55 protein-coding genes, 1 other RNA gene and 1 riboswitch (1 of these 57 running past the window's edge) are annotated in these 54,887 nt (G+C 65.7%); of the genes, 37 read left to right on the forward strand and 19 right to left on the reverse strand.

Annotation, left to right across the window (positions count from 1 at the left end; all coding sequences use genetic code 11):
• From K2Y56_RS12800 to K2Y56_RS12825, 6 genes are all read left to right on the forward strand, one after another.
• The coding region (locus K2Y56_RS12800; protein WP_292508035.1) for a PepSY domain-containing protein at nt 1-141 on the forward strand (141 nt) is incomplete at its 5' end.
• Between the two features lie 61 nt (nt 142-202).
• An RNA gene (ffs, locus tag K2Y56_RS12805) (signal recognition particle sRNA small type) lies at nt 203-299 on the forward strand.
• 74 nt (nt 300-373) lie between these two features.
• Nucleotides 374-2,236, forward strand: a complete 1,863-nt coding sequence (locus tag K2Y56_RS12810) for a DNA polymerase III subunit gamma/tau (protein ID WP_292507806.1) — start codon at nt 374-376, stop codon at nt 2,234-2,236.
• A 66-nt stretch (nt 2,237-2,302) separates the two neighbouring features.
• A complete protein-coding gene (locus K2Y56_RS12815) occupies nt 2,303-2,623 on the forward strand; it encodes a YbaB/EbfC family nucleoid-associated protein (RefSeq protein ID WP_292507808.1) in 321 nt (106 codons plus the stop codon).
• A 391-nt stretch (nt 2,624-3,014) separates the two neighbouring features.
• Nucleotides 3,015-3,161, forward strand: coding sequence for a hypothetical protein (locus tag K2Y56_RS12820; RefSeq protein ID WP_292507810.1), 147 nt, complete (start codon nt 3,015-3,017; stop codon nt 3,159-3,161).
• A gap of 120 nt (nt 3,162-3,281) precedes the next feature.
• A complete protein-coding gene (locus tag K2Y56_RS12825; RefSeq protein WP_292507812.1) occupies nt 3,282-4,127 on the forward strand; it encodes an ATP-binding protein in 846 nt (281 codons plus the stop codon).
• Nucleotides 4,128-4,157: 30 nt separating this feature from the next.
• Here K2Y56_RS12825 and K2Y56_RS12830 read toward each other — a convergent pair whose 3' ends face one another.
• Nucleotides 4,158-5,774 (reverse strand): phosphoenolpyruvate carboxykinase, encoded by a 1,617-nt coding sequence (locus K2Y56_RS12830; RefSeq protein WP_292507813.1) that lies wholly within the window; start codon nt 5,772-5,774, stop codon nt 4,158-4,160.
• 362 nt (nt 5,775-6,136) lie between these two features.
• Here K2Y56_RS12830 and recR point away from each other — a divergent pair, with 362 nt between their 5' ends.
• The 4 genes from recR to truA all read left to right on the forward strand — a co-directional run bounded on the left by recR (nt 6,137) and on the right by truA (nt 9,126).
• Nucleotides 6,137-6,742 (forward strand): recombination mediator RecR, encoded by a 606-nt coding sequence (gene recR, locus K2Y56_RS12835; protein ID WP_292507815.1) that lies wholly within the window; start codon nt 6,137-6,139, stop codon nt 6,740-6,742.
• A 137-nt stretch (nt 6,743-6,879) separates the two neighbouring features.
• Nucleotides 6,880-7,398 (forward strand): peptide deformylase, encoded by a 519-nt coding sequence (def, locus tag K2Y56_RS12840; protein WP_292507817.1) that lies wholly within the window; start codon nt 6,880-6,882, stop codon nt 7,396-7,398.
• A 43-nt stretch (nt 7,399-7,441) separates the two neighbouring features.
• Entirely contained in the window at nt 7,442-8,359 is a 918-nt protein-coding gene (gene fmt, locus K2Y56_RS12845; RefSeq protein WP_292508037.1) for a methionyl-tRNA formyltransferase, read from the forward strand.
• Nucleotides 8,359-9,126, forward strand: a complete 768-nt coding sequence (gene truA, locus K2Y56_RS12850) for a tRNA pseudouridine(38-40) synthase TruA (protein WP_292507818.1) — start codon at nt 8,359-8,361, stop codon at nt 9,124-9,126. Before fmt ends, truA begins: the two co-directional genes overlap by 1 nt.
• Here truA and dapE read toward each other — a convergent pair.
• Nucleotides 9,102-10,286, reverse strand: a complete 1,185-nt coding sequence (dapE, locus tag K2Y56_RS12855; protein WP_292507820.1) for a succinyl-diaminopimelate desuccinylase — start codon at nt 10,284-10,286, stop codon at nt 9,102-9,104. The two genes, truA and dapE, sit on opposite strands and share 25 nt — an antisense overlap.
• A 96-nt stretch (nt 10,287-10,382) precedes the next feature.
• Between dapE and moeB the strand changes: the two genes are divergently transcribed.
• Both moeB and K2Y56_RS12865 read left to right on the forward strand, forming a co-directional pair.
• Entirely contained in the window at nt 10,383-11,159 is a 777-nt protein-coding gene (moeB, locus tag K2Y56_RS12860; protein WP_292507822.1) for a molybdopterin-synthase adenylyltransferase MoeB, read from the forward strand.
• Nucleotides 11,156-12,463, forward strand: coding sequence for a leucine-rich repeat-containing protein kinase family protein (locus K2Y56_RS12865; protein ID WP_292507824.1), 1,308 nt, complete (start codon nt 11,156-11,158; stop codon nt 12,461-12,463). The genes moeB and K2Y56_RS12865 overlap by 4 nt, the downstream gene beginning before the upstream one ends.
• Here the strand turns inward: K2Y56_RS12865 and K2Y56_RS12870 are convergent, their stop codons facing one another.
• From K2Y56_RS12870 to rpmI, 5 genes are all read right to left on the reverse strand, one after another.
• Complete coding sequence (locus tag K2Y56_RS12870) at nt 12,464-13,303, reverse strand: DUF1186 domain-containing protein (RefSeq protein ID WP_292508040.1); 840 nt, start codon at nt 13,301-13,303, stop codon at nt 12,464-12,466.
• Between the two features lie 16 nt (nt 13,304-13,319).
• Complete coding sequence (gene pheT, locus K2Y56_RS12875; protein WP_292507825.1) at nt 13,320-15,740, reverse strand: phenylalanine--tRNA ligase subunit beta; 2,421 nt, start codon at nt 15,738-15,740, stop codon at nt 13,320-13,322.
• A 166-nt stretch (nt 15,741-15,906) separates the two neighbouring features.
• Complete coding sequence (pheS, locus tag K2Y56_RS12880; RefSeq protein WP_292507828.1) at nt 15,907-16,989, reverse strand: phenylalanine--tRNA ligase subunit alpha; 1,083 nt, start codon at nt 16,987-16,989, stop codon at nt 15,907-15,909.
• 135 nt (nt 16,990-17,124) lie between these two features.
• The gene (rplT, locus tag K2Y56_RS12885; RefSeq protein ID WP_292507830.1) at nt 17,125-17,493 is read right to left on the reverse strand and encodes a 50S ribosomal protein L20; all 369 of its coding nucleotides are present in this window, start codon (nt 17,491-17,493) and stop codon (nt 17,125-17,127) included.
• A gap of 43 nt (nt 17,494-17,536) precedes the next feature.
• Nucleotides 17,537-17,740, reverse strand: a complete 204-nt coding sequence (gene rpmI / locus K2Y56_RS12890; protein WP_018044555.1) for a 50S ribosomal protein L35 — start codon at nt 17,738-17,740, stop codon at nt 17,537-17,539.
• Between the two features lie 375 nt (nt 17,741-18,115).
• Between rpmI and K2Y56_RS12895 the strand changes: the two genes are divergently transcribed.
• Both K2Y56_RS12895 and K2Y56_RS12900 read left to right on the forward strand, forming a co-directional pair.
• Nucleotides 18,116-19,252, forward strand: coding sequence for a glycosyltransferase family 4 protein (locus K2Y56_RS12895; protein WP_292507832.1), 1,137 nt, complete (start codon nt 18,116-18,118; stop codon nt 19,250-19,252).
• A gap of 195 nt (nt 19,253-19,447) precedes the next feature.
• Entirely contained in the window at nt 19,448-21,790 is a 2,343-nt protein-coding gene (locus tag K2Y56_RS12900; RefSeq protein WP_292507834.1) for a glycogen debranching N-terminal domain-containing protein, read from the forward strand.
• 126 nt (nt 21,791-21,916) lie between these two features.
• On the opposite strand, the gene infC is transcribed toward K2Y56_RS12900, so the two are convergent.
• Both infC and K2Y56_RS12910 read right to left on the reverse strand, forming a co-directional pair.
• The gene (gene infC, locus K2Y56_RS12905; protein ID WP_292507836.1) at nt 21,917-22,438 is read right to left on the reverse strand and encodes a translation initiation factor IF-3; all 522 of its coding nucleotides are present in this window, start codon (nt 22,436-22,438) and stop codon (nt 21,917-21,919) included.
• A 215-nt stretch (nt 22,439-22,653) separates the two neighbouring features.
• Nucleotides 22,654-23,883: a glycosyltransferase family 4 protein gene (locus K2Y56_RS12910; protein ID WP_292507838.1), complete on the reverse strand. Its 1,230-nt coding sequence runs from the start codon at nt 23,881-23,883 to the stop codon at nt 22,654-22,656.
• Between the two features lie 193 nt (nt 23,884-24,076).
• Between K2Y56_RS12910 and K2Y56_RS12915 the strand changes: the two genes are divergently transcribed.
• The gene (locus tag K2Y56_RS12915) at nt 24,077-24,859 is read left to right on the forward strand and encodes an alpha/beta hydrolase (protein WP_292507840.1); all 783 of its coding nucleotides are present in this window, start codon (nt 24,077-24,079) and stop codon (nt 24,857-24,859) included.
• Here K2Y56_RS12915 and K2Y56_RS12920 read toward each other — a convergent pair.
• Complete coding sequence (locus K2Y56_RS12920) at nt 24,846-25,130, reverse strand: DUF1150 domain-containing protein (RefSeq protein WP_292507841.1); 285 nt, start codon at nt 25,128-25,130, stop codon at nt 24,846-24,848. The two genes, K2Y56_RS12915 and K2Y56_RS12920, sit on opposite strands and share 14 nt — an antisense overlap.
• Nucleotides 25,131-25,212: 82 nt before the next feature.
• Complete coding sequence (locus K2Y56_RS12925) at nt 25,213-25,647, reverse strand: Hsp20 family protein (RefSeq protein ID WP_292507843.1); 435 nt, start codon at nt 25,645-25,647, stop codon at nt 25,213-25,215.
• A gap of 543 nt (nt 25,648-26,190) precedes the next feature.
• Between K2Y56_RS12925 and K2Y56_RS12930 the strand changes: the two genes are divergently transcribed.
• The 8 genes from K2Y56_RS12930 to flaF all read left to right on the forward strand — a co-directional run bounded on the left by K2Y56_RS12930 (nt 26,191) and on the right by flaF (nt 30,968).
• Nucleotides 26,191-26,598 carry a Tat pathway signal protein gene (locus tag K2Y56_RS12930; protein WP_292508043.1) on the forward strand — a complete coding sequence of 136 codons (408 nt, stop codon included), beginning with the start codon at nt 26,191-26,193 and terminating at the stop codon, nt 26,596-26,598.
• 66 nt (nt 26,599-26,664) lie between these two features.
• Complete coding sequence (locus K2Y56_RS12935) at nt 26,665-27,354, forward strand: MotA/TolQ/ExbB proton channel family protein (RefSeq protein ID WP_292507845.1); 690 nt, start codon at nt 26,665-26,667, stop codon at nt 27,352-27,354.
• Nucleotides 27,355-27,400: 46 nt separating this feature from the next.
• Complete coding sequence (gene tolR, locus K2Y56_RS12940; protein WP_292507847.1) at nt 27,401-27,868, forward strand: protein TolR; 468 nt, start codon at nt 27,401-27,403, stop codon at nt 27,866-27,868.
• 4 nt (nt 27,869-27,872) lie between these two features.
• The gene (locus K2Y56_RS12945) at nt 27,873-28,925 is read left to right on the forward strand and encodes an energy transducer TonB (RefSeq protein ID WP_292507849.1); all 1,053 of its coding nucleotides are present in this window, start codon (nt 27,873-27,875) and stop codon (nt 28,923-28,925) included.
• A gap of 11 nt (nt 28,926-28,936) precedes the next feature.
• A complete protein-coding gene (locus tag K2Y56_RS12950) occupies nt 28,937-29,464 on the forward strand; it encodes a metallophosphoesterase family protein (RefSeq protein WP_292507851.1) in 528 nt (175 codons plus the stop codon).
• Nucleotides 29,465-29,584: 120 nt separating this feature from the next.
• Nucleotides 29,585-29,896, forward strand: coding sequence for a hypothetical protein (locus K2Y56_RS12955; RefSeq protein ID WP_292507853.1), 312 nt, complete (start codon nt 29,585-29,587; stop codon nt 29,894-29,896).
• Between the two features lie 98 nt (nt 29,897-29,994).
• Nucleotides 29,995-30,153: a hypothetical protein gene (locus K2Y56_RS12960; protein WP_292507855.1), complete on the forward strand. Its 159-nt coding sequence runs from the start codon at nt 29,995-29,997 to the stop codon at nt 30,151-30,153.
• A 455-nt stretch (nt 30,154-30,608) separates the two neighbouring features.
• Nucleotides 30,609-30,968 (forward strand): flagellar biosynthesis regulator FlaF, encoded by a 360-nt coding sequence (gene flaF, locus K2Y56_RS12970; protein ID WP_292507859.1) that lies wholly within the window; start codon nt 30,609-30,611, stop codon nt 30,966-30,968.
• 398 nt (nt 30,969-31,366) lie between these two features.
• Here the strand turns inward: flaF and K2Y56_RS12975 are convergent, their stop codons facing one another.
• Complete coding sequence (locus K2Y56_RS12975) at nt 31,367-32,203, reverse strand: alpha/beta hydrolase (protein ID WP_292507861.1); 837 nt, start codon at nt 32,201-32,203, stop codon at nt 31,367-31,369.
• 121 nt (nt 32,204-32,324) lie between these two features.
• Nucleotides 32,325-32,428: riboswitch (TPP riboswitch) on the forward strand.
• 64 nt (nt 32,429-32,492) lie between these two features.
• Between K2Y56_RS12975 and thiC the strand changes: the two genes are divergently transcribed.
• Nucleotides 32,493-34,385, forward strand: coding sequence for a phosphomethylpyrimidine synthase ThiC (thiC, locus tag K2Y56_RS12980; protein WP_292507863.1), 1,893 nt, complete (start codon nt 32,493-32,495; stop codon nt 34,383-34,385).
• Between the two features lie 249 nt (nt 34,386-34,634).
• Entirely contained in the window at nt 34,635-35,018 is a 384-nt protein-coding gene (locus K2Y56_RS12985) for a hypothetical protein (RefSeq protein ID WP_292507865.1), read from the forward strand.
• A gap of 289 nt (nt 35,019-35,307) precedes the next feature.
• Here K2Y56_RS12985 and K2Y56_RS12990 read toward each other — a convergent pair whose 3' ends face one another.
• Nucleotides 35,308-37,404, reverse strand: a complete 2,097-nt coding sequence (locus K2Y56_RS12990) for a flagellin (RefSeq protein WP_292507867.1) — start codon at nt 37,402-37,404, stop codon at nt 35,308-35,310.
• A gap of 237 nt (nt 37,405-37,641) precedes the next feature.
• On the opposite strand from K2Y56_RS12990, the gene K2Y56_RS12995 reads away from it, so the two are divergent.
• Nucleotides 37,642-38,058 (forward strand): flagellar biosynthesis repressor FlbT, encoded by a 417-nt coding sequence (locus tag K2Y56_RS12995; RefSeq protein WP_292507869.1) that lies wholly within the window; start codon nt 37,642-37,644, stop codon nt 38,056-38,058.
• A 252-nt stretch (nt 38,059-38,310) separates the two neighbouring features.
• On the forward strand, nt 38,311-38,946 hold the full coding sequence (locus tag K2Y56_RS13000) for a sigma-70 family RNA polymerase sigma factor (protein WP_292507870.1): 636 nt from the start codon (nt 38,311-38,313) through the stop codon (nt 38,944-38,946).
• 629 nt (nt 38,947-39,575) lie between these two features.
• Here the strand turns inward: K2Y56_RS13000 and K2Y56_RS13005 are convergent.
• Complete coding sequence (locus K2Y56_RS13005) at nt 39,576-39,890, reverse strand: hypothetical protein (RefSeq protein ID WP_292507872.1); 315 nt, start codon at nt 39,888-39,890, stop codon at nt 39,576-39,578.
• A 162-nt stretch (nt 39,891-40,052) separates the two neighbouring features.
• Here K2Y56_RS13005 and K2Y56_RS13010 point away from each other — a divergent pair, with 162 nt between their 5' ends.
• Nucleotides 40,053-40,295 carry a PilZ domain-containing protein gene (locus tag K2Y56_RS13010; RefSeq protein WP_292507873.1) on the forward strand — a complete coding sequence of 81 codons (243 nt, stop codon included), beginning with the start codon at nt 40,053-40,055 and terminating at the stop codon, nt 40,293-40,295.
• A 275-nt stretch (nt 40,296-40,570) separates the two neighbouring features.
• Nucleotides 40,571-42,745 carry a transglycosylase domain-containing protein gene (locus K2Y56_RS13015; RefSeq protein ID WP_292507875.1) on the forward strand — a complete coding sequence of 725 codons (2,175 nt, stop codon included), beginning with the start codon at nt 40,571-40,573 and terminating at the stop codon, nt 42,743-42,745.
• Nucleotides 42,746-42,921: 176 nt separating this feature from the next.
• Here K2Y56_RS13015 and K2Y56_RS13020 read toward each other — a convergent pair whose 3' ends face one another.
• Nucleotides 42,922-43,416, reverse strand: a complete 495-nt coding sequence (locus tag K2Y56_RS13020) for a DUF892 family protein (protein WP_292507876.1) — start codon at nt 43,414-43,416, stop codon at nt 42,922-42,924.
• A 210-nt stretch (nt 43,417-43,626) separates the two neighbouring features.
• Here K2Y56_RS13020 and K2Y56_RS13025 point away from each other — a divergent pair, with 210 nt between their 5' ends.
• Nucleotides 43,627-44,148, forward strand: coding sequence for a DUF2243 domain-containing protein (locus K2Y56_RS13025; RefSeq protein WP_292507878.1), 522 nt, complete (start codon nt 43,627-43,629; stop codon nt 44,146-44,148).
• Complete coding sequence (locus tag K2Y56_RS13030; protein ID WP_292507880.1) at nt 44,145-44,312, forward strand: hypothetical protein; 168 nt, start codon at nt 44,145-44,147, stop codon at nt 44,310-44,312. Before K2Y56_RS13025 ends, K2Y56_RS13030 begins: the two co-directional genes overlap by 4 nt.
• Nucleotides 44,313-44,396: 84 nt before the next feature.
• On the opposite strand, the gene K2Y56_RS13035 is transcribed toward K2Y56_RS13030, so the two are convergent.
• Together K2Y56_RS13035 and K2Y56_RS13040 are read right to left on the reverse strand one after the other, a co-directional pair.
• Complete coding sequence (locus K2Y56_RS13035; RefSeq protein WP_292507881.1) at nt 44,397-46,067, reverse strand: methyl-accepting chemotaxis protein; 1,671 nt, start codon at nt 46,065-46,067, stop codon at nt 44,397-44,399.
• A 371-nt stretch (nt 46,068-46,438) separates the two neighbouring features.
• The gene (locus tag K2Y56_RS13040; RefSeq protein ID WP_292507883.1) at nt 46,439-47,278 is read right to left on the reverse strand and encodes an aldo/keto reductase; all 840 of its coding nucleotides are present in this window, start codon (nt 47,276-47,278) and stop codon (nt 46,439-46,441) included.
• 188 nt (nt 47,279-47,466) lie between these two features.
• Here K2Y56_RS13040 and K2Y56_RS13045 point away from each other — a divergent pair, with 188 nt between their 5' ends.
• The 4 genes from K2Y56_RS13045 to parC are packed head-to-tail and all read left to right on the forward strand — an operon-like array spanning nt 47,467 to nt 52,070.
• Entirely contained in the window at nt 47,467-48,567 is a 1,101-nt protein-coding gene (locus K2Y56_RS13045) for an adenylate/guanylate cyclase domain-containing protein (protein WP_292507885.1), read from the forward strand.
• Nucleotides 48,564-49,025, forward strand: coding sequence for a YaiI/YqxD family protein (locus K2Y56_RS13050; RefSeq protein WP_292507888.1), 462 nt, complete (start codon nt 48,564-48,566; stop codon nt 49,023-49,025). Before K2Y56_RS13045 ends, K2Y56_RS13050 begins: the two co-directional genes overlap by 4 nt.
• Nucleotides 49,026-49,034: 9 nt before the next feature.
• Nucleotides 49,035-49,775, forward strand: coding sequence for a DNA repair protein RecO (recO, locus tag K2Y56_RS13055; RefSeq protein ID WP_292507891.1), 741 nt, complete (start codon nt 49,035-49,037; stop codon nt 49,773-49,775).
• Between the two features lie 45 nt (nt 49,776-49,820).
• Complete coding sequence (parC, locus tag K2Y56_RS13060) at nt 49,821-52,070, forward strand: DNA topoisomerase IV subunit A (protein WP_292508046.1); 2,250 nt, start codon at nt 49,821-49,823, stop codon at nt 52,068-52,070.
• A gap of 189 nt (nt 52,071-52,259) precedes the next feature.
• On the opposite strand, the gene infA is transcribed toward parC, so the two are convergent.
• The gene (gene infA / locus K2Y56_RS13065; RefSeq protein ID WP_055879197.1) at nt 52,260-52,532 is read right to left on the reverse strand and encodes a translation initiation factor IF-1; all 273 of its coding nucleotides are present in this window, start codon (nt 52,530-52,532) and stop codon (nt 52,260-52,262) included.
• A 254-nt stretch (nt 52,533-52,786) separates the two neighbouring features.
• Complete coding sequence (locus K2Y56_RS13070; RefSeq protein ID WP_292507898.1) at nt 52,787-53,914, reverse strand: branched-chain amino acid ABC transporter substrate-binding protein; 1,128 nt, start codon at nt 53,912-53,914, stop codon at nt 52,787-52,789.
• Nucleotides 53,915-54,080: 166 nt separating this feature from the next.
• On the opposite strand from K2Y56_RS13070, the gene K2Y56_RS13075 reads away from it, so the two are divergent.
• Nucleotides 54,081-54,404 (forward strand): XdhC family protein, encoded by a 324-nt coding sequence (locus tag K2Y56_RS13075; protein WP_292507900.1) that lies wholly within the window; start codon nt 54,081-54,083, stop codon nt 54,402-54,404.
• A gap of 11 nt (nt 54,405-54,415) precedes the next feature.
• Nucleotides 54,416-54,887: the 5' portion of an XdhC family protein gene (locus K2Y56_RS13080; protein ID WP_292508049.1), read on the forward strand. The gene runs 218 nt beyond the window's last position; the window shows 472 of its 690 coding nt (coding positions 1-472); the start codon lies at nt 54,416-54,418; its stop codon lies off the right edge, out of view.

The raw sequence follows: 54,887 nt of genomic DNA on the forward strand, positions 1-54,887 counted from the left end.
GAAGGTTTCACCAAGTGGAAGAAGATCGAGGTCGAATCCGACGAGGTCGAGGTCGACGACGCGATTGACGCAAACGGGAAGCAGTTCGATCTCGACCTCGACCCGAAGACCTTTGCGATCACCAAGCGCAAGGCCGAATAGGCCTCAGGTCGAGGGGCTTGTCGTGCTTGCGTTCCACGAGCGCCCCAGCCATATACGGACCGGGAGGTTGGCGAGGGACGTTTCACTCGCCAACCGGGTCAGGTCCGGAAGGAAGCAGCCCTAACGAGACCGAGCGGGTCTTCGTCCAGCCTCCCACCTTCCATTCTGCCCCGATCCGGGTTGCCCCATGGGGCGGTTGCCCCGCAGGGACCGGCAAACACAACAAGGCGGCATGGACGCGACCTCCGGCAATCCGAGCGAGGCGCCGGGCCTTCCGGGTTTCGCGCCACAGCAGGCAGCAGCGACACCCTACAGGGTGCTCGCACGCAAGTACCGACCCCAGAATTTCGATGATCTGATCGGCCAGGGCGCCATGGTGCAAACCCTGGCGAACGCCTTTTCGGCGAACCGGATCCCGCAGGCGTGGATGCTGACGGGTGTCCGTGGCGTCGGGAAGACGACGACCGCTCGTATCCTTGCTCGCGGCCTCAACTATGTCCGCGACGGCCACACCGATACCGGTCCGACCATCCACATGCCGGAACTCGGGCGGCATTGCCGAGCGATCATGGAATCGCGGCACATGGATGTGCTGGAGATGGACGCCGCCTCGCATACCGGAGTCGACGACATCCGCGCGATCATCGATGGCATCCGCTATTCGCCGGTCTCGGCGCGCTACAAGGTCTACGTCATCGACGAGGTCCACATGCTCTCCACGAACGCGTTCAACGCGTTCCTGAAGACGCTTGAGGAGCCGCCGCCGCACGCCAAGTTCGTGTTCGCCACCACCGAGATCCGCAAGGTGCCGGTAACCATCCTTTCGCGGTGTCAGCGCTTCGACCTGCGTCGGGTCGAGGCGGAGACGCTGTCGGCCCATCTCTCGCGCATTTGCGCAGCCGAGAAGGTGGAGGCCGAGGCTGAGGCCCTTGCCGCCATCACCCGCGCGGCCGAAGGTTCGGTCCGCGATGCGCTCTCGCTCCTCGATCAGGCCATCGCGCATGGGGCTGGTTTCGTCACTGCCGCGAGCGTGCGCGACATGCTTGGGCTCGCCGACCGCGGCCGCATCGTCGATCTGTTCGAAGCGGCCATGCGCGGCGACATCCCGGCCTGTTTCTCGGAGCTTCGTTCCCAGTACGAATCCGGCGCCGACCCTGCCGTTGTGATCTCGGATCTTGCGAGCTTCACCCACCTCGTGACGCGGCTGAAGCTCGTACCCGAGGCAGTCGCGGCCGATCCGACTCTGAGCGAAGCCGAGCGCGGGCGCGGCAGTTCCTTCGCCGGCAAGCTCTCCATACGAACCTTGTCGAGGACGTGGCAGATCCTGCTAAAGGCGATTCCCGAGATACAGGGCGCGACACGGCCACTCGCGGCAGCCGAGATGGCGCTGGTGCGTCTCGCCTATGCCGCCGACCTGCCGACACCGGATGAGGCCTTGCGCAAGCTCAAGGCGGAGAGCCTGGACGGCGTCGTGGCACCGGCCCTGCGTTCACTGCCGGAGGATCCATCTCCAGCGCCGCAAATCGCCACGCGGCCGCCATTGGCTATCGCGTCGAGCGGTGGGATCCTGGCGTCCCCTGTGGCGGTACCGGCCGCGCAGGCCTTGCCATCAAGACCTGATCAGGTGGTGGCCTTCGCCGCTCCTGCCCAACCGGCGACGGACGCGGGCGGCCCCCGTCTCAGACGCTTCGAGGACGTCGTCGCCCTCGCCGATTCGCGGCGCGACATCGGCCTCAAGATGGCGCTTGAACGATCCATCCATCTCGTGCGGTTCGAAGAGGGTCACATCGAGTTCCGGCTTGCCGATGGCGGCCGCCAGAGCATCGCCAACGACCTCGCCCGTGCCCTCGACGCCTGGACCGGGCGGCGCTGGATCGTCGCCCTCTCCAAGGAGCCTGGCGAGCCGACCCTCGAATCACGCAGCCGCGCTGCCCTTGAAGTCCGCCACCAGGATGCGGCGGCCCATCCCCTGGTGCGCGAAGTGCTGTCGCGCTTCCCCGGGGCGCAAATCGTCGATGTCCGCGACAAAACCGCGGAGCCGCTGGCCCCACCGGCCCCCACCGGCGAGGCAGAGACCGACGCCGACGACGTATAGCGGCGCTCGTCGGCCTCCCCTACATGCCGTCCTGTCGGACCTCGTAACAAACCGGAGCACGAGACCATGCGCGACCTGATGGGAATCATGAAACAGGCCCAGGCCATGCAGGACAAGATGGCCTCGCTTCAGAACGAGCTCGATCAGGTGGAGGTCTCCGGTTCGTCAGGCGGCGGTGCGGTACGCGTCACCATGACCGCCAAGGGCGCGATGAAGGGCGTGGCGCTCGATCCCGACCTTCTCAAGCCGGACGAGCGCGAGATCCTCGAAGACCTCATCGTTGCCGCCGTCAACGACGCCCGCACCAAGGCCGAGACCACAATGCAGGAGCGCATGGCGGAGATCACGAAGGATCTGCCGATCCCGCCCGGTCTCAAGCTGTTCTGAGATCTTCACGACGATCTGAGATCGTTCGCCTGCCCGTCCAGCAGTATCGGTCGGCCTCATTCTCGGCAGGCGAAGTGAAGCTCGCAGCATCGCTGCGTTTATCGCGTCGTTCATCAAAATCTCGAAAGCGCGGCTTTTAAAGTTGCGGCTGTTGGATTTGAGTGAATCGACCACGTTTTTCGACGTGCTTCGACTTTCCCCTGATGAGTGACGACCTCTCGGCAAGTACGCCGACGATCCCCGACTTTCAGTGCCGAGGAGGGATCAGGAGCGCGCTGCCGATCATCGCGAACCCGATCCTCATCGTCGCCATCGTGGTCGCGACGGCTGCCCTTGTCAGACCACGCGCTCATCGAGCACGTCCCGCCAGCGCGACGTGCTCGAGGACCAGTTGGGGCAAGCGCAGAAGATGGAAGCGCTCGGCCAATTCACCGGCGGCAGGGCGCACGACTTCAACAACAAGCTGGCGATCGTCATTGGGAACCTCGACCCGATGAAGCTCCGGCTCGCAAACGGAGAGACCCGGCTCGACCGCTAGATCGATCATGCCCTCGAAGGCACGGGACTGGCGGCGACGCTGAAGCGGCGCCTCCTCGCCTTTGCTCGCAAGCAGCCCCTTCAGCCCGAGCCGCCGACTCTCAACCGACTCATCGCCAACATGTCCGAAGTGCTCCGGCGCAGCCTCGGCGAGGCCGTCATGATGGAGACGGTCCTTGCGGCCGGCCTTCGGCGGACGAAGGCCGTGGGCAATCACCTTGAAAGCGCCATCCTCAACCTTGCCCTGAATGCTCGCGACGCGATGCCGGAGGGCGGACGCCTCACGATAGAGACGGCGAACGCGCATCTCGACGAGGTCTATGGCGAAGGCTACGCGGACGTGGCGTCCGGGCAATACGTGACGATCGCCGTGACCGACATGGGTTCGGGCATGACCTCCGACGTGGTCGAGTGTGCCTTCGATCCCTTCTTCACGAGGAAGAGCGTCGGCCGCAGCACGGGACCCGGCCTCAGCCAAGTCTACGGCTTCGTGAAGCAGTCCGGCGGGCACGTGAAGATCTATCTCTCACGCCTTGTCGGTCTCGACCAGCCGGCGAAGCTCCCCGAAGTCGCGCTCGCTGCTCTTCCCGAGAGCAAACGCCGGGAGATCACCGGGGCGGTGGAGGACGACGTCCGCCGGGTCGCCGTCGAGGCGCTCCGCGACCTTTACTACACCATCGTCCATCCCGACGGCGCGATGGGCGCACTGAGCCTCCTCGACTGCTTCGCCGATGTCTCGCTGCTGTTCACCGACGCCGTCATGCCCGACTGCGAAGGCCGCAAGCTCGCCGAGGAGACCCGGCGGCGCAGGCCAGACCTGCATGTGCTCTACACGACGGGCTATTCGCGCAATGCGATCGTCCATAACGGCGGGGTCGATGCCGATGTCAGGCTGCTCGGCAAACCCTATACCCTCGAGCAGCCGGCCGCGACGGTCCGCCGAGCGATGAGCGAGAAGGCAGCCTGAGCCTTCGCCCAGGCTGCCATGACAGGTCCGTCAGGCGGCGATCACCCGCACCGGCTCGGCGGCGCGGACATCGGCGTCGACATGGGCCTCGAACCGCTTGAAATTCTCCCGGAACATCGTGACGAGGCGCGTCGCGGTGTCGGCGAAGGCGGCCTTGTTGTTCCAAGTATCGACCGGCGAGAGTACGTGCTGCTCGACGCCCGGCACCGAGGTCGGCACCTGGAAGCCGAAATAGGGATCGCGCCGGAATTGCGCCTGGGCCAGCGAACCGTCGAGCGCCGCCGTGAGCAGGCGCCGCGTGACCCTGATCGGCATGCGCCGGCCGGTGCCGACTCCGCCGCCGGTCCAGCCGGTATTGACGAGCCAGCAATCGACCTGGTGATGGGCGATGAGGTCGCGCAGGAGGTTGCCGTAGATGCTCGGGTGGCGCGGCATGAACGGAGCGCCGAAGCAGGTCGAGAAGGTCGCCTCGGGTGCGGTCAGGCCGCGCTCGGTACCGGCCACCTTGGCGGTGTAGCCGGACAGGAAGTGATACATCGCCTCCGCGCCAGTGAGCTTGGCGATCGGCGGCATCACGCCGAAAGCGTCGCAGGTCAGCATCACGATGTTCTTCGGATGCCCGGCCCGCCCGCTCGCACTCGCATTGGCGATGAAGTCGAGAGGGTAGGCGCAGCGGGTGTTCTCGGTGAGCGACCCGTCGTCGAAATCCGGAACCCGGGTTTCCGGATCGATCACGACGTTCTCCATCACCGTGCCGAAGCGCTCGGTGGTGGCGTAGATCTCGGGCTCGGCGTTTCGCGAGAGGCGGATGGTCTTGGCGTAGCAGCCGCCCTCGAAGTTGAAGATGCCGTCCTTGCTCCAGCCATGCTCGTCGTCGCCCAGAAGCTGGCGCGAGGAATCGTTGGAGAGCGTGGTCTTGCCGGTGCCGGACAGCCCGAAGAACAGGGCCGAGTCGCCGGTGGCGTCGAGCCCGGCATTGGCCGAGCAATGCATCGGCATCACGCCCTTACGCGGCAGCACGTAGTTCAGGTAGGTGAAGACCGATTTCTTCATCTCACCCGCATAGGCGCTGCCGCCGATGAGGACGATCTTGCGGGAGAAATCGATGGCGATCACCGTCTTCGAGCGGCAGCCATGGCGGTGAGGCTGAGCCTCGAAGCTCGGCAGGTCGATGATGGTGAGGTCCGGGACGTAGGAGGTCAGCGCCTCGCGATCCGGCCGGATCAGGAGGTTGCGGATGAACAGCGAGTGCCAGGCGAGTTCCGTGAAGACGCGGGCCTTCACGCGATGAGCCGGGTCGGCGCCGCCGTAGAGATCCTGCGCGAACAGCTCTCGGCCCTCGGCATGCTTCAAGAAATCCTCGAACAGCGTGTCGAATTGCTCGCGGGTGATGGCGCCGTTGTTCTCCCACCAGATCTCGTTCTCGGTCGCGGCGTCGCGAACCACGAACTTGTCCTTGGGCGAGCGGCCGGTATGGCTGCCGGTTGTGGCGACGAGGGCGCCCCCGCGTGCGAGCTTGGCTTCGCCGCGGCCGAGGGACTCCTCGTAGAGCCGCGGCGGCTCCAGGTTCCAGTGGACGGCCTTCAGGTTGCGCAGGCCGATCGCCTCGGCGCCGTGGCCCGAGTTGAACTCACCGATATTGGTCATGGTCGTTACTCCTCGGGCACCTGATCGCGTTTGTCGCATGCCGGCAGAGCCGGCTTGGTGCGATGGAGCGTCCGCGCGGTCGGTCAGGTCCGCCGCACGCAGGTTCTCCGCCCATCGCGTGCTCATCGAACTGGGATAGACGGCAAAGACACGCCGTCAATTGATCGGCCGCACGGACGGTAGACGATAGTCTCGAATTGTCAGCCGACCATTTCTTTGATGTTTCGCGCCTGTCGGAACACTGTACAGGCAGAAGACCGCTTGCTTCGGCCAATGAACGATCGATACGGCAGACCGGTGTCGCCACAGGGCCGGCCACCCTATCTGAGGGTTTGATCCCTTCCGCCTCCACATGGATGACCATGCCGCAAGCCGTCGCCGGCCCCGAGATCGAGCGCCTGATCCAGCTTCTTGCGCGGATGCCCGGCCTCGGCCCGCGCTCCGCCCGCCGGGCCGCCCTCAGCCTCATCAAGAAGCGTGACACGCTGCTGGCGCCCCTGGCCGAGGCGATGCGCGTCGCGGTCGAGCGGATCGTCGTCTGCCGGTCTTGCGGCAACGTCGATACCTCGGAGCCCTGCACCATCTGCGCCGATGTCAAACGAGATCCTTCCATACTCGTCGTGGTGGAGGACGTCTCGGACCTCTGGGCGCTGGAACGGTCGGGGGCGGTGAGCGCGCGCTACCACGTGCTCGGCGGCGTCCTCTCGGCCCTCGATGGCGTCCGCCCGGAGCACCTCAACATCGAACGTCTCGTCGAGCGGGCGAGCGACCCAGCCGTGAAGGAGATCATCCTGGCGCTCAACGCCACCGTCGACGGCCAAACGACAGCCCATTACGTCACGGAATCGCTGCAGCATCTCGGCCTGACGGTGACACGTCTCGCTCACGGCGTGCCGGTGGGCGGCGAACTCGACTACCTCGACGACGGCACCCTGTCGGCGGCGATCCGCAGCCGGACGAATTTCTGAGCAGGCGTATCCTCCTGGCGAGCCTCGCCGGGATTTGACCGCCTGCATGGCAATCCTTATCTGCGGGAGGACGCGACGGCGGCCCCGACCGGCCAGCAATCCGCGTGTATCTTCCCTTTGCGAACACCGGCCGCGTCATGAGCATTCGTCCCCTCGTCATCCTGCCGGATTCGCGGCTGCGGCTGGTCTCCGAGCCGGTCGGCGTTGTGATCACGGAAATCCGCGGTCTCGTCTCGGACATGCTGGAGACGATGTACGACGCCCCAGGGGTAGGGCTCGCCGCGATCCAGATCGGCGTACCTAAGCGCGTCGTCACGATCGACACTTCGAAGGACGAGAACGCGCGCCAGCCGCAGATCTTCCTCGACCCCGAGGTGGTGTGGTCGTCAGAAGAGAAGAGGGTCTACGACGAGGGCTGCCTGTCGATTCCCGAATATTACGGCGAGGTCGAGCGGCCGGAACGGGTCCGGGTCCGGTTCCGAGACCTCGACGACAAGGAGCAGGAGATCGAGGCCGATGGTCTGCTCGCCACCTGCATCCAGCATGAGATCGATCATCTGAACGGCATCCTTTTCATCGATCACCTGTCGAAACTGAAGCGTGACCGGGTGACCAAGAAGTTCGCCAAGGCAGCCAAGCGCGGCGAGGCGGCCTGAGCGTGCGCTTCCTTAGGGGGGATGCCCAGTGAGACTCGTGTTCATGGGCACCCCGGATTTCGCGGCGGCGACTCTGGCGCGGCTGTCGGACGACGGCCACGACATCGCCGCCGTCTATACCCGCGCGCCTGCCAAGGCAGGCCGCGGCATGGCCCTGACCCCCTCGCCCGTTCATGCCCTCGCCGAGCGCCTCGGATTTACGGTGCTGACGCCGAACACCTTGCGTGACGCCGAGGCGGCCGAGACCTTTCGCTCGCACGATGCCGATGTCGCCGTGGTGGTCGCCTACGGAATCATCCTGCCGCAAGTCATCCTCGACGTGCCGCGCCGCGGCTGCCTCAACCTCCACGCCTCCCTGCTTCCGCGCTGGCGCGGCGCGGCGCCGATCCAGCGCGCCGTGATGGCGGGCGATTCCGAGACCGGTATCGGCGTGATGCGGATGGAGGCGGGTCTCGATACCGGGCCGGTGGGGATGGAGACGCGGGTTCCGATCGCGCCTGGCACCACGGCGGGCGAGTTGCACGACGTGCTGATGCCGCTCGGCGCCGACCTGATGGCGCGGGCCCTCGCGATGCTCGCCGGCAACGGCCTGTCGTTCACGCCCCAGGCGGAGGACGGCGTGGTCTACGCTCACAAGATCACCAATGGCGAATGCCGGATCGACTGGCACCGCCAGGCGGAAGAGATCGCCCGTCAGGTGAACGGGCTCTCCCCTGCCCCCGGCGCCTTCTTCGAGGCCGATCTCGGCAAAGGCCCCGAGCGCGTGAAGGTACTGCGTGCGCTCGCGGTGACCGGCTCCGGAGCGCCGGGAGCGCTCATCGACGAAGACGGCACGGCGGCCTGCGGCGAAGGCGCCCTGCGTCTCGTCGAGGTCCGCCGGGCCGGCAAGGGCGGGACCGCGAGCGGCGCGGAATTCGTCCGTGGCGCCCGGCTCGTGCCGGGAGCGCGGCTGGTCCCCTGATGCCGCGCTACAAGCTCGTCGTCGAGTATGACGGCGCCCCCTTCTGCGGCTGGCAGCGCCAGGCCGACGACCCAACCGTGCAGGGCGCGATCGAGACGGCGGTGACGCGCTTCTCCGGCGAGATCGCGCGCCTGACCTGCGCCGGGCGAACCGATGCCGGCGTCCACGCCACCCATCAGGTCGCTCATCTCGATCTGGAGAAAGCGTGGCGCACCGATACCGTGCGGGACGCCCTGAACGCCCATCTGCGGCCCCTTCCCGTCTCGATCGTCAGCGCCGAGATCGCTCCCCCCGAGTTCGACGCGCGCCACTCGGCAATCCGGCGGCACTATCGTTACCGCATCCTCAACCGGCGCAGTCCGGCGGCGCTGACCCGTGCCCATGTCTGGCATGTGCCCTGGGCGCTCGATCCCGATCTCATGCATGCCGCAGCGCAGCGGCTCCTGGGCCGCCACGACTTCACCGCCTTCCGCGCCGCCGAATGCCAGGCCGCCAGCCCGATCCGCACCCTTGAAAGCCTCGACGTGGCACGGGTGGAGATGGGCTTGATGGAGGAGATCGTGATCGCCACGGCGGCACGCTCGTTCCTGCACCACCAGGTCCGCGCCATGGTCGGAACCCTCATGATGGCCGGCTGCCGGCGCCTCAGCGCCGACCACGTCGCCGACATCCTCGCTTCACGCGACCGAAGCCGCTGCGGTCCGATGGCGCCCGCGCAGGGACTGACTTTCGTGGGTGTCGACTACGACAATTCCGAATCGAAGTAAGTGTCGAGCAATCTGCGGTAGATCGCCGTGAGCCGCTCCAAATCCGCTACCGCCACGCATTCGTCGACCTGATGCATGGTCTCGCCGACGAGGCCGAACTCGATGACCGGACAGGCATCCTTGATGAAGCGGGCATCCGAGGTGCCGCCGGTGGTGGAGAGCGCCGGCCTCAGACCGGTCTCAGCCTCGATGGCGGCGGCGACGAGGTCGGTGAAGGTGTCGGGTTCGGTGAGGAAGGCTGGCGAGTTCGATGGCATCAGATCGAGGGTGAAACGCACCGCGTTCCCCGCTGCCGCATCGAGTCGCCGGCGGATCTCCTCTCCCAGGGTTTCGGCAGTCCAACCTTCGTTGAAGCGGATGTTAAATACTGCCTTGGCCGAGGCCGGGATCACGTTGGTGGCTGGGTTGCCGACGTCGATCGTCGTGAATTCGAGGTTCGAGGCGTCGAAATGCGCAGTGCCGCCATCGATCGGCGACTCGACGAGGGCGGAGGCGAGGCGCAGCAGGCCCGGGATCGGGTTCTCGGCCTTGTGCGGATAGGCGACGTGGCCCTGGCGGCCGTGGACGGTAAGACGGCCGCTGAGTGAGCCGCGTCGGCCGATCTTGATCATCTCCCCGAGCCGGCCGGGATTGGTCGGCTCGCCGAGCATGCAATGGTCGAAGCGCTCGCCGCGGGCCTTCGCCCATTCGAGCAGCTTCACCGTGCCGTTCACCGCCGGACCCTCCTCGTCTCCGGTGATGAGAAAGCCGATCGAGCCCGCAAAGGCGCTGCCCCGCGTCTCAAGGAAAGCGAGCGCAGCGGCGAGCATGCAGGCGATGCCGCCCTTCATGTCGACGGCGCCGCGGCCATAGAGCACGCCGTCCTCGACCGCACCCTCGAACGGGCCGTGACGCCAAGCCGAGGAGTCGCCGGTAGGAACCACGTCGGTATGGCCGGCAAAGAGCAGGTAGGGCCTGCCGCTGCCGAAGCGCGCGTAGAGGTTCTCGATGTCCGACGTGCCGGGCTCGGAGAAGACCGGACGCTCCACCTGAAATCCGGCGGCAACGAGAGTCTGGGCCAGCAGGCTAAGCGCACCGCCCTCCTCCGGCGTCACGGACGGGCAGCGGATCAGCGCCTGCGCCAGGGCGACGGGTAAACGATCGGACGTCGATTGCGGCATGGGGCCAACCTGCGAGAGCCTTTCTCGCATAGCGCAGGAGCGTACGGCGGCAAACCGGGCCTTCCGGGCGGCGGCGCCAGGGTCTAAGGGGCGCTCATGGCTCTCTCCGGCAACGAGATCGAACGCTACGCCCGCCACTTGGTCCTTCGGGAGGTCGGAGGGCCCGGGCAGGCGCGCCTGAAGGCGGCCCGAGTTCTCGTCGTCGGTGCCGGCGGCCTCGGAGCGCCGCTGATCCAGTATCTCGCGGCGGCGGGCATCGGCACCGTCGGCATCGTCGACGACGACGCCGTCTCTCTATCCAACCTGCAGCGCCAGGTGATCCACGGCACGCCGGATCTCGGCCGGCTCAAGGTCGAGAGCGCCGCCGATGCGGTCGGCCGCCTCAACCCGCATGTCCGCGTTGAAGGCCATCCGATGCGCCTCACGCCCGAGAACGCCGAGACGCTGATCGCCGATTATGACGTCGTCGCCGACGGCTCCGACAACTTCGCGACTCGCTACGCCGTCTCGGACGCGTGCTTTCGCGCCAAGCGCCCCCTGGTGACGGCGGCTTTGGGTCAGTTCGACGGGACGCTGACGACGATCCGCGCCCATGAGACAACCGCGGATGGCCGGCCCAACCCGACCTATCGTTGCCTGTTCCCGAGCCCGCCGCCGCCCGGCAGCGTGCCGGCCTGCGCCGAAGCCGGTGTGCTCGGAGCGCTCGCGGGCGTCATGGGCTCGCTGATGGCGATGGAGGTGATCCGTGCGGTTGCCGAATTCGGCGAGCCGCTGGTCGGGCGGCTGCTCATGGTCGATGCCCGTGCCATGCGTTTCGAAACCCTGCACTATGGCTGGGACGAGGCGAACCCACTGACCGGCGCCGCCACGTGACGGCCGCGGCGATCCTCGACCGCTTGGCCGCCCTTCGGTGCGGCGACCTGGCGGGTGCCCGCGAACTCCGGCTGCCGGATCTCGCCGAATTTCCGCGCGAGGTCTTCGGATTGTCCGACACCCTCGAGGTGCTGGACCTCAGCGGCGGCACGCTGGCCGAACTTCCCGACGATATCGCGCGCCTACGCAAGCTGCGGGTCCTGTTCTGCTCCGGCAATCGCTTCGAGCGGCTTCCGCCCGCACTCGGCGACTGTGCCGCGCTCAGCCAGGTCGGCTTTCGCGGCACCGGGTTGCGGGAGGTGCCTGCCGAAGCCCTGCCGCCGCGCCTGCGCTGGCTCACGCTCACCGACAACTGGATCGCCGAGCTCCCAGATGCACTCGGCGAGCGCCCCCTCCTCCAGAAGCTGATGCTGTCCGGCAACCGCCTGAAGGCGATCCCGCAAAACCTCGCTGCTGCACCGAACCTCGAACTGATCCGCTTGGCTGCCAACCTCTTCGACGAGGTGCCCGCCTGGATCGCGACGAATCCGAGCCTCGCCTGGATCTCCTTGGCCGGGAATCCTTTCGACCAAGGGACGATACCGGGATCGGCGAAGCTGATCCCCTGGCGCGACCTCGACCTTCGCGAGCGGCTCGGCGAAGGCGCGTCCGGGCTCGTCCATCGCGCTTTATGGCGCTCAGATGGCTCCGAGCGGCCGGTCGCCGTGAAGCTGTTCAAGTGTGCGATGACCAGCGACGGGCTGCCGGAGCGCGAGATGGCGGCCTGCCTCGCCGCGGGACCGCATCCCAGCCTCACCGGCGCCATCGGCCGGGTGATCGATCATCCCCTCGGCATCGAGGGTCTGGTCATGCCGCTCCTGCCGGCGGAATGGCGCGTCCTCGCCGGCCCTCCGAGTCTCGAGAGCTGCAGCCGTGATGTCTATGCGCCCGACCTGCGCTTCCCGCCTGCGACGGCCCTGCGGATCGCCTGCGATGTCGCCTCGGCGGCGGCACATCTGCATGCCCGCGGGCTGCTCCACGGCGACCTCTACGCTCACAACATCCTGTGGGACGGCACGAAAGGCGCGGCGGTCCTCAGCGATTTCGGTGCGGCCTCCTCGCTGCCGACGGGCGAGGCAGGTGAAAGCCTGAAACGTCTCGACGTGCGTGCCTTCGGCCTGCTGCTCGGCGAGTTGCTGGATCGGTGCGACGTTGAGAGCGACGCGTTGCGCGAGGTGGAACGTGCCTGCCTCCTGCGCGATCCAGGGGCTCGGCCGCCCATGGTCGAGGTGGCGGACAGTCTCGGACGGATGCAGGCTGGCTGATCAGGCCGGCATCGCCCCGAGGCAGCATTTCTTGAACTTCTTGCCGCTGCCGCAGGGGCAGGGATCGTTGCGGCCGACATCCTTCAACGGGTTGCGCTGAGGCTGGCCGGCATCCTCCGCTGTCCAGGCGAGCTCCGCGACCGGATCGTCGAGGGTGCCGTAGCGGCGCGGATCGAAGCGCTCGCGGTCTTCGGGCCTGGCGAGCGCCTGACGCAGGGTCGTCCTGAACCAGGCGGCGTCGCTGAACTCGTTGGTGATCCTCCCGTCGCGGCGGGCGGCTTCGGCACGGGGCGCGAGGTCGGCAAAGCCGAGAAGCGCAATCGCCTCCTCCCAGCCGACCCACCCCATCTCGCCCTCGATCGCAACGCGCTTGTCATCGAACCGTACCAGCAGATCGTGGGACTGATGCCGGTCAACCTGGCCCTCGTGGGTTAGGAAGACGAGGGCCGTGAAGGCCTCGTAGAAGACGAAGGAATCCGTCGTGCTGTCGAGGAGAAGTCGGTGGAGTGCCGCGACGTCGCCGTCGAACACGCTCGCGATCACCTTGGCGAGGGTGATCGTCACCGCGTCGCCCAGGATCGCGTCGAGGCTTTCGCCATCGAGGCGTAGCAGCCGCATCAGTGGAGGAAAGGCGCGGGTTTCGCGTGCCGCCGCCAGGACGTGCAGCCCCCAGAACAGGAGGTCGTAATCTTCGTCCTGGAGCTCAGCCTCGTCGGCCGCCGCCTCAACGACGCGCAAAACCGGCTCGGCGATGGTCTCCGGTGCCGCCAGCGCACGGCGCAGTGCCGTCACCGGCAAGTGCTTCGCGGCCGAGAGTTCGGCTACGAGGATCGGATCGATCATGCCGGCTCGCGTCTCAAGAGCGCAAAGTCGCGCCGGTCTTGCGCGAGACCTCCGCGACGATGCGGGAGTTCACCTCCTCGATCTCGGCATCCGTGAGGGTCCGCTCCACCGGCTGAAGCCGGACGGCGATGGCCACTGACTTCGAGCCCTCCGGAATGCCGACGCCCTCGTAGAGGTCGAAGACGGTCACGTCGGCGATCAGCTTGCGTTCGGCGCCCTGCGCTGCCTTCAGGACATCGCCAGCCGGCACGTCGCGGCCGACGATGAACGCGAAATCGCGCGAAATCGGCTGGAAATCGGACAGGGCGAGTAGCGGCTTGACCTTGGTCGGCCGGTATTTCGGCAGCGGCACCGCATCGAGGACGATCTCGAAGGCGACGACCTGACCCTTGAGATCAAGGGCTTTCATCGTGCGCGGATGGATTTCGCCAAAATGACCGACGATGATCTTAGGTCCGAACTGGAGAGTGCCCGAACGGCCGGGATGGAGCCAGGACGGACCGCCGGCGACCACCTGCAAGCCACTCGTGGGAACACCGAGGCTGGCGAGCAGGGCCATGGCGTCGGCTTTCGCCGCGAAGACGTCGACGCTTGGAGCCGCACCGTCCCAGTGGCGACCGGCACCGGCATGTCCCGCGCTGCCCCGCCGGATGGCCGCCGCCCGCATAGTCTGGCCCTCGGGCTGGTCGTCCGCGAAACATTGGCCGACCTCGAAAAGAGCGACGTCGCCATAACCGCGGTCGGCGTTGCGCTGCGCGGCGCGCAGGAGGCCCGGCACCAGGCTCGGGCGCATGTCGGAGAGATCGGCGGCGATCGGGTTGGCCAGTGCCAGGTTGGCATTGCCGCCCCCGAACAGGACCGCGTCGTCATGGCCGATGAAAGACCATGTCACCGCCTCGACGAGGCCGCGGCTGGCGAGGTCTCGCTTGGCGAGCCGGGTGCGCTTCTGCAGCACCGTGAGGGCAGGCTTGCCGACCTCCATGACCTTCGGCAGGGGCTTCGGGGTGATCTGGTCGAGGCCAGCGATGCGGATGATCTCCTCGACGAGATCGGCCTTGCCGCCGATGTCGGGGCGCCAGGACGGAGGAAGAACCTTGACGCGATCGCCCGACCCCGAGACGTGGAAGCCGAGGGTCTCCAGGGTGACCTTCATTTCGGCACGCGACAATTCGATCCCGGCGAGGCGACGGGTTTCGGACCAGGGGAAATCGATAATCCGGTCGATCTCCGGTGGTTCGCCGAACACGAGGGCCTCGCCGGCACTGCCCCCGCAAAGATCGAGGATCATGCGGGTGGCAAGATCGAGGCCCGGAAGCGCGAAGATCGGATCGACGCCGCGCTCGAAGCGATAGCGCGCATCGGTCGCCACACCGAGCCGACGCCCGGTGCGGGCGATGTTCAGGGGATCCCACAGTGCGGATTCCACCAGGACATCGACGGTGCCGGCGTCGCAACCGCTGGCTTCGCCGCCGATGATGCCGGCAATGGATTCCGGGCCGTCCGCATCGGCGATCACCACCATCTCTGGATCGAGCTGGTAGGTCTTGCCGTCGAGGGCCTTCAGTTCCTCGCCGTCTCGCGCGCGGCGGACCGTGAGGCCGTCCTTCACTTTGGCGGCATCGAAGACATGGAGCGGCCGGCCCCGATCGAGTGTGATGTAGTTCGTGATGTCGACGAGGGCGTTGATCGGGCGGAGGCCGACGGCGCGCAGCCGCGCCTGCATCCAGTCCGGCGAGGGGCCGTTGCGGACGCCGCGGACGAGACGCACGGCGAAGAGCGGGCAGAGGTCGCGGTCTTCGGGGGCGAAGTCGAGCTTCACCGGAACCGTGCAGGCGCCCTCGCCTCTCACCGGGCGCAGCGGCTCGCGCTTGAGGTTGCCGAGGCCGGTGGCAGCGAGGTCGCGGGCGATGCCGGTGACTGCCGTGCAATCGGGCCGGTTCGGCGTGAGGTTGATCTCGATGACCGGATCGTCGAGGCCGGCATAGAGCGCGTAGGGCTCGCCGACGGAGGCGTCGTCGGGAAGCTCCATGATGCCGTCGTGATCGTCGCCGAGACCGAGCTCGGCGCCCGAGCACAGCATGCCCCGGCTTTCGACGCCGCGGATGGTGCCGACCGACAAGGTGATGTCCTTACCCGGCACGTAGGTACCCGGCGGGGCGAAGACGGAGATCAGGCCGGCCCGGGCGTTGGGCGCGCCGCAGACCACCTGAACCGGCGTCCCTCCGCCTGCATCGACGCTGCAGACCCGCAGGCGATCGGCATTGGGATGCTGCTCGGCGCTGAGAATGCGCGCGACCACATAAGGCTTCAGGTCGGCCGCCTTGTCCTCGATCCCCTCGACCTCCAGGCCGATCCGCGTCAGCGTCTCGGCGACGGTGTCGAGGGAGGCCTCGGTTTCGAGGTGTTCCTTGAGCCAGGAGAGAGTGAATTTCATCGGTTCGACCTTCGGCTCATGGAGCCCAGTTCTCGGCGATCAGCAGAACCGCGAGCAGCTTGCGATCTTGGAGTTTATCTTTGTCGCTCAACACCCCGGATGAGACGGAAGCTTGAGGGAATTCCGCTTCCGGCGCAGCGGGCAGATCTCCCCCAAAGATCGGCTTTCAACCCGTCAGCCCGCTCACCAAGCTCGGAATGTCCAACGGACGGAAGCCGTAATGGTCCAGCCAGCGGACGTCGGCCTCGAAGAACGGGCGCAGGTCCGGCATGCCGTATTTGAGCATTGCGATCCGGTCGATGCCAACGCCGAAGGCGAAGCCCTGGACCGCATCGGGGTCGAGCCCGCAATTCCGCAGCACGTTCGGATGGACCATGCCGCAGCCGAGGATCTCGAGCCAATCGGTACCCTCGCCGAAGCGGATCTCGCCGCCCTTGCGCGAACATTGGATGTCGACCTCCGCCGAGGGCTCGGTGAAGGGGAAGAAGGACGGCCGGAACCGCATCTTGACCGCGTCGACCTCGAAGAAGGCGCGGCAAAACTCTTCAAGCACCCATTTCAGGTTCGCGATGTTCGCCGCCTTGTCGATGACGAGCCCCTCGACCTGATGGAACATCGGCGTGTGGGTTTGGTCGGAATCGTGGCGATAGGTGCGGCCAGGGCAGATCACGCGGATCGGCGGCTCCTGCGAGCGCATCGTCCGGATCTGCACCGGCGAGGTATGGGTGCGTAGCACCTTGCGCTGGCCATTGCGGTCGGGGGCAAGGAAGAAAGTGTCGTGCATCTCGCGGGCCGGATGGCCTGGCGGGAAGTTGAGCGCCGTGAAGTTGTAGTCGTCGGTCTCGATGTCTGGCCCCTCGGCTACGGAGAAGCCCATATCGGCGAAGATCGCCGTGACCTCGTCCATCACCTGGCTGATCGGATGGATGCGCCCCCTCACCTCTGGCGCCTCGCGCACGGGCAGGGTGACGTCCACGCGCTCGGTCGAGAGACGAGCTTCGAGCGCCGCTTCCGCCATCGCCTCGCGGCGTTGGCCGATCGCGTTCTGAACCCGGTCTCGCAGGCCGTTGATAAGGGGCCCACGCTCCTTACGCTCCTCGGGGCTCATGGCGCCTAGGGTCTTGAGCAGTTCGGAGACCGAGCCCTTCTTGCCCAAAGCCGCCACGCGAACGGCATCCAGAGACGCTTCGTCGGCAGCCGCATCCACCTGGTCGAGAAGGTCGCGTTCAAGGCTATCGAGTTCGGTCATCGCGTGAAGCTCGGCAGGTTCGACGGAACGGGTCCCGGCGCGGGAGTTAAATGACTTGGGCCCAGAAAACGAGAAGGCGCGGCACCTCAACGGGCCGCGCCTCTCGAAGCAGACGTCGCGAGGGCGTGAGACGCCTCAGGCGGCCTTTGCGGTGATGGCAGCCTTTGCCTTTTCCACCACGGCGGCAAAGTTCGCCGGCTCGTGGATGGCAAGCTCGGACAGCGCCTTGCGGTCGACGACAATGCCGGACTTCGCCAGGGCGTCGATGAAGCGCGAATAGGTCAGGCCGTGCTCGCGGACAGCCGCGTTGAGGCGCTGGATCCAGAGAGCGCGGAAGGTGCGCTTCTTATTCTTGCGATCGCGGTAGGCATACTGCATGCCCTTTTCGACCGCCTGCTTGGCGATGCGGATTGTATTCTTGCGGCGGCCATAATAGCCGCGGGCTGCCTTCAGGACTTTCTTGTGCTTCGCGTGACTGGTCACGCCGCGTTTGACGCGGGCCATGGTCGATCTCCTGGATTAGAAAACAGTATCGGCTGGCGAAGAATTACCGGCTGTTGGGCAGGAAATACTTCTTCACGTTGGCGGCATCGCCCTCGAACAGGGTGGTGGTGCCACGCAGGTTGCGGATCTGCTTCGTCGTCCGCTTGATCATCCCGTGCCGCTTGCCGGCCTGGGCGTACATGACCTTACCGGTCCCGGTGATCTTGAAGCGCTTCTTGGCGCCCGACTTCGTCTTCAGCTTGGGCATTTGGCTCTCCTGATGCGAATGCCGTCCGGGCCGGGAAGGACCGGAGACACGCGCTCGATTGATGCTTCTGATGGAGCAGCACGAACCGCCACGGCAGCCCTGATCGGCCGGGCGGTTCAACGCGAGGGGGCGTATGACAGAAAAGGGACGCGCATTCAATGCCAGACGCTGAGACCATTCCGGCGCTGGCCGCGTTCCTGCATCGCCGCTCACGATAAAGGCGGGATTTCGGGGACATCGTGGGAGAAAAGTAAAAAGCTCCTGGCGGTCTGGTGCGGTGCGGAACCATAACCTTGGCTGTCGGTTTCGTTCATGTCCCACTCAGGCCGGATCGCGTTAGGTCGGCGCAACATTCGACCTCACAGGAGACACTTCGTGCGCATTGCCCAGATCGCTCCGCTCTCGGAGGCAGTCCCTCCGAAGTTCTACGGCGGCACAGAGCGTGTCGTATCATGGATCACGGAAGAACTGGTCCGTCAGGGACACGACGTCACCCTGTTCGCCAGCGGTGATTCGGAGACTTCGGCAAAGCTCGCAGCCTGCACTCCGGAAGGCTTGCGTCTGCTCGGATATCGCGATCATACCGCGAGCCATCTCGCGATGCTGCATCAAGTACGCCGCCGGGCGCACGAGTTCGATGTGCTTCACTTCCACATCGATCTGCTTCAGTACCCGATGTTCGAAGATCTGAATCATAAGTGCTTGACCACGATGCACGGCCGTCTTGACGTGCCTGACTTCATGCCGGTCTACCGCACCTTCACGGGCATGCCGCTGGTGTCGATCTCCGACAATCAGCGCGAGCCGATGCCGCCGACCGTGAATTGGCTCTCGACCATCCATCATGGTCTGCCTTCCGAGAACTGCCCTTTCCACCCAGAGGCGAAAGGCGGCTACCTCGCCTTCCTCGGCCGCATTTCTCCAGAGAAGCGTCCCGACCGCGCCATCGATATGGCAATTCGCGCAGGCGTGCCGCTGAAGATCGCCGCCAAGGTCGACAAGGCCGACAAGGATTACTGGGACGAGGTCATCGAACCGATGATCCACAACCCGCTGATCGAATTCATCGGCGAGATCAACGAGGAGCAGAAGAAGGACTTCCTCGGCAACGCTCTGGCGCTGGCTTTCCCGATCGATTGGCCCGAGCCCTTCGGCCTCGTGATGATCGAGGCGATGTCTGCCGGAACGCCCGTGATCGCGTTCCGCAACGGATCTGTGCCTGAGGTGATCGCCGACGGCGTCAGCGGCGTGCTGTGCGATACGATGGATGACGCGGTTGCGGCGGTTCACGAAGTGAAAACCATGAGTCGCGCAGGCGTTCGCCGTCACTTCGAGACCCAGTTCACCGCCGAGCGCATGGTGAAGAAATACGTCGCCGCCTACGAGCAGCTTCTTGCGGGCAAGCCGGACTTTATCACGGTCCCGTCGAGCGTACCGTCCTTCGCGCCCCATTTCGGCGAGCTCAACGGCTCGTCGCGGCCTTCACTGGCCGCTGCCGCAATGCCGGCCTGACGCTCCCGGCATCGGCCTTGCAACGCCCTTCCCAGACGGGTCGGGGGTTGCGAAAGTCGTCTCGACGGCTCACTGACACTGCCCTGAAGGGCCGCCGCATCGCTCGCAGCGAGGTGGCGGCCTTTCGATTCGCGACCTTCGACCCAAGTCCTCGTCCTTCGGGACAAGTCCTCGTTCTTCAGGAGACGCGCGAGCATGGCGGTGGACGACTTCACGGCAACGGCGCTGAGCGCCTCGGACTCGCTTCTTGACTCCGGTGGCACCAGGGGTTTCCAGGACGCCGACGACGTCCTGCCGCAATATCATATCGAGGCTCAGACCTCGCTCGTCGAGCGTCCGCTCCGTTCGCTGAAATACGGTGAAGCCTTCGCCGTGCTCGACAGCTACGGCGATATCGGCGTGCTGCCGGGTCCCGAGGGCCTGTACTTTCAGGATACCCGCTACCTCTCGCGCCTGCACTTCACCATCGAGGACCAGCGCCCATTGCTGCTCTCCTCGGTGATGCAGGACGATAACGGCGCCCTGAGCGTCGATATGACGACGCCGGATATCCGGGTCGACGCCCATGACGAAACGACGATCCCGCGCGAGCTCATCGCGATCGAGCGGACCAAGTTTCTCTTCAAGGGCACCTGCTACGACCGCATCGGCCTGCGCAACTACGATTCGAGGACGCGGCGGCTTCGCATCGCCCTTTCCTTCGATGCCGACTACAGGGACCTGTTCGAGGTCCGCGGCACCGCCCGCACCCATCGCGGCAAGCGCAGCGTTCAGGTCGCGAGCGATAGCGAAGTCCAGTTCCGCTATGTCGGACTCGACGAGATGGTGCGGACGACCAGCCTGCATTTCGGGCCGAAGCCCCAGGAGATCGCACCGGGACGGGTAACGTTTGACGTCACCCTCGCGCCGGGCGGGAGGACGTCCCTGTTCATCCGTACGGTCTTCGAGTGCCACCGAGCGTTCACCAGCGCTCCAGCGACGCAGCAGGTCGGCGAGGATGCCGCCGCCGGCCTCTCGCGGGCGGCAGGCAGCAATCCCGGTACGCGCCATCCGCGGGGCCTCGCGGAGGGCGTCATCTTCGCACGCGCCTACCGCGATTCGCGCCGCGATCTCCGGGCGCTGACCGCCGGCATCACCACCATCATCTCGTCGAACGACCAGTTCAACGAAGCGGCCTGCCGGGCTACCGCCGACCTCTACATGCTGGCAAGCCGCACGCCGGAGGGCATCTACCCCTTCGCCGGCATCCCCTGGTACTCAACCGTGTTCGGGCGCGACGGCATCATCACGGCGATGATGGCCCTCTGGATCGACCCGAATTTCGGCAAGGGCGTACTCGGCTACCTCGCCTCGACCCAGGCGAAGGCGATCGATCCGGCCGCCGACGCGCAGCCCGGCAAGGTGCTGCACGAGACCCGACGCGGCGAGATGGCGATGCTCGGCGAGGTGCCGTTCCGCCACTATTACGGTACGATCGACGGTACGCCGCTCTTCGTGATGCTTGCCTCGGAGTACTACGCCGTCACAGGCGACCTCGCGACGATCTCGAACATCTGGCCGGCCCTCGAACTTGCCCTCGAATGGATGGACAAGTTCGGCGACCGCGACGGCGACGGCTTCGTCGAATATGCCCGCGACACCGACAAGGGTCTGGAGAATCAGGGCTGGAAGGATAGCCACGATTCGATCTTCCACACCGACGGCCAGCTCGCCAAGGGTCCGATCGCGCTTTGCGAGGTCCAGGGCTACGTCTATGCCGCCAAGAAAGGCATGGCGAAGCTCGCTTCGCTTCTCGGGCACGACGACATGGCCGAGCGCCTCTCGGCCGAGGCCAAGGCCATTCGGGCGGCCTTCGACGCCGCGTTCTGGAACGAGGAGATCGGAACCTACGTGCTGGCTCTAGACGGCGAGAAAAAGCAATGCGCCGTGCGCTCGTCCAATGCCGGCCACGCGCTCTTCACGGGAATTGCACTGCCGGAACGGGCCGCAAGCGTCGCCGCCAATCTCCTTTCGAAAGATGGCTTCAACGGTTGGGGCGTACGGACCATCGCCCGTGGCGAGGCCCGATACAATCCAATGTCGTACCACAACGGCTCGATCTGGCCGCACGACAACGCGATGATCGCCCTGGGGCTGGCACAATATGGCCTGAAGCGTGAGGCGGCCAGGATCTTCGAGGGTATGTTCGATACCGCCCTCTACCAGGAGCAGAAGCGCCTGCCGGAGCTGTTCTGCGGCTTCATGCGACGCAAGCAGCGCGGGCCGGTCTCCTACCCGGTCGCCTGCTCGCCGCAGGCTTGGGCGGCGGCGGCTCCCTTCGCCTTCCTGGCGGCTTGCATCGGCCTCGACCTCCAGCACGACCGCAACCGTATCCGACTGAAGAACCCGACGCTGCCGAGCTTCCTCGACGGCGTGTCGATCTTCAACCTGAAGCTCGGAGAGTCGCGGATCGATCTGCGCCTGCAGCGCTATGGCGACGACGTCACCGTCAACGTCCTACGCCGCAAGGGCGACGCGCAGGTGTCGGTGGTGAAATGACATCCTCTCGGCCATTGCCTCCTCTGGAGGTGATGGCCTGCCGAACCCTCGATGTGTGAACAAATGAAAATGCCGCATCCGAGAAGGAAGCGGCATGTTTCAACTATACACGCTGTCGATCGCGCCTCAGCGCGGAGCCAGGATCATGATCATCTGGCGGCCCTCGAGCATCGGCTCGCTTTCGACCTTGGCAATCTCCTGGGTCTCGTTCTTGACCCGCTCGAGCAGGCGCAGACCGATATCCTGGTGGGCCATCTCGCGGCCACGGAATCGAAGGGTCACCTTGACCTTGTCGCCTTCCTCGAAGAACCGCTGAACGGCTTTCATCTTGGTATCGTAATCGTGCTTGTCGATGCCGGGACGGAGCTTGATCTCCTTGACCTCGACCGTCTTCTGCTTCTTGCGGGCCTCGTTCTGCTTCTTCTGCTCGTTGAAGCGGAAGCGGCCGTAATCAAGGAGCTTGCAGACGGGAGGAACGGAGTTCGGTGCGATCTCGACGAGGTCGAGGCCTGCCTCCTCGGCCATGGCCAAGGCATCGAAAAAGGCGACGACGCCACGGTTCTGCCCGGTATCGTCGATGAGCTGGACTTCGCGGACACCGCGGATGTCCCGGTTGGCGCGCGGCCCGTCCTTCTGCGGGGCCGGCATGGCTCTCATTGGTCTACGAATGGCTTCAATCTCCTGATGAAACGACGAAACGGCAGCCGAGGGACAGGCCCGAGGGCTGGTCCTGGCCACCAATCGCTCCGGTAATCCGGTGCCGTTAGCTTGACTGAGTTCTGCGCCAAGTCAACCGGCTCGCACGGCTTTCGTTCATCCGATAGCCGATGACGTCTTGATCCTCGCCATGGCGATGAGCTTCCTCACACCGATGTCCGAGACCGGCCCAGCAAGCGAGCGTAGACGTCGAGGGTATCGCCAACCATACCTTCGAGGGAGAAATGCGCCTCGACATGGGCCCGGGCACGGCGAGCCAGGGCATCCCGAGCGCTCGCTCCGAGCCCGAGAACCTCGGTGAGGGCATCGGCCAGGGCCGCAGAGTCGCCGGGTGGAACGCGCCAGCCGGTTCGCTGGCCCGACGGCACGTCGGGCGGGGCAAGCACAGTCTCCGGTACGGCGCCGAGATCCGAAACGACGACGGGTGTTCCAAGGGCTTGCGCCTCGACGGCCGAGCGGCCGAAGGCCTCCGGCTCGATCGACGGCACCGCCACGACGGAGGCCGCCCGGAATGCGGCAGGCATGTCGGTGCAATGTCCGACCCGGCGCACGGTGCCGTCGAGGCCGCGGGCCGCGACGAGCCCATCGAGCTCGCGCTCATAGGTGGCTCGTCCCTGAGGATCCCCGGCAAGGACGAAGGCGACATCGCGCAGGCCCCGGTCGCGCATCAGAGCCGCCGCTTCGATAAGAACGCGCTGGCCCTTCCAAGCGGTCAGGCGCGCAGCGAGGAGGACGACCCTCTCGTGAGGCGCCACGCCCCATGCCCGGCGCAGTGCTTCCACTCTTGCCGATGAGACAGCGCCTGGGGAGAACTGAGCGAGATCGGTACCGCGATGGATAACCTGCACTCTGTCGCCCGCCTGGTCCGCGTGCAGGCTCCGAATCAGATCGGCGGTGTAGTGCGAGTTGGCGATCACGACATCGCCGCGGGCCATCACCGAATTGTAGAGCACTTTCACCCCGGTACGGCCGGAATAGCTGCCGTGATAGGTGGTGACAAAGGGCACCCTCATCCGCCGCGCCGCGCCAAGGGCGACCCAGGCCGGTGCCCGGGAACGGGCATGAACGAGGTCTACCCCCTCGCGCCGGCACAATCTGGCAAGGCGCCCGACGTGCAGAGCCATTCCGAATGGGTTCTTGGAAGCGGCGGGGAACGGCAGCCAAATCCCGCCCTTTGCCTGAAGTTCACCGACGAGGCGTCCGCCTTCGGTGGCGACGAGCGCGCGTGCACCGGCCGCGGTGAGGGCGGCTGCGACGTCCACGGTCGTGCGTTCGGCGCCCCCTGCATCGAGTGCGGGAATGATTTGGAGGATCGTCGCCCCGGCCAGCGGCGTCTTCTCGATCGGAAAGGTGCCGGCGGATCGCGTATCGTTCATCGCAACCGACCACGGGAACAGGCTTGGCGATTGGAACACAGAAGCAGGCCGAGCGTGCGTTCCGAGCCTCCTACGAGGCAGTCACGTGGCATTTTTGCTATCATACCATACCATCGGCCCTGCGCTTTACGGTTCGGTAAACGACGTGCGAAGGCTGCCGCTCAATTGCAACCTATCAACGGCGAAACGCAGCATGCCCGCACACCCGAGCGTCGCGAAGGAAGTCGTGGTCGGTAGCGGCTCTTGCCCGCGGACGCTCGCGGTCAAGGTCCGTGATGGAGCCGGACCGCCGGTGGTGTGGCTCGGGGGGTTCCGCTCCGATATGGGCGCCACCAAGGCGTTGGCGATTGATGCCTGGGCCGAGGCTACCGCTCGCAGATTCGTACGCTTCGACTATTCCGGCCACGGGCAGTCCGGCGGACGCTTCGAGGACGCGACGATCTCCACTTGGCTCGAGGATGCCCAAGCCGTCATCTCGGCCTATGCGGAGGAACGCCCGGTTCTCGTCGGCTCGTCGATGGGCGGATGGATCGCGGCCCTCGTGGCGCGTGAGCGGCAGCGACGAGGCATGCCCGTTGCGGCCCTAGTCCTGATCGCGCCGGCGTTCGACTTCACACAGAGCTTGATGTGGGAGCGCTTCCCGACGGAGATCCGCGACACGCTGGAGCGCGACGGAGTCTGGTTACGCCCGACCGAGTACGGTCCCGACCCGGTTCCGGTGACCCTCGCGCTGATCGAGGATGGACGCCGCCACAGCATCATGGGTGCGCCATTCGATCCCGGATGCCCGGTCCACATCCTTCAGGGCATGAACGATCCAGACGTCCCCTACGAGCACGCGCTGCGAATTGTCGGCCTGCTGCCGAAGGCGGGGACCGTCCTAACCTTGATGGCAGATGGCGACCACCGCCTGTCTCGCCCCGAGGATATCGCGAGGCTGGTGGCGGCGGTGGCCGAAACCGTCAATGCAGGCTGACGGTGACGAGGTCCTGAGCGGTGGCGTTGGCAACCACGAGTTCGCGGGAATCGGCAAGCAGAATCGGCGTGCCGTTAGCCGAGAGCAGGGCGAAGAGGTTGAGCCCGGGCATGAGTTCCGGCGCCTGTGGGAATAACCTCCGCACTTCGTCCGAGCGGATCGCACGGACATAGGCGATGTGCCCCTCGCCAAGAGCGGCGAGATCGGAGGGATTGAAATCGGCCGGATCGAGTTCGGCCCGGGTGATCGGGTTCTGGCTGATATCGGACATGGAGCCCTCCTTTCGAGGCAGAGCAGTCGTTGGGTAAACGCGGCCCGCTTCAGACGGCACCGCGGATGAAATACGAGCTGCGTTAAAGATCTCGCGAGACGATCGCGATCTTACGAACGATCCGCTCCGGCTCCGGCCGGGTCAGATCGATGGAGAGGAGGCCGTTGGCGAGGTCCGCTCCAATCACTTCCATGCCGTCGGCCAAAAGGAACGACCTCTGGAATTGACGGGCAGCAATACCGCGATGGAGGAACTGGCGCGACTTGTCGTCGATCTGTCGTCCCCGCACGACGAGTTGGTTCTCCTCCAGCATCACGTCGAGCTCGTCCTGAGTGAAGCCCGCCACGGCAAGGGTGATGCGAAGGCGCTCCGGCTCGTCTCCCGACCGGGCGACCCGCTCGATATTATAAGGCGGGTAGCCATCGTTGCCGCCCTTCGAAACCCGGTCCAGGGCCTGCTCGATCTCGTCGAAGCCGAGCAGGAAAGGATGACCGAACGGAGAGGGGCGTGTCGTCACGGGCAAGGTCCTCGGCGAAGCCCCGAACGAGGGGCGCTTCGATGTCGGGGCCCGCTTAAGGCAGCACCCCTGCCGATGTTTCGCATCGACTGATTGCGATATGGCGGTCGCTCGACACCGCATCAAGGGTCTGGTGCAACTGACGAATAATCAAGGTTCGACCTGCCGCCACCTCACGGCCCATCGCTGAGTTCGGGAGCATTCGGCAAGGGCATGCGGGAGGTTTCGGCATGTCCACGGCCAGCTATCCGCGCGACCGGGCATGTCTGTAACAGTTTGGAACTACTCTCATTTTCTGACGCGGGCTTGATCAGCCCCGTACCCTTCGGTTAATCCCCCGGGGACGTCGCGGACATCGGCAAGGCATCCAGACTTGGCTGCTGAGTCGATGCGTCGGCGATCCCCGTGCTCGGCTTCGCGGCTTTGCGCCGGGACGAGAAGCCGGTGCCGCGCGGGCTGCCATTCGCCACCGAGGAAGCCAGGATCGATATGTCGAGCGCCGCGTCATCTCAAGGTCGTCCTCGCCGCCGCGATCGATGCTTCATGGCGGTTGCCAGCACCCTGGCTCTCGTGGGGCCGGCGCTCGCCCAGGACGCATCGCCGACGCCGCTCAAGCTCGAGCTCAACCGGCTGGAGCCTTCGGGCGAGGCCTGCCGCACTTACCTCGTCGTCGACAACAGCCGAGGCGCAGCGCTGAAATCGCTCAAGGTCGACCTGTTCGCGTTCGATACAGAAGGCGTTGCTCAGAAGCGGCTCGCCGTCGAGCTTGGGCCGATCCCCGACAAGAAGACGATTGTCCGCCTGTTCGACTTCCCCACCATCGCCTGTCCGAAGATCGGACGCGTCCTCCTCAACGACGTCCTCGCTTGCGAGGGCGGTCAGGCCACTCGCGAGACGTGCCTGGAGCGGATCGTGACGGAGAGCAAATCCACGGCCGCCTTCGCGCGCTGAGCCGCCAGACCATCCTGCTCGTGGCCTCGCTGCGGGCGTCCTGAACTTTGAACTCGAGGGACCCTCATGGACCCGACGCACGCGCCCGCCGAGATCGCACACGACCTCTCCTTCCTCGGCCTGTTCCTTCAGGCCGACCCGATCGTGAAGGGCGTGATGATCTTGCTCGTGGTCGCCTCGGTCGCCTGCTGGACAGTGGTCTTCGAGAAGGTGCTGCGCTTCGCCAAGGCGAAGCGTCAAGCGAAGGCCTTTGAGGCGCAGGTGCGGGCGAACGCCACTCTCAGCACGGAGGGTAACGGCCTGTCCGGGATCATCGCCAAAGCCGGCGTCGAGGCCTGGCGCGACCAGGATGCGTCGGAGACACGGGCCGAGCGCCGCGACCGCATCGAGCGGGCGATGCGGGCGGCGTTGACCGCCGAGATCAAGCGCCTTCAGATCGGCCTGCCGCTTCTTGCCACCGCCGGATCCACGGCCCCCTTCATCGGGCTGTTCGGCACGGTCTGGGGCATCATGAACTCGTTCTCGGCCATCGCGAAAAGCCAGGACACCTCCCTGGCGGTCGTGGCGCCTGGTATCGCCGAGGCGCTCTTTGCCACGGCGATCGGGCTCATCGTCGCGATCCCGGCCGTCATGGCCTACAACAAACTCACGAACGATCTCGGCCGCATCCAGTCCGGCTTCGTTTCCACGATCGGCCTTCTCGGCAATCGCCTCGCGCGCGACCGCTCGGGACAGACCCGCGCCGCTGCGGAATAGCCGGTTCCTTCGAAGCACCCGTAGAGACACCCCGAGGAACATCACGATGGCGATGGGTTCTGTCCGCGCCTCCGGCAACGACGACGAAGACGGCTTCGACGCCGCACCGATGTCCGAGATCAACGTCACGCCGATGGTGGACGTGATGCTGGTGCTGCTCATCATTTTCATGGTGGCCGCGCCGCTGATGACGACCGGCGTACCTGTGCAATTGCCGAAGACGACGGCCGCCAAGGTGGCGCAGGCCAAGAAGCCGCTCGAGATCTCGATCGACAAGGACGGCCAGCCATTCCTCGCCAAGGAATCGCTGAGCCCCGAGACGATCCTGCCGAGGCTGCGGGCCCTCGCCGCCGAGGATCCGAACCAGGTCATGCTGGTTCGTGGCGATCGCGACGTGCCTTACGGCAAGATCATGGAGGTCATGGGCCTCGTGGGACAGGCCGGCTTCACAAAGGTGTCGCTGATCGCCCAGTCGCCGGGCGGAGCGCAGGCACCGACAGCGGCGCCACGATAGCCCGATGAGCATGTCCACGACAATCGACCAACCCGGAGGACCTCCTTCCGGCCTCGGACCGGCGTTTCTCGTGGCGCTGCTCGTCCACGCCGCGGCATTGGCGGGCCTTGCCCTCTACACGCCCGTATCTCCTGCACCGCCCGGCGAGAACACCATCACGATCGATCTTGCCCCACAGATGACGGAGGCGGATTCCCAAGCGCCAGCTGATCAGGCTCAGGCCGAGCCGCCGCCGACGGCGACGGAGCCCGTCGAAACACCAGACACCGTAGACGCGGTGCTCCCGCCGGACGTCGCCGCCGTGGCGCCGGAAGACACGACCACGGCGAAGCCCCCGGAAGCCGAAATCGCCCCTCCGACGGAGGCTGTCGTCGCAGCACCACCGCAGGATCAGATCGTCACCTCCACCGCCGAGCAGGCGGCCTCAATCGAGGCGCCGCCGGAAGTGGTCGCGGAGACGCCGCCGCCACCCGTCGTTCCGGACCCTCCTAAAGCCGCCGTGGTGCCCAAGCCGGTGAAACCGCAGCCGGATCCTGCGAAGCTCGAAGCGGCCCGTCAAGAGGCCAAGCGCGAGGCGAAGCGGATCGCCGAGATCGAAGCGCGTCGCAGAGCGGAGATCGAGGCCAAGCGCGAGGCCAGAGCCAAGGCAGCACGGGAAGCGGCCAAGGAGGCAGCCAAGCGCAGTGCCGAGACGAACACGGCGAGAGGAGCTCAGAACTCGGCTTCCGCCTCTCGTCAGAACAGCGCGGGTGCCGCGGCGGGTGGCAATGACCCAAGCGCCTTGAGGGCTTGGCAGGGAGCGCTCAGTTCAGCGATCCATGGCCGCATGGACCGTAACGCTGCCGCGGGTACGGCTGGGGGTGTCGCCGTCGTGCGATTCACCGTCTCCCGGTCGGGTCAAGTGACGAGTTCAGGCCTCGCGCGCAGCAGCGGCATCGGGCCGATCGACAGTGCCGCCCTCGCCACGGTTCGAGGTTCCTTGCCGGCGGCTCCATCAGGTGTCTCGGTAAGCAACCTCTCGGTCACCGTGCCGCTTCGCTTCAGTCCGGGCCGATAACGGTTCCCGAGGTGGCTGTCTGGTTCACCAGCGACACGCATTTCGGCGATCCAAGGATCCTCAGGATCGACAGGCGGCCGTTCCCGGACCTCCCGCGCCATGACGCGGCCCTGATCGCCAACTGGAACGCGATCGTCGCTCCGGACGACGAGGTCTGGCACCTTGGTGACTTCGCCCTCGGGCCCTCGGACCAGAGGGTGGCCGAAATCCTGGGGCAACTCCACGGCACCAAGCACCTCATCATCGGCAACAACGACGGCGCCGGCACCCTCGCCGCCGGCTGGACCTCCATCGCGCATTACGCCGAAATCACAGTCGAGGAACGCCGCCTGGTGCTCTGCCACTACGCTTTCCGCACATGGAACCGGATGGGCAGCGGGGTGATCAACCTCCATGGTCACTCGCACGGCATGCTGAAGCCTGTCCCCCGGCAGTACGATGTCGGGGTCGATTCCCAGGGGTTCGCTCCGGTTCAATTGCCGAGCATCTTGACGTCGCGCAGGCGCAAAATTGCAGTGCACACATCGTCGGAACCATAAGCTCTGCGTCGATGTTTCATGCCCAGAACGAGCGATGACTGGCTCAGCCCTCGGCTCATGAGGGGCGTTCGCGGTCTCGATCAGATCATTTCTTTTACTCGATCCTTAAGGATTGGTCCGATGCGCAATCTGCTGCATGCGAAGCTGGCTGCGATCCTCATCCTGAGCGCTGCCAGCCCTGCTTTCGCCCTTCCGACATGTGGTGAGGGACAGCGTAAGCTCGAAGAAGTCAGCGCACTCCGTTTCCAAGCCCGTCAGGAGTCCCGAATCGGAGATAGAGATCGGGTTTGCGATACACTCGACGAGATCGGCGACCGTGTAGGCGACGCCCGCGACGAGTTCGAAGATTGCGGCGCCACGATGGCTGCGATCGACCTGCGAAGCGAATCCCGTGCTCTGCGGGCAGCGAAAGCTGTCAACCGCTGCAACTAAATGGCTCTCGTGTTGCTGCGCACGCCGGCCGTCACCCGAATCGTTCACACCTTCTCATGAACTGAGCGAACCACCGGCTCATCCGAAAGCTTGCCGTCATGAAAACGATGTCCTCGACCAACGACCTTTCGGTATTCCCTGGCCAGATTGACGGAGTCGGCGCCAAAACCGGCCCGTCCTTCGCAGCCGCCCTCTGCGGGTTCGTCAGCACCACCGTCGCGACGACCATGCTGATGTTCTTGCTGAGTTCCGTCTGAGGGGCGAACCCGGCAAGCTGCGTTGTGTCAATGCGGCGCCACTGACCAGAAACGACGCCTGGAGAAGAGCATCTCCGGTTGACCGACGGGGGCATCGACAGACTTTCCGACGCTCAAGCACGGGCATTCCGGGCGAGGTTGGGAAGGCGCCGCCAAGGTGATCGGCGCTGCCGGTGTCGTGATACCGAGGCGTGATTGCACTTCGGGATGACGGGCAGCGGCGATGATCGCAATGCTGGCGACCAAACCGCCGGCGACTGTGCCCAGGATAAAATTCATCATCCCCGTTTGTCCCGCGCTCCGCTGCCTCTCGTAAGGGCGGCGCGCATTGGTGCGTCATCGAGCTTATCGACGCGATTGAGGCAAGATGGCGATTACCCCACGTTAACACATGGATGCCTAGCTTAAGCGTCGCGATCCTGAAACAGGATCGCCCTGATTCAACGAGGATCGCGATGAGCTACGGGGCCAATGCCTACGCCAGGGTATCCCAGACTGCGCTGACCCCGCGCGAGGCGGAAGCTGCAGTTCTGACCAAAGCCGCCAGCCGACTGCAAGCCATCCAGGGTGACTGGGCGAACCTCTCGGGCGGGCTCAACGAAGCCCTCAACTTCAATCAAAAAGTCTGGACGATTCTGGCAGGCGCCGCGACCGCTCCGGAGAGCGCGCTTCCCGCGGATATTAAGGAAAGCATTGCACGGCTTTCGGTATTCGTGTTTCGACGTATGATCGACGTGCTGGTCGAGCCGCAGGCCGAGAAGCTCTCCGCGCTCATCAACATCAATCATCAGCTCGCCGCAGGCCTCCGGAACTGAACGTGATGCGAGCGGGCGTCCGCGCATCAACTGCTCGCTAATCCTTGGAACTGTCTTGAGCATGTCTCGCGAGAGATGCGGTTCCTGCAAGGCAACGTCGGCCGGGCGCTCTGTACCGCAATGACTCCGACTGATCGCCGCCGATGCCAGCGGTCCGACTTTCGTCGCTCGAACGACCTATGTCAAAGACGTCGAGGCTGCAGGAAAGCCAGCCTTCGGAAACCGACATTGTAAGCTTTAGACCTGAACTGATTGAAGTACTGCATTCGTTTTTAATCCATATGAATGCATAGCTTCGGTAATATCTTAGGATCGGGATGTCGGAAAGAAACGTCCGGCACGGCCTCGCTGGCGTTTTCGATCACCGTCGGCGAGGCCAACCCTTCCGTCGGATGAAATCATGGGGTGATGGCGCCGGCCTCACAAGCGATGCGAGATCTGAATTTCGCCTCGGCCGACCCATCGCGAACGCCAAGGATCGACACGTGGTCGCCTGGCAGGATCTCGACCCGGGCATTCGGCAAGATCGTCGCCACGAGCTTTTCCGCCAGCCTTGCCGGGATCACCGGATCGGCGTCGCCGTGAACCACCAGGACCGGGCGCGTTTCGTCGGCGATCCGGAGGTCGGAGCGCCAGGAATCCCGCAACAAGGCCGTCGGCAGGAGCGGGTAGCGAATTCGAACCAGATTCAACAGCGAATCGAACGGTGCTTCGAGGTATAGTCCGAGATGGGACGTCTTCGATGAGGTCGCGACGGCGACGGCCGCGCCGAGTGAGTGACCGTGCAAGAGAATGGGCGCTGTCGGGGCCGATTGCCGGACGAAGTGCAACGCTGCGTCTGCATCGGCGATAAGGCCCACTTCGCTCGGCGAGCCCGTGGAGCCCGGATAGCCACGGTAGGCCAACGCAAGCACGCCCCAGCCATGGGCGCGCCAAGGTCCATCTGCGAAACGCGCAGCGGCCCATTCGGGAAGTGACGCATTGCCGGGGAACGTCAGGACAACCCCGCATCCGGGGCGGGGCGGCTTCCAGAGAGCGAACAGGCGCTCGCCGTCGGCGGTCTCGATGGTCACCTGGGCGACCCCCGGAACCCTCCGGTCGGCTGGAATAGCGGCCATGTCGAAGGCCAGCGGATAGATCAGCCGGCGCTGGAACATCACCAAGCCCACGACCATCGATGCGACCGCAAGAACAACGACGGCGGCGATCACGACGAGGAGGCGAATGGTGTCCATCCAGGCAGGCAGCAGCCCCTGAGGCGTGAAACGGGTTAGCCGGTTGACCCCAGCTTGTCACGGGCGTGGCCGGGTCGAATCAGCCGGCATTTGACAAAAGCCGAGCGAGGCCCGACCCTGAAGACGTTCCGAGGGGGGCCCGTCCGGGCTGAGATTGGGCTTCTCGCCCTGACCCTTGAACCTGATCCGGTTCGTACCGGCGGAGGGACGGGAACGAGACGGCGCTTGTCGCCGCGCCGCCTGACGTCGTCGTCGAATGCGGGTCGCCTCCAGCGCCAGGAGCCGCCCGATGAATGCACCCGTTCTCCCCAAAGATCTTCCAAAAGGCCAGCCGCAGGCCGTGACCACCGGCCCGATCATTGGCTCGCGTAAAGTCTACGCGACCGTGGCCGGCCGAGAAGATGTCCGCGTACCGTTCCGTGAGATCGGGTTGAGCGATCCGAAGGAGGCTCCGGTCCGGGTCTATGATCCGTCCGGACCCTACACGGAGACGGACGCCAGGATCGACCTCAATGCCGGGTTGCCGCTGGTGCGCGAGCCTTGGATCGCCAAGCGCGGCTATGCCACGGTGACGCCGCGCGCGGTCAAGCCCGAGGACAACGGCTTTGTTCCGGAAGACAAGCTCGTCGCCCCCTGCCCTGCCGAGCGCACGATCCGCAAGGCCGCGCCTGGCCAGATGGTGACGCAGTACGAGTTCGCCCGCGCCGGCATCGTCACCGAGGAGATGATCTACGTCGCGCACCGCGAAAACCTCGCCCGGGAGGCGATGCTCGAGGGCGCCGAGGCGGCGCTCGCCGACGGCAACAGCTTCGGCGCCGCGCTGCCGCCCTTCATCACACCGGAATTCGTCCGCGAGGAGATCGCCCGCGGCCGCGCGATCATCCCGGCCAACATCAACCACCCAGAGGTGGAGCCGATGGCGATCGGCCGGAACTTCCTCGTGAAGATCAACGCCAATATCGGCAACTCGGCCGTCACCTCGTCTGCGGCCGAGGAGGTCGAGAAGCTGGTCTGGGCGACGCGCTGGGGCGCCGACACGGTCATGGACCTGTCGACGGGGCGCAACATCCACAACATCCGCTCCTGGATCGTCCGCAACTCGCCTGTCCCGATCGGTACGGTGCCGATCTACCAGGCGCTGGAGAAGGTCGGCGGCGATCCGCTCAAGCTCGACTGGGAGGTCTTCAAGGACACGCTCATCGAGCAGGCCGAGCAGGGCATCGACTACTTCACCATCCATGCCGGCGTGCGCCTCGCCCATGTGCCGCTGACCGCGCGCCGCGTGACCGGCATCGTCAGTCGCGGCGGCTCGATCATGGCGCGCTGGTGCCTCGCCGGGCACCGGGAGAGCTTCCTCTACGAGCGCTTCGACGAGATCTGCGACATCTGCCGAGCCTACGACGTCTCGTTCTCGCTCGGCGACGGCCTGCGTCCGGGCTCGATCGCCGACGCCAACGATGCGGCGCAGTTCGCCGAGCTGGAGACGCTCGGCGAGCTCACCAAGATCGCCTGGGACAAGGGCTGCCAGACCATGATCGAGGGCCCCGGCCACGTGCCGATGCACAAGATCAAGGTGAACATGGAGAAGCAGCTCGCCGAGTGCGGTGAGGCGCCGTTCTACACGCTCGGACCGCTGACCACCGACATCGCGCCGGGCTACGACCACATCACTTCCGGCATCGGCGCCGCGATGATTGGCTGGTTCGGCTGCGCCATGCTCTGCTACGTGACGCCGAAGGAGCATCTCGGGCTGCCCAACCGCGACGACGTCAAGACCGGCGTCATCACCTACAAGATCGCCGCGCATGCCGCCGATCTCGCCAAGGGGCACCCGGCGGCGCAGCTGCGCGACGACGCGCTCTCACGCGCCCGCTTCGACTTCCGCTGGGAGGACCAGTTCAACCTCTCCCTCGATCCGGACACGGCCCGCGCCTACCACGACGAGACACTGCCCAAGGACGCCCACAAGGTCGCGCATTTCTGCTCGATGTGCGGCCCGAAGTTCTGCTCGATGAAGATCACGCAGGACTTGCGCGCCGAGGTCCTGGCGATGGAGGCGGCGGGTGAGGTGCTGGGCGAGGCGACGCCGATGAGCGCCGCCGAGCGCGAAGCCGGTATGGCGGCGAAATCCGCCGAGTTCCTAGCCGACGGCGGCAAGCTCTACGTCGACGCGGCGGAGTAGTCAGGCCGCCGGAATGACGAGTGGGCGGCCGGAACTCGTCCGGCCGCCCACCTTCAAGTACGTGTAATTCCGAAAATTCGGACATAATCGATCAACACCGACGCGAATACATAAAAATTGAATTATCGCGTTTTCGCATCCTTCAGGATGCGCGCGTTCAACCGTGGGGCGGACAAAAATCTTAAGATACGATTCACGCGACAGGATGTTTCTGGTTGCATGCCACGACCAGATCAGAAAGGGCGTGCGATGAGTATCTTGGAACTGTCGGGGGCTTCCCCGATCCGCAACCCGACCCCGGCTCCCGTCCAGGCGGTCCGGCCCGTCGAAGCGCCGAAGCCCCCTGCCGCACCTCTCGAACCGGCTGTGCGCGTCGATATCCGCTCGGGCGATCGCCCTGCCCCCGCTGTCGAGGAAGAACGGCCGGTCGAAGCGGCTCCTGTTGACCAGAACGAGCGTCGCGTCAGGATCGACGAGGACACCAAAAGTCTCGTCTACCAGGTCGTCGATCCGGCATCCGGCGACATCGTCGTGCAGTTGCCCGATCCCGTGGTGCTGAAGGCCCGCGCCTACGCGGAAGCGGCGGCCGCCAAGCTCCAGTCCAACGAGAGGCCCCTCGACCGCACGGCCTGAGACCTGCGCTCTTCAACCTTGTGCGACGAGACGAGAGAGGCCGGGCAAGAGCCCGGCTTCTCTCGTTTTCGTTTGTCGCACGGGCAATGATCCCGGCTCCGCAGGATGCGTCAGGCCGCGATATGAGAGGCGCCGAGATCCATGAAGATGACAGCTGCCGGCGAGCGCACCGGCGCCCCCTGCCCGCGCCACGAAAAAGGCCCCCGGAGCCGAAGCCCCGGGAGCCTGTATCGTGCGAGCGAGACCCGCTGGGTCGAGAGCGGCCCCGTCTCCGGGGCCGCTTCCGCCCTTAGCGGAGGAGCTGCAGGATGCCCTGGTTCGCCTGATTGGCGAGCGAGAGCGCCGAGATGCCGAGCGACTGGCGGGTCGACAGGGCCTGGGAGTTGGCGGCTTCCTCGTTGAGGTCCGCGTTCGTCAGGTTGGCCGAGCCGGTGTCGAGGATGTTGATCAGGTTCTTCGAGAAGTCCTGACGGTTCTGCACAACCGAGAGGTTGGAGCCGAAGGTCGAGGACTGGGCGCGAAGCTGGCTGGTGGCCGCCGTGATGGCCGTCAGCGTCTTGTTGATCTCGTCGTCGTTCTGGAAGCCGCCGGTCACGGAGGTGAGGCCGAGGCCGTCGGAGTCGAGCTTGGCGCCCGTGATGGTGATGCTCGACGAACCGGTCTCGTTGAAGGTCACCTTCAGCGAGTTCTCCTTCTCGTCGGTGCCCGAGCGGTACAGCAGGTTGATGCCGTTGTAGCTCGAGTCCTTGGCCTGCTGGGTGATCTGGTTCAGCAGCTCGTTGAACTGCTTGGCCAGCGACGTGCGGGTCGAGTTGGTCGAGCCGGTGCTGTCTTTGCCCGTCGAGGACACCTCGACAGCAGCGGCAGTCTTCTTCCCGAAGCCGATATCAATTTCGTCGGCGCCGGTGGTCGTCTGAGCAGCCTGGATCGTGATTTTCTGGCTCACACCCGTCGCAGTCGAGTTGATCTGGAGCTTACCGGCGCTGTCGAGGCTAGCCTCGACCTTGCCGCTCAGACCCGTATCGGCCTTGAACTGGGTGTTGATCGACGCCACGATCTCGGCAGGCGTGGCATTGGCGTCGAGAGTACCGCCAGTGCCGCCCTTGAGGTTGATCGTCTTGGCAGGTGCATCGCCGAGCTTGATCGTGAAGGATGCGTCCTTCGGTGTGGAGAAGTCTGTCGGACCAACCGGTACGACCACAGAGCCGGTGAGGCTCGCCTTGGCCGAACCGTCCGAAGCGTCAGAACCGGTAGCGGAAAGGCCAACAACTGCCGAACCCGCAGCTCCCACAACAAGTGCGCCAGTAGCAGCACCAGTCGTCACACCAAACCCAACGTCCACCTGAGTATTGCCGGTGGGCGGGGCTTTGACAGCAACGGTGATCGACGCGCTGGAGCCGAGGTCCTCAGACGTAAAGCGCAGGCTACCACCGCTGTTGCTGGCGGTGAGCGTCGAATTTGCAGCCTTGAGCTGGACGTTGATTGCGTCGGCCAGGTTGTCAGCGGTCGGGCTCGTTCCCAGGGCCGTTCCGTCGGCCTTCAAGGTCGTGGCGTCCAGGGCGATGTCCGTGTTGTTCACGCCATCGCTGACGGTGAGGTAGGATCCGGCCGTAGCACTGAAGGTCGTGACAGCAGAGGCGGCACCTGCTGTGCGCGTCGCTGCGGTCGGAGCTGTCGCCGACTTGCCGAAGCCGATGTCGAGCGTTGCGTTGGTCGAACCCGAGACGTTGAGCTTCTGCGTAGCACCAGCAGAAGTGGTCGTGAGGTTGATGCGCCCGTCGCTGCCGAGAGCGGCGGAGACCTTGCCCTTCAGCGTGCTGCTGCCGCTGATCTGGCTGTTGATGGCCGACACAACCTGCTCGCCCGTTACCTTCGTAAGGTCGCTGACCGAGCCCTTAAGGGTCGAGGAATCAAGACGGATTGTTGTCTTGCTGAGGCCACCATCGAGCGAGATATCGATCGAGCCGTCCTTGGCAAGCGAAGAGAAGTCGCGAGTGCCGTCGGTGGTGCCGGACTGGAAGGCAACGCTAGCGCTCACTGCAGCTGCCGAAGCCGGCTTGCCGCTGGAGATCGCGCTCTTGTCGGCCAGCGCCTGGTTGGCCGTGGACTTAGCAGAGTCGACCAGCTTCTGGATCGAGGTGATGCCCTGGTTGGCGGCCTGGATGGTCTGGACGCCGTTCGAGATGCCGTTGAGGAGCGCGCCGAGATCGCCGGAGCGGCCCGACAGGGCCTGCGAGGTGAAGAAGCTCGTCGGGTCGTCGAGGGCCGAGTTGACCTTCTTGCCGGTCGAGAGACGGTTCTGGGTGGTGGCGACGAGATCAGCCGTGCCCTGAAGCGAGAGCAGGTTCTGGCGGGTCGCGGAGGTAAGGGTGACGCCTGAGGACATGGTGGCTGATCCTTTTGATCTGGAAGCCCCCTTTTGGGAGCGTCGCCAAAGAACCATGGAGGCGTTGCGAAGCTCTTAAGCCATGACGTCAACGCATCCTTTCAATCATCCGTGATTTTTCGCGTCAACAATCGCCAAACTATATTGTTCAACGACTTAGCCACGACACGACTGTCAATTCTTCACCCTTCATTAACCATAAAACCCGATGGTCCGTTTCCAGCGGAGACGAGAGCCATGCCCCTGAAGATCGAACTGAAGCCGTTCGAGCGGCTGCTCATCGGCAATGCGGCGATCCGAAACGGCTCGCGCCGGGCGAGCTTCATCATCGAGACGGTGACGAAGTTCCTGCGCGAGAGCGACGTGATCACCGAGAGCGAGGCGGATACCGCCTGCAAGCGCCTCTATCTCACGCTCACGGTGATGTACCTGTCCGACGATCCCGCTGCGGCCGAGAACCTGTTCATCGCGCAGGCAAGCGAGCTGATGGCGGCGGTGCCGAGCACGGCGCCCTTCATCCAGGACATCTACAAGGAGATCGAGGCGAGAGAATTCTATCGTGCAATCAAGCGCGGAAAGGAGCTCGTGCAATACGAAACGAGCCTCGCCGACCGCCTGAACGCCTTGCCCGGCGAACGCGAGGGACCAGCCTGAGCCGCGGCGGCCGTCGACTGGTTTTCAACAATACGTATGCACCTAACGTGTGTTGATGCAGCAACGGTCCGTTTCCCGGAACCTCCCGCCATCGCCGGGGAATGGAACGGGGCGGGCCTCGACTCGTCCGACCGTCATCCTTGGCCCAGTCCGGGAGACGGTCTCATCACACAGTCACGCACCACCGATGCAGAGTTACCGGCGTTCGTCCGGTTTCATCTCGGCGCTTCCCTCAGGGAAGCCTATACAGACGTGCCCTGGACCCCGTCCGAAAGGGTCACGGAACTTCTCGCGCAGCTCGAAGATGCTCTCGCCCGTGGCGGCGATGCGCAGCTTGCCGCAGAGATCCGCGTGGGCCTGCAGGAGAACATGACGCTCCTGCACCGCTTTGCCCTGTCGCTGACGAAGAACCCGGGCCGCGCCGAGGATCTCGTCCAGGACACGCTGCTGCGGGCTTGGAAGTACAGGCATCAGTTCGTCAGCGGCACCAACTTGCCGGCCTGGCTCAGCGTGATCATGCGCAACACCTTCTATTCGAACCAGCGCAAGCGCTCCCACGAGGTCGAGGACGGCGACGGCAGCTACGCCGCGCAACTTGTCTCGCTCCCGGCTCAGGGCGGCAGCCTAGACCTGCAGGACATGAAGGCGGCGATCGCCCGTCTTCCGCCGGAGATGGGTCGAACGCTGACGCTCGTCGCGATCGACAACCTCAGCTACGAGGAAGCCGCCACCGTGATGGGATGCAAGATCGGCACGGTGAAGAGCCGGTTGTGGCGCGCCCGCGAGCGCCTCGCCGAGACACTCGGCTACACGGCGGACGATATCGGGCCGGACAAGCTCGCGCGCTCCGCCCTGTCTCAGGACGGCGATAGCATCCGCGCCGGCTGACGTCGCATCCGCCCGCGGAGCGTGGCGTCGGGGATCGTCCTCAACGCTTCGGCACCCGAAGTCCCACGCGGATGAGCCCGCCTGCCAGCATGGCCCCGAACACCGCGACACGGCCGGCGCAGCGCTCCTCGCAGGCGATCAAGTTTTCGGTCGCCCTTAGCAGTGCGCAGGCGGCATCGGCGTGCACCGCCTCAGAAAAGTCTGGGCCGCAACTGTCGCATCGGACAGCGAGATGTTCGTGCCGGAAGAGGTCGTCTGAACCAACGCCGATGCTCGTTTAAGAACATATCAAGAACGAAATGCCCGTAAGATCTGGCGAGCGCGATGGAGCGGTGTGGATAGCGGGGAATTTTGCCGGCGCGCGCTTGGAAGGCTGGCGAGGTACCGACTCTTGACGCGATTCGTGAGTCATGCTCGCCTCGCGGTGGCACCGGGCGAGGTCGATATGCATTTCGCGTTGAATCAGGATGGCCCTGGTCAATGGGCATGGTGTCTGTGCGATAACGCGGGGAGCGAGATCGCGCGATCGTCCGTCGCCTATCCAAGCGAGGTCCAGGCCTCTGCTGCCGCGATGGCGTTCGCCCAGATGGTCGCCCAGGCGGGCCGTCAGATCAGGAGGCGATAGCGCATCAGGCGCTCGGCGAAACGGCTTCCACCTCGACGAGACTCAGAGTCCGAAGGATCGCCAAGGCCACAAGTTCGGCATCGACCTCTCCCTCCGATCCCGCCGCCAGTACGGCGACGGTGCTGACCTCCATCCCGGAGAGCTTGCCGACCACCACCTTCAGCACGCTGCCTTCCACCGCGTCCTCGTCGCGCACGAGACAGACGCGATAGCCATTCGCCTCGCCGTAGACGCGCTCGGTGGTGACCTCGACCCTGGAGTCGATCGCGGCCCTCGCCTCACGGGGCTTGCCGAAGGCGGGCCGAATGATGTTGTCCATGCAATGCCTATTCGCGGGCCGTCTCGGTCTTGGCAGGCGACCACGGCTTTCGAAGCGTCAGTTTTCTAGAGGCGCAAGCGAGTTGCGACAAATCCGAGTCTTTCCTTACCGCACTCCTTAAACGCATGGCAGGCATGCTGAGGGTGCGAATAGGAATGTCCCATGCTCGAACGTCGCCTCTCACCGCGTCAGCGCATCGACGAGATCGGCTCTATCGCCGTCGATGAGCACACATCCCTGCCCTGCATCGTCTACGATCTCTCGCAAGGGGGCGTGCGCCTCACGATGCCGGGCACGAGTGCCGTGCCCCATACCTTCGTGCTGACATCGCCCTGCCTCGACGGCGCGCGGATCTGCCAGGTCACCTGGCGCGACGACGAGACCATCGGCGCGCAGTTCGGTTGACTGGTCCGGGACCCGTCGCCCCAAACCTTTACGCAGACGCCGCTTTTTCGCTCCGTCCTGCAGGCGGGCGCCGAGCCGCCCGACTTCGGCTGCGATCTCAAAGCGTTGAATTTCAGACGGTTAACGCCCCTTAAACCTGCCGTATTTACCGTGCGGAACCGATGCCGTTTGGCTCGGGGAGCAGGCGCTCGGCGCGTCCCGCCAGGGTTCCTCCGGCGGGGGTCGCGTAAGGGCGCCCGAGAGCCGGCAGCATCTTCGGGGGACGGCAACGACGCATGGCGAACGGACGCGGGCGCAGCAGCAGGAACGAACCGAATTTCGATGTGCCCGAGGGGCGCATCGGCGGCGGCTCGAAGCTCGACCTACGCCTGTCGCGGGAGGATCGCGCCGTAAGCCGGCCAACGGATAAAGGAGAGCGCGGCATGAAGGCAGCGCCGCGCCGCAGCCCGGCCGTCAAGAAGGGCCGGCGCCGGCGCTCCTTTCTGGGGCGTCTCGTCTATGCCGGGGTCGTGCTCGGCCTGTGGTGCGTGATCGGCCTCGCCGGTCTCATCGCCTACCATGCCTCGCAACTACCGCCGATCGACCAACTCGCCGTGCCGAAGCGGCCGCCCAATATCGCGATCCTGGCGAGCGACGGCTCGCTCCTCGCCAACCGTGGTGAGACCGGCGGACGGGTCGTAAGCATCAAGGAATTGCCGCCCTACCTGCCGCGGGCCTTCGTGGCGATCGAGGATCGGCGATTCTACTCTCATTTCGGCGTCGATCCCGTCGGCATCGCCCGTGCGGCCGCGCAGAACATCACGCGGCGCGGCGTCTCGCAGGGCGGCTCGACCCTGACGCAGCAGCTCGCCAAGAACCTGTTCCTGACGCCCGAGCGGTCCGCATCCCGAAAGATCCAGGAGGCGATCCTGGCCTTGTGGCTGGAGCACACCTATTCGAAGGACGGCATCCTCGAACTCTACCTCAATCGGGTCTATTTCGGCGCCGGCGCCTACGGCGTCGAGGCCGCGGCCCAGCGCTATTTCGGCAAGCCTGCCAAGGCCGTGACGCTGGCGGAGGCCGCGATGCTCGGCGGCCTCGTCCAGGCGCCCTCGCGCCTCGCCCCCAACCGCAACCTGCCTGCCGCCCAAGCCCGCGCCGCGCAGGTGCTCGCCGCCATGGAAGAGTTGGGCTTTGCCAAGCCCGCGGACGTCAAAGCGGCGCTGGCAAACCCCGCCAAGCCCGCCCGCTCGGGCGGCGGCGGCTCGGCCAACTACGTGGCCGATCTCGTGATGGACGTGCTCGACGATTACGTGCCGAAATTCGAATCCGACATCATCGTGCAGACCACCGTCGATACGGCGCTGCAGGTCGCAGCCGAAAAGGCCCTCGTCGACGAACTGAACCTCAAGGGAGGCCGCTACAACGTCGCCCAGGGCGCGGTAGTCTCGATGAAGCCCGACGGCGCCATCCGCGCCCTGATCGGCGGCCGAGACTACGCCCACAGCCAGTTCAACCGCGCCACCACGGCCAAGCGCCAGCCGGGCTCGGCCTTCAAGCCCTTCGTCTACCTCGCCGCCGTCGAACGCGGGCTGACGCCCGAGAGCGTCCGCGACGACGCCCCGATCAGCATCAAGGGCTGGTCGCCGGAGAACTACTCTCGCGATTACCGCGGCGCCGTCACCCTGCGCGAGGCGTTGGCGTTGTCGCTCAACACGATCGCCGTTCGGCTTGGCCAGGAAGTCGGCCCCAAGACGGTGGTGCAGACCGCCCAGCGCCTCGGCATCTCCTCGGCCCTCCAGGCCAACGGCTCGATCGCGCTCGGCACGTCTGAGGTCACGCCACTCGAACTCGTCGGTGCCTATGCCGCTTTCGCTAACGGCGGCTCGGGCGTCATCCCCTACGTCGTCGCAAGCGTGAAAGGGGGTGACGGCAAGCTCCTCTACAAGCGGAACGAGGGCGGTCTCGGCCGGGTCGTCGATGCAAACGCCGTTTCGATGATGAACGCGATGATGCACGAGACATTCGTCTCGGGCACCGCCAAGAAAGCCGAGGTGCCGGGCTGGGATCTCGCGGGTAAAACCGGCACCAGCCAGGATTTCCGCGATGCCTGGTTCATCGGCTTCTCCTCGACACTCGTGACCGGCGTCTGGCTCGGCAACGACGACGGCGAGCCGACCAAGAAAGTCTCCGGCGGCAACCTGCCGGGCGAGATCTGGAAAACCTTCATGACGACCGCTCTGAAGGGGCAGACTCCCACCATGCTCCCGGGCGCGGGGCGCTGGCGCCAGCGCGGTCCGGCCGAGGCTCCTGCCGTTACCGGAAGCACTCCGGGCGGCCTTCTCGGAACGCTCCTGGGCGAGCCACAGCCGGCACCCGGACCGCCGAAGGTCGCCACCAGCCAGCGCGGGCGCGGACCGAGCCAGGACGACCGGAACTTCCTCGAGAAACTGTTCGGGGTCGGCGAGTAGGCACGATGGCCTTCGGATCGGCCGCTCACCGCGTCCGCTTTTTGCCTATCGAGACCGTCCGCGAGCAGACATGCGTCGCGCCGCTGCAAGGGTCGAGCCCCGCTTGCAGCGGCGTTGCCATAAAGGCGACTGTCTTTGGAAACGCAGAATTCAACCCGGTCGGCAAAGCCAGCTGATCAGGCGGCGACCTTCTGCAGGTTCTCTGCGAGGTGGCTGGCGAATTCGTCGGCCTTGTAGATCTCGGAAACGGCCTGCTTGAGCTTCGCCTCGTCGTCCGACTTGCCCAAGGCCTTGGCGTAGGCCGCAGCCGTGCCGAATCCGGCGAGGCCGTAATGGGCCATGCGCTGGTACTGGGCGACGATCGTCACGTCCCGAAGCTTGGCATCCTGCGGCGCTTCTTCCAGGACATGCTTGCGTGCTTCCTTGACCAAGCCTTCCATGCCCTTGCAATGCTCGGGCTCGACTTGACCGCCCGACTGCTCGATCAGGCTCTTGAGCATGCCGGTATGCTTGTTGATGCCTTCGACGGAGCTCTCCAGCATCTGCTTCAGCTTGCCGTCGCTCGCCTGCTTGGTCAGTTCCTGCGTCGTGCGGGCCATCTGATCGTTGGCCGACCAATTGTCTTTCAGCTCATCGAGATAGACGTCTTTCAGGCTGCTCGGTGCCGACATGGGCGATCTCCCTGGTTTTCTCCCCGTCAACCTCGCCTTCCCGCCAACGTTCCTGCGAGATCAGGCCGCGCACGAACCGGACATGATGCCATGCGTGACGCAAAGGTGGGAGGAACAGGCCGCTCCCTCCCGCGGTTTGCGAGGGAGCTAGCTTGAGCCGCGTCCTGGCGTGCCTTCCACGCCATGCAGGGTCATCACCAAGGGGACGGCATGGCCGTTAACGCGGAGGCCCAGGATCGCTCCTTCCCTCTGAGTGCGGGCATCCTGTTCGGCCTCGGCCTCGGCGGCTTCTTCGACGGAATCGTCCTGCATCAGGTGCTTCAATGGCACCACATGCTGAGCAGCTGGTATCCGATCGACTCGATTCCGAACCTCGAGCTCAACACGCTCTGGGATGGCGTGTTTCACAGCGCCACCTACGTGTTCGTCACGGTCGGCCTCTTCATCCTGTGGCGCAGGGCACAGCGGCGCCATTTCACCTGGTCCGGCAAGCTCATGGCCGGAACCCTCCTCATCGGATGGGGCCTGTTCAACCTCGTCGAGGGTGTCATCGACCACCAGATCCTCGGCGTGCACCACGTCAATGAGCGTGTGCCGCGGGAGCAATGGGTCTACTGGGACCTCGCCTTCCTGGCCTGGGGGCTCGCCATGCTCATCGCCGGTTGGCTGCTGGTGAGGGCGGGACGTGCCGAGCCTGGACGGAGTGTGGACGACGGGGGACTGGCGCGGTGACGCTCGAGCGCCCGCGCCGCTGGGCCGGCATCAAGGCCGTGCTGCCATGGCTGGTGCTGTGTCCGGCCCTGGTGCTTGCGACGATGCCGGCGTGGCGCCCGCTGATCTTCGGGATCACGCTGACCCTCGACGATCTCTTGACCCTGCGCTGCCTGCCTTGGTGACCTGCCTGGGATGAGCCGTCGCTGACTTCCCTGCCCTGTCGGCGCAGCCTGGCGAAGGCGAGCCGGCGGCAGATAGCGTCGCTCTCATGCGGCTCGGACGTCCACCAGGAAGCGGGCGATGGCGGCTTCGAGCGTCTGAGACTGCGCGGCCAGCTCCGATCCTGCGCGCAGCACCTGAGCCGCGGCTTGATCGGTCGTGCCCGCCGCCGCCTTCACGTTGGCGATGCTGCCCGTCACCTCGTCTGTGCCCCGCGCCGCCTGCGCGATGGAGCGGGCGATCTCGCCCGTCGCGCTCTGCTGCTGCTCGATCGCCGACGCCACGGCGGTCGCGATCTGGTGCACCTCGGCAATGGTCGCGCCGATCCCCTGGACGGCATCGACCGCCTCATGGGTTGCCGCCTGGATCTCGGCGATCTGACCCGAAATCTCCTCCGTGGCTTTGGCGGTCTGGCCCGCGAGGGTCTTCACCTCGGCGGCCACCACTGCAAAGCCCCGGCCCGCTTCTCCGGCGCGTGCCGCCTCGATGGTGGCATTGAGTGCCAGGAGATTGGTCTGTTCCGCGATCGAGCGAATGAGCTCGACCACGGCCCCGATCCTGGCGGCGCCGCCGGCCAGGGTCTGAACCTTCGCGTCGGTACGCTGCGCGCCCTCGACGGCCCGGCCTGCGGCGTCGGCCGAGGCTGCAACCTGGGACGCGATTTCCTTGGCGGTGATGGACAGCTCCTCGGTTGCGGACGCAACGGTCTGGACCGAGGCCGATGTGCTTTGCGCGGCATTCGATGCCTGACCGGCCTCCTGATCGGTGCGGTTCGCCACGCCCGCCACCATCCTGGCCGTCTCGGTCAGGTTCTGCGTCGTGCCGGTGACGCATCGCATGGCCTCGCTGGCCGCCGCGTCGAAGGATCGGATCATGTGCTCGACCGCGCGGGCGCGCTCTTCCTTGCGCCCCTGTTCGGAAAGGGTCTGCGCTGTGAGATGAGTGTTCTCGATGGCGTTCTGCTTGAACACCTCCACGGCTTGAGCCATGCCGCCGAGCTCGTCCCGTCTCGAGGCCCCCGGAACCACCACGTCGAGCTCGCCGCTTGAAAGTCGGCGCATGGCGTCAGTGAGGCGATGCAGGGGCTGAATGGTCTGCCGGATGGTCGTCCAGAGCGCGAAGCAGAGCGTCAGGGCAGCGAGGATCAAAGCCGCGATGCTCACCCACCGCGTCTGGATCAGAGCGGCTTCAGTGTTGCCGTAGGTGGCCGTCCCGTTCTGGAGCTGCAGGTCGATGAGCTTGCTGACTGCCTCGCTCACCGGATCGATGCTCTGATAGAGCTCGGTCTTGATCAGGCGCTCGAGCCCGGCAGTGTCGCGCCGGCGCAACATCGAGAGGATCTCGTTGATCGTCGCGTCCGCATCGGACGAACTGCGCACGACTTCGCGGGCGGAGGCGACTTCAGCGTCCGTGCGGGCGTTGGCGGCGGAGAACGTGCTCCAATGCCGCTCGATCTTCTGCTTCGCCTCTGTCACTGCGGCGAAACCTTCCTCCCAGGTGAAGTTGCCGTTGCGGACCTTGTGTGAGGCGTCGACGATGTTCACCGCATACATGTCGGCGACGATCTTCAGATCGCGCAGGGCGATGACGCTTTCATCGTGGATCGACGTCAAGCCGACATGCGCCGTACTCGATGCGAAGAAGCCGCTGGCCGCATTCAGGACGATGCAGAGGAACAATCCGCAGAGGGCGGCGAGCAAGCGGGTGCGGATTGTCATGACGGACTCGGACTGGCGTTTCTCAAGCCCAGAATGAATCGAAACTCCAAAACGAACTGCTAATGACGCCGAAATTCCCTAAACCTGATCAACTAACTTTTACGCGACCGTATTTTTCGCTAAATAATTGTTATATTCTATCGTTCGCACAACAAATATTGACTTAAGCAGAAGCGTGCGAGCAATTATCAAATATCGCTGAGACAATAGTCGCTATTTTATTTCCGAAAATGCTTACATTAAAGACAATTATCTTAGCATTTATTCGGCGTTGGGCTTTGTCTGTAGAAAATAAGAAGAGCGGTGTAGTCGGATGCCAGCGGCTATCATTGCGACGAACCGTTGTTCCATAAACGGGGTCGGGATGTAGGTCAGATCATCGGCAGCGTGCGAGGCCGCTTTCCCAATGGAAAAGCCGCCTCGATCGCGGCGAGGTCGCCTGCATCAAGTGTGACCTCGCCGGCCGCCGCGTTCTCGAGGGCCCGCGAGGCGGTCGCGGTCTTCGGGATCGTCAAGGTACCTTCCAGACGCGTCAGGAAGGCTAGCGCGACGCCGTAAGGCGTTGTGTCATGCCGGGCGGCAATGGCGGCGAGCGCCCGGCCTCCGGTGGTGCGGGGACCTGGAAAATCGCCGCTGCCGAAGGGCGAGTAGCCGACGACGACGATGCCGTTTCTCCGGCACCAGGGAAGCACCTCGTGCTCGATCGCCCGTTCCTTGAGGTGGTAGGGGACCTGGTTGCAGGCGATGGCTCCCGGCCCGGCGACCCGCAAAGCCTCTTCGAGATCGGGCACATCGAAATTGCTGACGCCCCAGGACAGGATCTTGCCGACACCCATCAGGGCCTCGAACCCCGCGATGGTCTCCTCGATCGGATGCTGTCCCGGCCAGTGCAGCAGGTAGCTGTCGAGATGATCGGTGCCGAGGCGCCTGAGCGAGGCCTCGCAGGCCGCGACGACGCCTCTGCGCGAGGCGTTGCCAGGCACCACTTTCGAGACGAGGAAGACCTCGTCGCGACGGCCGGCGATGGCCTCCGCAACGACCGCTTTGGCGCCGCCATACATCTCGGCGGTGTCGATGTGTGTGAGCCCGGCATCGAGTCCTGCACGCAGGGCAGCGATCGCATCTTCGTGGGCGCTGTCGTCGATACGCCATGTACCCTGGCCGATCACCGGCACCGGCGGCCCTTCTTCACCGAAATGCCGTTCGATCATTGCCGATCCCTCGCTGTGCTGCCGGCCTTATTCACGCCATCATGCGCCGGTGTTCAAGGCTCAGGCCTTGATGCGGCGCGCCGGGCGCCGCAGCGAGGCAGATCTCGAGGTCAGACCGTGCGAACCGCCGCCTTGCCCCAACGTCGCGCAGGCCGGGCGACGACTGGCGTCACGCGGAGCCTGGTCTGATGCTGCCGCAGCACCGCTGGTTCTGGGTCGTCATTCTTCTCGCCTGCGGCGCGGCGGGCCTCCTCTACAACATGCTGTTTGCCGGAGGCGCCACTCCCCTCGCCGGCCTTGCCTATGGGCTCGCCGTCGGCGGTACGGTGCTCGCCTTCGATCGCGGCATGATCCTGGCCGGACTCCAGAGCCGGATGCGGCGCCTGCCGGCCTGGTTCTACGTGCCGGCCGCCGAACTCGCCTATGTGCTGATGATCGCGCTCGGCATCGCCGGCGGCGGCGTCGTGGTCTGGGCTCTCGGGCTCACCCAGGACAGCCTCGCCGAGGCGGTGCGGATCACGCCGCGCGTACTCGCCTATTCCCTCGCGGTCTCGGCGCTCCTCGTCTTCGTGATCCGCATGCGCGACCTCATCGGCGGCGAGGTTTTCGTGAATTTCCTCGTCGGCCGCTATCATCGCCCGGTCCGCGAGGAACGCATCTTCCTGTTCCTCGACGTCGTCGGCTCCACAGCCTTCGCCGAAGCCCATGGCGACCTGAAGGCCCAGGCTTATCTCGGGGCGATCTTCGCGGCCCTCTCAGAGCCGGTCCGCCGCAACCTCGGCTCCACCGACGACTATATCGGCGACATGGCGATGATCACCTGGCCGATGGCACGGGGCCTCAAGAAGGGCCGCTGCGTCACCTGCGTCTTCGACGTCCTCGACCGGCTGGAAGCGGAATCTGAACTCTGGCGCAGCCGCTTCGGGACTGTGCCGCGCCTGCGCGCCGCCCTCCATGGCGGCTCGGTCGTCACGGCGGAAGTCGGGGTCGACCGGCACAAGATCGCGTATTTCGGCGACACTGTGAACGTCACCGCTCGGATCGAGGCCCTGTGCCGGCCGCTCGATGCCGGGATCCTGATCTCGGACGACCTCCTGGCTCGGCTCGGTCCGCTGCCGGCGGGCATCCGCTCGCGGGCGCTCGGCGCCCATGCCCTGCGCGGGCGCGGGCAGCCGTTGAGCGTCTCGACCCTGGAGCGCGGTCCAAGCATCGCCGACAAGCCTGAAGTGGCGGCCTCGATCGCCATGGATGCGTCTCCGTCCCGCACCGCCGCCGGGGTCGCACGGTGACGGGAATCGTCATCTATATCGACGCCGATGCCTGCCCGGTGAAAGACGAGACCTATCGCGTCGCCGAGCGCTACGGGCTCCATGTGGTCGTCGTCGCCAACAGCTTCATGACCCTGCCTCGCGCCGACTGGATCGAGCGGGTGGTGGTATCGGACGGATTTGATGCCGCCGACGACTGGATCGCCGAGCGGGCGCGGCCGGGGACCATCGTCATCACTGCCGACGTGCCGCTGGCCAGCCGTTGCGTGAAAGCCGGCGCCGAGGTGCTGGCGCCCACCGGCAAGCCATTCAGCGAGAGCGGCATCGGCATGGCCCTCGCCACCCGCAACCTGATGCAGGACTTGCGCGAGGCGGGCGCGATCACCGGCGGCCCGAAGCCCTTCTCGGCCCGCGACCGCTCGGCCTATCTCGGGGCGCTCGACCGCACCGTGATGCGGCTCAAGCGCGGCGGGTTCTAAGTTTAAGCGATGCAGTGGACCGACGAGGGCCTGGTGCTCGGCCTTAGGCGTCACGGCGAGACCGGGACCGTCCTCGAACTCATGACGCCCGAGTACGGCCGCCATCTCGGCCTCGTCCATGGCGGGCGCTCGCGGCGGATGCAGCCGGTGCTGCAGCCGGGCAATCATGTCCGGGCAACCTGGAGAGCGCGGCTCGACGAGAGCCTCGGCTCCTTCACGATCGAGCCCGTAGACCTCGCCGCCTTGCGCCTTCTCGGGTCGGGCTTCGCCCTCTACGGCATCGGCCACATGACGGGCCTGCTGCGGCTTCTGCCCGAGCGCGATCCGCACCCTGCGCTCTACGAGGCGGCGCGAGTGCTCCTCGCCCATCTCGGAGACGCCGGCATCGCTCCCGCCCTGATGGTGCGGTTCGAGCTCGCGATCCTGTCGGAGCTCGGCTTCGGCCTCGATCTCTCCGCCTGCGCCGCCACCGGCGGCAACGACGCGCTGATCTACGTCTCGCCGAAAAGCGGCCGTGCCGTGAGTGCCTCGGCGGGCGAGCCCTACAAGGACCGCCTGCTGCCGCTCCCGGCATTCCTGCGCGAGCGCGCAGAGGGCGCCATGAGCGCGCCCCCCGATACCGAGGACGTTACCGCCGGGTTTACCTTGACGGGATACTTCCTCGACCAGCACATCTGGGAACCACGCGGATTGCGGCCGCCGGAGGAACGCGCGCGATTCGTCGCGCTCGGAAAGGCAGCGGATTCCTGATGTTCATGCTATGTTCCACGTGAACCACCCCCGTCGGAGACCATGATGGACCAGCCCTTCGACCCGGATTCGGGCGACGGCATCGAGAGCGTCGAGCTGAAATCCGCGCTGGAAGAGCGCTACCTCGCCTATGCGCTATCGACGATCATGCACAGGGCGCTGCCGGATGCACGCGACGGCCTCAAGCCGGTGCACCGGCGTATCCTGTTCGCCATGCGGCTGCTGAGGCTCGACCCGGCCTCGGCCTTCAAGAAATGCGCCCGCATCGTCGGCGACGTCATCGGCAAGTACCACCCGCACGGAGACACGGCCGCATACGACGCGCTGGTGCGCATGGCGCAGGACTTCTCGCAGCGTTATCCCCTCGTCGACGGGCAGGGCAATTTCGGCAACATCGACGGCGATAACCCGGCCGCCCAGCGTTATACCGAAGCCCGGATGACCGAGGTCGCCCGCCTCCTGATGGAAGGGCTCGACGACGATTCCGTCGACTTCCGGCCGAATTACGACGGCCAGGAGGAGGAGCCGGTCGTCCTGCCGGCAGCCTTCCCGAATCTTCTTGCCAATGGAAGCCAGGGAATCGCGGTCGGCATGGCGACCTCGATCCCGCCGCACAATGCGGCCGAGCTCTGCGACGCGGCGCTCTACCTGATCACCCGCCCGGAGGCGACATCCGCTCAGCTCCTTACCTTTGTGAAGGGGCCGGACTTCCCCACCGGCGGCATCCTGATCGACAGCGCCGAGTCGATCGCCGAGGCCTACCGCACCGGACGCGGCGGTTTTCGCGTGCGTGCCCGGTGGGCCAAGGAAGATCTCGGGCGCGGGACCTGGACCATCGTGGTCACCGAGATCCCGTACGGCGTTCCCAAGGCGAGACTCATCGAGAAGCTCGCCGAGCTGCTTCAGGAGAAGAAGCTGCCGCTGCTCGCCGATGTACGCGACGAATCGGCCGAGGACGTTCGCGTCGTGCTCGAGCCGCGCTCGCGCAGCGTCGACCCTGTCATCCTGATGGAATCGCTGTTCCGGCTCACCGAGCTCGAAGCGCGCATTCCGCTCAACATGAACGTGCTGGTCGGCGGGCTGGTGCCGCGGGTCATCGGCCTCGCCGAAGCCCTGCGCGAATGGCTCGACCACCGCCGCGTGGTGCTGCAGCGCCGCTCGCGCCATCGCCTCGGGCAGATCGAGCGGCGCCTCGAGATCCTCGGTGGCCTCCTCATCGTCTATCTCGACCTCGACGAGGTCATCCGCATCATCCGCGAGGAGGACGAGCCCAAACCCGCCCTGATGGCGCGGTTCGAGCTCACCGAGATCCAGGCCAACGCCATCCTCGACACCCGCCTGCGCTCGCTGCGCAAGCTCGAGGAGATGGAGCTGAAGCGCGAGCTCGATGCGCTGACGACGGAGAAGACCGGGATCGAAGAGCTGCTCGGCTCCGACAAGCTGCAATGGGCCGAGATCACCAAGCAGATCAGGGCGGTGAAGAAGACCTTCGGCCCCGAGACCAAGATCGGCGCCCGCCGCACCACCCTGGAGAATCCGCCCGATACAGCCGGAATCGACTTCACCGCCGCGATGGTCGAGCGCGAGCCGATCACCGTCATCGTCTCGACCAAGGGCTGGATCCGGGCCCTGAAGGGCCATGTCGCCGATCTCTCCGGGGTCGCCTTCAAGGGCGACGACGCGCTGAAGATCAGCTTCCTCACCGAGACCACGGCCAAGATCCTGGTGCTGGCCTCGAACGGCAAGGTCTTCACCCTGGAGGCGGCCAAGCTCCCAGGCGGGCGCGGCTTCGGCGATCCGATCCGCCTGATGGTCGATTTCGACGACGGCACCGAGATCGTCGCCGCCCTACCCTACCAGCCTGGCGGCAAGCTCCTGGCGGCGGGAACCGACGGGCGCGGCTTCCTCGCACCGGCGGATTCGCTCATCGCCAACACCCGGAAGGGCAAGGGCGTCATCGGTCTCGACGAGCCGGCGAAGGCGACGCTGCTGGTCCCGGCGACGGTCGGCGACCATGTCGTCGTCTGCAGCGCCGACCGCCTGCTCCTCGTATTCCCGATCACCGAGTTGCCCGAACTCGTCCGCGGCAAGGGCGTGCGCCTGCAGCGCTGCCGCCAGAGCACGCTGACCGATGCCTACGTGTTCACCCTGAGCCAGGGTTTGCCGTGGCGGGACAGCGCCGGACAGGTCCGACTCGCCAATGCGGCGCTCCTGGAGCGCTGGATGGGCCACCGCGCCGATGCCGGCACGCTGATGACCCGGAGTTTCCCGAAATTCGAGCGGTTCGGGAAGTGAGGGCGGTTCGGCTGCCTGATCTAAATTGTCACCACGATCGTCATTCCGGGCGCCATAGGCGAGCCCGGAATCCATAGCCGCCGACCTCGCCATGCTTGGCACGCGGCGCGGAAAATCTCTTGAAGCTTCTGCAGCCCGCCAAGAAACAAATAACTCTGTTCGTCCACGAAATGGAAATCGACGCGCCACTCAGCGCCGGCGGAACTGACCGCGGATCGGCGGGCGCGGACCGGCGGAACGCTCGTCCTTGTGGCGGAACACGAGGCGGCCCTTCTCAAGATCGTAGGGCGACATCTCGACGGTGACGCGGTCCCCGGCCAGGGTCTTGATGCGGTTCTTCTTCATCTTGCCGGCCGTGTAGGCCACGATCTCGTGACCCTGGTCGAGCTGCACGCGGTAGCGCGCATCCGGCAGGATCTCGATCACGAGACCGTCGAACTGCATCAACTCTTCTTTCGCCATTCACCATCTCCAGCCGGACGCCTGAACGAGGCGATCCGGGACACCACAATCGACCCGTTCAGCAAAACGCTGGAGGCGGCGGGTCCGATCGGATCGGATGCGCATCACCGGCAAGCGTGACCCGGACATAATGTTCGCGGCGTATCCACGCAAGCTTTTACCGCCTTCATCCCCTGACACGTGCCTGAACTGCCCGTGAAGAGACGGTGTTTCGAAAGTTCGATGCCGATGGACTGTTCGGCGGCCCCGTCGCCTCAGGGGCTGACCTGATTGCCGAGATAGTCGATGCGCCCGTCGGCAGTGCGGCGCCAGGCATAAAGCGCGTAGGCCGAAGGGCGAAGGTCGCCGCCGGCATCGAAGGCGAGATCGCCGATCAGCGTCCTCACAGTCCGGCCGCCATGCAGGACAGCGGCGATGGCGCGGCCCTCCGTCGATTTCGCCTGCTCGGCCGCCCGCGCCATAACCTCGATGGCGGCGTAGGTCTGGCCGGCGATCGAGTCCGATTCCGGCGTGCGGGAGAGCTTCGGGGGGGCTCCTCTGGCGTCCGGAGCTCTGACCTCGGGCAGCTTTCGCGGTTCGAGCTGCGCCGTGATCACGGTTCCCTCGGCCTCGGCGACGAAATCCTTGTCGATCAGCCCGTCGCTGCCGACGAGGGGCGCGGACAAGCCGGCAGCCCGCATCGCTCTTACAAGCGCCGCCGCATCCCCGGCGAGGCCGCCGAGATAGACGACCTCCACTCGGGCGCGGACGAGCCGGTCGACGAGGCGCGAGAGGTCGCGCTCGCCCCGGTCGAAGCCTTCGAACGCCGCCTCCGACTCACCGGCGGCCTTGAGCGTCCGGCTAACCTCGTCGGCGAGACCGCGCCCGAAAGCGGTCTTATCGTGGACGATGCCGATGCGCCGCCCCCGATGCGCCTTCGCCAGATAGGCGCCAGCCAGACGCCCCTGGTCCGCGTCGCTGCCGCAGATACGGAAGACGTTCCAAAGACCGCGAGCGGTGAGCGGCGCCCACGAAGCCCCCGGCGTGACCACGACGATGCCGGCGGCCTCGTAGGACGGGAGGACGGCCGAGGCCACGGAGGGCGCCAGAGGCCCGACCACGAGGCGAACCTTCTCGGAGACGAAGCGCCTGGCGGCGGCCAGCCCCTGCTTGGCATCGCTTGAATCGTCGGCGACCACCAGGGCGAGCCTCTGCCCGTTGATTCCGCCGGCGCGATTGATGTCGGCGACCGCCTGCTCGGCGCCCATCCGCATACCCTGGCCGTACGGCGCGTCCGGTCCGGTCAGCGGCGCCGACAGCCCGATCTTGATCTGCGCCTCCGCGACTCCGCCAGAGGCGAGCACCAGACCCAGGGCGACCAACGACAGGACTTTCACCGCCATCCTCCGTGCCTTCGATGCTTCGACCGATACCCTCGGCTTAGCCGGGGTGAAAGCGATCTTCTGCGCGCCGACGCTACAACCGGAATCATTCCGCATGGATTGTTCTGCGGCGCCGACAGCCTACCTTGAGAAGAGCCGCCACGTGCGGAATGCACGGAGGTTTCCCATGCTCTCGGCCGAGACCGATATCCTGAAGGCCGCCGAATCCTGGCGCCGGGCCGGACGGCGAGTGGCTTTGGCCACCGTCGTCGAGACCTGGGGCTCGGCTCCGCGCCCGGTCGGCAGCCACCTCGTCGTCGACGAGGATGGCAGCTTCCTCGGTTCGGTCTCCGGCGGCTGCGTCGAGGGTGCGGTCATCACCGAGGGACTGGAAGCCATCGCCGACGGCCGGCCTCGCGTCGTCGAATTCGGCGTCGCCGACGAGACCGCCTGGCGGGTCGGGTTGTCCTGCGGCGGGCGCATCCGCGTCTTCGTCGAACGGATCGATTGAGCCGCGACGCCATGCAACTCGACAGCCTCACGGTGCTCAACGCGGAACGGGCCGCCCGCCGCGCCTGCATCCTGGTCACCGACCTCGACGACGGCACCCAGCGCGTGGTGCGCGAGGATGAAGTCGCCGCCGATCCCCTCGCCGACCTGCTGAAAAGCCGTCTACTGTCGGGAAAGAGCGGCCTCGTCGAGCTGGAGGGCCGGCAGGTCTTTCTCACCGTGCAGGTCCCGCCGGTGCGGCTCGTGGTGATCGGGGCGGTGCATATCAGCCAGGCCCTCTGCCCGATGGCCGCCGCCCTCGATCTTTCCGTCAGCGTCATCGATCCGCGCACCGCCTTCGCGACGCCGGATCGCTTTCCGGGCACCGTCCTCGTCACGCAATGGCCCGACGAGGCCTTCGCCTCGGCGGTGCCGCCGCTCGATCGCTACTGCGCCCTCCTCGCCCTCACGCACGACCCGAAGATCGACGATCCGGCCCTCGTCG

The sequence above is a fragment of the Methylobacterium sp. genome (genome assembly GCF_019745455.1).
Lineage (GTDB): Bacteria > Pseudomonadota > Alphaproteobacteria > Rhizobiales > Beijerinckiaceae > Methylobacterium.

Excerpts from the sequence above, each read along its gene's own strand:
- K2Y56_RS12810 (WP_292507806.1), top strand. The coding sequence starts at position 374 with ATGGACGCGACCTCCGGCAATCCGAGCGAGGCGCCGGGCCTTCCGGGT.
- K2Y56_RS12815 (WP_292507808.1), top strand. The coding sequence starts at position 2,303 with ATGCGCGACCTGATGGGAATCATGAAACAGGCCCAGGCCATGCAGGAC.
- K2Y56_RS12825 (WP_292507812.1), top strand. The coding sequence starts at position 3,282 with ATGTCCGAAGTGCTCCGGCGCAGCCTCGGCGAGGCCGTCATGATGGAG.
- K2Y56_RS12830 (WP_292507813.1), bottom strand. The coding sequence starts at position 5,774 with ATGACCAATATCGGTGAGTTCAACTCGGGCCACGGCGCCGAGGCGATC.
- recR (WP_292507815.1), top strand. The coding sequence starts at position 6,137 with ATGCCGCAAGCCGTCGCCGGCCCCGAGATCGAGCGCCTGATCCAGCTT.
- def (WP_292507817.1), top strand. The coding sequence starts at position 6,880 with ATGAGCATTCGTCCCCTCGTCATCCTGCCGGATTCGCGGCTGCGGCTG.
- fmt (WP_292508037.1), top strand. The coding sequence starts at position 7,442 with ATGGGCACCCCGGATTTCGCGGCGGCGACTCTGGCGCGGCTGTCGGAC.
- truA (WP_292507818.1), top strand. The coding sequence starts at position 8,359 with ATGCCGCGCTACAAGCTCGTCGTCGAGTATGACGGCGCCCCCTTCTGC.
- dapE (WP_292507820.1), bottom strand. The coding sequence starts at position 10,286 with ATGCCGCAATCGACGTCCGATCGTTTACCCGTCGCCCTGGCGCAGGCG.
- moeB (WP_292507822.1), top strand. The coding sequence starts at position 10,383 with ATGGCTCTCTCCGGCAACGAGATCGAACGCTACGCCCGCCACTTGGTC.
- pheT (WP_292507825.1), bottom strand. The coding sequence starts at position 15,740 with ATGAAATTCACTCTCTCCTGGCTCAAGGAACACCTCGAAACCGAGGCC.
- pheS (WP_292507828.1), bottom strand. The coding sequence starts at position 16,989 with ATGACCGAACTCGATAGCCTTGAACGCGACCTTCTCGACCAGGTGGAT.
- rplT (WP_292507830.1), bottom strand. The coding sequence starts at position 17,493 with ATGGCCCGCGTCAAACGCGGCGTGACCAGTCACGCGAAGCACAAGAAA.
- rpmI (WP_018044555.1), bottom strand. The coding sequence starts at position 17,740 with ATGCCCAAGCTGAAGACGAAGTCGGGCGCCAAGAAGCGCTTCAAGATC.
- K2Y56_RS12900 (WP_292507834.1), top strand. The coding sequence starts at position 19,448 with ATGGCGGTGGACGACTTCACGGCAACGGCGCTGAGCGCCTCGGACTCG.
- infC (WP_292507836.1), bottom strand. The coding sequence starts at position 22,438 with ATGCCGGCCCCGCAGAAGGACGGGCCGCGCGCCAACCGGGACATCCGC.
- K2Y56_RS12910 (WP_292507838.1), bottom strand. The coding sequence starts at position 23,883 with ATGAACGATACGCGATCCGCCGGCACCTTTCCGATCGAGAAGACGCCG.
- K2Y56_RS12915 (WP_292507840.1), top strand. The coding sequence starts at position 24,077 with ATGCCCGCACACCCGAGCGTCGCGAAGGAAGTCGTGGTCGGTAGCGGC.
- K2Y56_RS12920 (WP_292507841.1), bottom strand. The coding sequence starts at position 25,130 with ATGTCCGATATCAGCCAGAACCCGATCACCCGGGCCGAACTCGATCCG.
- K2Y56_RS12930 (WP_292508043.1), top strand. The coding sequence starts at position 26,191 with ATGGCGGTTGCCAGCACCCTGGCTCTCGTGGGGCCGGCGCTCGCCCAG.
- K2Y56_RS12935 (WP_292507845.1), top strand. The coding sequence starts at position 26,665 with ATGGACCCGACGCACGCGCCCGCCGAGATCGCACACGACCTCTCCTTC.
- tolR (WP_292507847.1), top strand. The coding sequence starts at position 27,401 with ATGGCGATGGGTTCTGTCCGCGCCTCCGGCAACGACGACGAAGACGGC.
- K2Y56_RS12945 (WP_292507849.1), top strand. The coding sequence starts at position 27,873 with ATGAGCATGTCCACGACAATCGACCAACCCGGAGGACCTCCTTCCGGC.
- K2Y56_RS12955 (WP_292507853.1), top strand. The coding sequence starts at position 29,585 with ATGCGCAATCTGCTGCATGCGAAGCTGGCTGCGATCCTCATCCTGAGC.
- K2Y56_RS12960 (WP_292507855.1), top strand. The coding sequence starts at position 29,995 with ATGAAAACGATGTCCTCGACCAACGACCTTTCGGTATTCCCTGGCCAG.
- flaF (WP_292507859.1), top strand. The coding sequence starts at position 30,609 with ATGAGCTACGGGGCCAATGCCTACGCCAGGGTATCCCAGACTGCGCTG.
- K2Y56_RS12975 (WP_292507861.1), bottom strand. The coding sequence starts at position 32,203 with ATGGACACCATTCGCCTCCTCGTCGTGATCGCCGCCGTCGTTGTTCTT.
- thiC (WP_292507863.1), top strand. The coding sequence starts at position 32,493 with ATGAATGCACCCGTTCTCCCCAAAGATCTTCCAAAAGGCCAGCCGCAG.
- K2Y56_RS12985 (WP_292507865.1), top strand. The coding sequence starts at position 34,635 with ATGAGTATCTTGGAACTGTCGGGGGCTTCCCCGATCCGCAACCCGACC.
- K2Y56_RS12990 (WP_292507867.1), bottom strand. The coding sequence starts at position 37,404 with ATGTCCTCAGGCGTCACCCTTACCTCCGCGACCCGCCAGAACCTGCTC.
- K2Y56_RS12995 (WP_292507869.1), top strand. The coding sequence starts at position 37,642 with ATGCCCCTGAAGATCGAACTGAAGCCGTTCGAGCGGCTGCTCATCGGC.
- K2Y56_RS13005 (WP_292507872.1), bottom strand. The coding sequence starts at position 39,890 with ATGGACAACATCATTCGGCCCGCCTTCGGCAAGCCCCGTGAGGCGAGG.
- K2Y56_RS13010 (WP_292507873.1), top strand. The coding sequence starts at position 40,053 with ATGCTCGAACGTCGCCTCTCACCGCGTCAGCGCATCGACGAGATCGGC.
- K2Y56_RS13015 (WP_292507875.1), top strand. The coding sequence starts at position 40,571 with ATGGCGAACGGACGCGGGCGCAGCAGCAGGAACGAACCGAATTTCGAT.
- K2Y56_RS13020 (WP_292507876.1), bottom strand. The coding sequence starts at position 43,416 with ATGTCGGCACCGAGCAGCCTGAAAGACGTCTATCTCGATGAGCTGAAA.
- K2Y56_RS13025 (WP_292507878.1), top strand. The coding sequence starts at position 43,627 with ATGGCCGTTAACGCGGAGGCCCAGGATCGCTCCTTCCCTCTGAGTGCG.
- K2Y56_RS13035 (WP_292507881.1), bottom strand. The coding sequence starts at position 46,067 with ATGACAATCCGCACCCGCTTGCTCGCCGCCCTCTGCGGATTGTTCCTC.
- K2Y56_RS13040 (WP_292507883.1), bottom strand. The coding sequence starts at position 47,278 with ATGATCGAACGGCATTTCGGTGAAGAAGGGCCGCCGGTGCCGGTGATC.
- K2Y56_RS13045 (WP_292507885.1), top strand. The coding sequence starts at position 47,467 with ATGCTGCCGCAGCACCGCTGGTTCTGGGTCGTCATTCTTCTCGCCTGC.
- recO (WP_292507891.1), top strand. The coding sequence starts at position 49,035 with ATGCAGTGGACCGACGAGGGCCTGGTGCTCGGCCTTAGGCGTCACGGC.
- parC (WP_292508046.1), top strand. The coding sequence starts at position 49,821 with ATGGACCAGCCCTTCGACCCGGATTCGGGCGACGGCATCGAGAGCGTC.
- infA (WP_055879197.1), bottom strand. The coding sequence starts at position 52,532 with ATGGCGAAAGAAGAGTTGATGCAGTTCGACGGTCTCGTGATCGAGATC.
- K2Y56_RS13070 (WP_292507898.1), bottom strand. The coding sequence starts at position 53,914 with ATGGCGGTGAAAGTCCTGTCGTTGGTCGCCCTGGGTCTGGTGCTCGCC.
- K2Y56_RS13075 (WP_292507900.1), top strand. The coding sequence starts at position 54,081 with ATGCTCTCGGCCGAGACCGATATCCTGAAGGCCGCCGAATCCTGGCGC.